Origin of the sequence: Noviherbaspirillum pedocola (genome assembly GCF_016632335.1) — a bacterium.
GTDB classification, from domain to species: Bacteria; Pseudomonadota; Gammaproteobacteria; order Burkholderiales; family Burkholderiaceae_D; genus Noviherbaspirillum_A; species Noviherbaspirillum_A pedocola.
The window spans coordinates 224,294-279,699 of sequence record NZ_JAEPBG010000005.1 but is presented as its reverse complement, the minus strand read 5'-3'; the positions used below and the strand labels follow the sequence as shown (position 1 = coordinate 279,699).

Annotated in this window: 53 protein-coding genes, 3 tRNA genes and 1 pseudogene (1 of these 57 cut by a window edge); 34 read left to right on the top strand and 23 right to left on the bottom strand. The window is 62.8% G+C overall.

Annotated elements, in window-relative coordinates:
- Positions 1-94: 94 nt before the first annotated feature.
- From JJB74_RS14430 to JJB74_RS14415, 4 genes are all read left to right on the top strand, one after another.
- Positions 95-358: a hypothetical protein gene (locus JJB74_RS14430; protein ID WP_200592603.1), complete on the top strand. Its 264-nt coding sequence runs from the start codon at positions 95-97 to the stop codon at positions 356-358.
- Between the two features lie 22 nt (positions 359-380).
- Complete coding sequence (locus JJB74_RS14425; protein WP_200592601.1) at positions 381-575, top strand: hypothetical protein; 195 nt, start codon at positions 381-383, stop codon at positions 573-575.
- Positions 576-815: 240 nt separating this feature from the next.
- Positions 816-1,445, top strand: coding sequence for a DsbA family oxidoreductase (locus tag JJB74_RS14420; protein WP_200592599.1), 630 nt, complete (start codon positions 816-818; stop codon positions 1,443-1,445).
- 142 nt (positions 1,446-1,587) lie between these two features.
- The gene (locus JJB74_RS14415; protein ID WP_200592598.1) at positions 1,588-1,956 is read left to right on the top strand and encodes a DUF423 domain-containing protein; all 369 of its coding nucleotides are present in this window, start codon (positions 1,588-1,590) and stop codon (positions 1,954-1,956) included.
- A gap of 55 nt (positions 1,957-2,011) precedes the next feature.
- Here JJB74_RS14415 and JJB74_RS14410 read toward each other — a convergent pair whose 3' ends face one another.
- Positions 2,012-3,199, bottom strand: a complete 1,188-nt coding sequence (locus JJB74_RS14410; RefSeq protein ID WP_200592596.1) for a glycosyltransferase — start codon at positions 3,197-3,199, stop codon at positions 2,012-2,014.
- Positions 3,200-3,276: 77 nt separating this feature from the next.
- Positions 3,277-3,759, bottom strand: a complete 483-nt coding sequence (locus JJB74_RS14405) for a hemerythrin domain-containing protein (protein WP_200592594.1) — start codon at positions 3,757-3,759, stop codon at positions 3,277-3,279.
- Between the two features lie 181 nt (positions 3,760-3,940).
- Between JJB74_RS14405 and JJB74_RS14400 the strand changes: the two genes are divergently transcribed.
- The gene (locus JJB74_RS14400; RefSeq protein WP_200592592.1) at positions 3,941-4,567 is read left to right on the top strand and encodes a LysE family translocator; all 627 of its coding nucleotides are present in this window, start codon (positions 3,941-3,943) and stop codon (positions 4,565-4,567) included.
- A gap of 120 nt (positions 4,568-4,687) precedes the next feature.
- Here the strand turns inward: JJB74_RS14400 and JJB74_RS14395 are convergent, their stop codons facing one another.
- From JJB74_RS14395 to JJB74_RS14375, 5 genes are all read right to left on the bottom strand, one after another.
- On the bottom strand, positions 4,688-5,179 hold the full coding sequence (locus tag JJB74_RS14395; protein WP_200592590.1) for a thioredoxin domain-containing protein: 492 nt from the start codon (positions 5,177-5,179) through the stop codon (positions 4,688-4,690).
- Between the two features lie 5 nt (positions 5,180-5,184).
- Entirely contained in the window at positions 5,185-6,411 is a 1,227-nt protein-coding gene (locus JJB74_RS14390) for a sialidase family protein (protein WP_200592588.1), read from the bottom strand.
- A 7-nt stretch (positions 6,412-6,418) separates the two neighbouring features.
- Positions 6,419-8,737 carry a TonB-dependent receptor gene (locus JJB74_RS14385; protein WP_200592586.1) on the bottom strand — a complete coding sequence of 773 codons (2,319 nt, stop codon included), beginning with the start codon at positions 8,735-8,737 and terminating at the stop codon, positions 6,419-6,421.
- Between the two features lie 105 nt (positions 8,738-8,842).
- Positions 8,843-9,241 carry a DUF2946 domain-containing protein gene (locus JJB74_RS14380; RefSeq protein ID WP_200592584.1) on the bottom strand — a complete coding sequence of 133 codons (399 nt, stop codon included), beginning with the start codon at positions 9,239-9,241 and terminating at the stop codon, positions 8,843-8,845.
- A gap of 32 nt (positions 9,242-9,273) precedes the next feature.
- Positions 9,274-9,462, bottom strand: coding sequence for a hypothetical protein (locus JJB74_RS14375; protein WP_200592582.1), 189 nt, complete (start codon positions 9,460-9,462; stop codon positions 9,274-9,276).
- A gap of 166 nt (positions 9,463-9,628) precedes the next feature.
- Between JJB74_RS14375 and JJB74_RS14370 the strand changes: the two genes are divergently transcribed.
- Both JJB74_RS14370 and JJB74_RS14365 read left to right on the top strand, forming a co-directional pair.
- Positions 9,629-10,567 carry an MYG1 family protein gene (locus JJB74_RS14370; RefSeq protein WP_200592580.1) on the top strand — a complete coding sequence of 313 codons (939 nt, stop codon included), beginning with the start codon at positions 9,629-9,631 and terminating at the stop codon, positions 10,565-10,567.
- 94 nt (positions 10,568-10,661) lie between these two features.
- Positions 10,662-11,387 (top strand): SDR family oxidoreductase, encoded by a 726-nt coding sequence (locus JJB74_RS14365; protein WP_200592578.1) that lies wholly within the window; start codon positions 10,662-10,664, stop codon positions 11,385-11,387.
- A gap of 65 nt (positions 11,388-11,452) precedes the next feature.
- Here JJB74_RS14365 and pepA read toward each other — a convergent pair whose 3' ends face one another.
- Both pepA and JJB74_RS14355 read right to left on the bottom strand, forming a co-directional pair.
- Positions 11,453-12,298, bottom strand: coding sequence for a flocculation-associated PEP-CTERM protein PepA (gene pepA / locus JJB74_RS14360; protein WP_200592576.1), 846 nt, complete (start codon positions 12,296-12,298; stop codon positions 11,453-11,455).
- A 118-nt stretch (positions 12,299-12,416) separates the two neighbouring features.
- Positions 12,417-12,773: a hypothetical protein gene (locus tag JJB74_RS14355; protein ID WP_200592575.1), complete on the bottom strand. Its 357-nt coding sequence runs from the start codon at positions 12,771-12,773 to the stop codon at positions 12,417-12,419.
- Positions 12,774-12,898: 125 nt separating this feature from the next.
- Between JJB74_RS14355 and JJB74_RS14350 the strand changes: the two genes are divergently transcribed.
- On the top strand, positions 12,899-13,882 hold the full coding sequence (locus JJB74_RS14350; protein WP_200592713.1) for a zinc-dependent alcohol dehydrogenase family protein: 984 nt from the start codon (positions 12,899-12,901) through the stop codon (positions 13,880-13,882).
- Positions 13,883-13,906: 24 nt separating this feature from the next.
- On the opposite strand, the gene lpxO is transcribed toward JJB74_RS14350, so the two are convergent.
- Positions 13,907-14,806, bottom strand: a complete 900-nt coding sequence (gene lpxO / locus JJB74_RS14345) for a lipid A hydroxylase LpxO (RefSeq protein WP_200592573.1) — start codon at positions 14,804-14,806, stop codon at positions 13,907-13,909.
- Between the two features lie 305 nt (positions 14,807-15,111).
- Between lpxO and JJB74_RS14340 the strand changes: the two genes are divergently transcribed.
- On the top strand, positions 15,112-17,457 hold the full coding sequence (locus tag JJB74_RS14340; RefSeq protein ID WP_200592571.1) for a mechanosensitive ion channel domain-containing protein: 2,346 nt from the start codon (positions 15,112-15,114) through the stop codon (positions 17,455-17,457).
- A gap of 10 nt (positions 17,458-17,467) precedes the next feature.
- Here the strand turns inward: JJB74_RS14340 and JJB74_RS14335 are convergent, their stop codons facing one another.
- On the bottom strand, positions 17,468-17,899 hold the full coding sequence (locus JJB74_RS14335) for a thioredoxin family protein (protein WP_200592569.1): 432 nt from the start codon (positions 17,897-17,899) through the stop codon (positions 17,468-17,470).
- A gap of 56 nt (positions 17,900-17,955) precedes the next feature.
- On the opposite strand from JJB74_RS14335, the gene tsaB reads away from it, so the two are divergent.
- From tsaB to JJB74_RS14315, 4 genes are read left to right on the top strand one after another with little or no spacing between them, the layout of a single operon-like run.
- The gene (gene tsaB / locus JJB74_RS14330) at positions 17,956-18,645 is read left to right on the top strand and encodes a tRNA (adenosine(37)-N6)-threonylcarbamoyltransferase complex dimerization subunit type 1 TsaB (RefSeq protein WP_200592566.1); all 690 of its coding nucleotides are present in this window, start codon (positions 17,956-17,958) and stop codon (positions 18,643-18,645) included.
- The gene (gene rimI / locus JJB74_RS14325) at positions 18,642-19,109 is read left to right on the top strand and encodes a ribosomal protein S18-alanine N-acetyltransferase (protein ID WP_234484180.1); all 468 of its coding nucleotides are present in this window, start codon (positions 18,642-18,644) and stop codon (positions 19,107-19,109) included. The genes tsaB and rimI overlap by 4 nt, the downstream gene beginning before the upstream one ends.
- Positions 19,106-19,921, top strand: coding sequence for a uracil-DNA glycosylase (locus tag JJB74_RS14320; RefSeq protein WP_200592564.1), 816 nt, complete (start codon positions 19,106-19,108; stop codon positions 19,919-19,921). Before rimI ends, JJB74_RS14320 begins: the two co-directional genes overlap by 4 nt.
- Complete coding sequence (locus tag JJB74_RS14315) at positions 19,905-20,876, top strand: DUF1853 family protein (protein ID WP_200592562.1); 972 nt, start codon at positions 19,905-19,907, stop codon at positions 20,874-20,876. The genes JJB74_RS14320 and JJB74_RS14315 overlap by 17 nt, the downstream gene beginning before the upstream one ends.
- 100 nt (positions 20,877-20,976) lie before the next feature.
- Here the strand turns inward: JJB74_RS14315 and lplT are convergent, their stop codons facing one another.
- Positions 20,977-22,242, bottom strand: coding sequence for a lysophospholipid transporter LplT (lplT, locus tag JJB74_RS14310; RefSeq protein ID WP_200592561.1), 1,266 nt, complete (start codon positions 22,240-22,242; stop codon positions 20,977-20,979).
- Positions 22,243-22,395: 153 nt separating this feature from the next.
- On the opposite strand from lplT, the gene alr reads away from it, so the two are divergent.
- On the top strand, positions 22,396-23,481 hold the full coding sequence (alr, locus tag JJB74_RS14305) for an alanine racemase (RefSeq protein ID WP_200592559.1): 1,086 nt from the start codon (positions 22,396-22,398) through the stop codon (positions 23,479-23,481).
- A gap of 14 nt (positions 23,482-23,495) precedes the next feature.
- Positions 23,496-24,866, top strand: a complete 1,371-nt coding sequence (gene radA, locus JJB74_RS14300; protein ID WP_200592558.1) for a DNA repair protein RadA — start codon at positions 23,496-23,498, stop codon at positions 24,864-24,866.
- 107 nt (positions 24,867-24,973) lie between these two features.
- On the opposite strand, the gene hpnE is transcribed toward radA, so the two are convergent.
- From hpnE to hpnC, 3 genes are read right to left on the bottom strand one after another with little or no spacing between them, the layout of a single operon-like run.
- Positions 24,974-26,272 carry a hydroxysqualene dehydroxylase HpnE gene (gene hpnE / locus JJB74_RS14295; protein WP_200592556.1) on the bottom strand — a complete coding sequence of 433 codons (1,299 nt, stop codon included), beginning with the start codon at positions 26,270-26,272 and terminating at the stop codon, positions 24,974-24,976.
- Entirely contained in the window at positions 26,259-27,092 is an 834-nt protein-coding gene (hpnD, locus tag JJB74_RS14290; protein WP_200592554.1) for a presqualene diphosphate synthase HpnD, read from the bottom strand. Before hpnD ends, hpnE begins: the two co-directional genes overlap by 14 nt.
- Before the next feature lie 35 nt (positions 27,093-27,127).
- Complete coding sequence (gene hpnC, locus JJB74_RS14285) at positions 27,128-27,988, bottom strand: squalene synthase HpnC (protein ID WP_200592552.1); 861 nt, start codon at positions 27,986-27,988, stop codon at positions 27,128-27,130.
- 124 nt (positions 27,989-28,112) lie between these two features.
- Between hpnC and JJB74_RS14280 the strand changes: the two genes are divergently transcribed.
- The 11 genes from JJB74_RS14280 to JJB74_RS14230 all read left to right on the top strand — a co-directional run bounded on the left by JJB74_RS14280 (position 28,113) and on the right by JJB74_RS14230 (position 41,478).
- On the top strand, positions 28,113-29,264 hold the full coding sequence (locus tag JJB74_RS14280; RefSeq protein WP_200592550.1) for an efflux RND transporter periplasmic adaptor subunit: 1,152 nt from the start codon (positions 28,113-28,115) through the stop codon (positions 29,262-29,264).
- Positions 29,261-32,392, top strand: coding sequence for an efflux RND transporter permease subunit (locus tag JJB74_RS14275; RefSeq protein ID WP_200592548.1), 3,132 nt, complete (start codon positions 29,261-29,263; stop codon positions 32,390-32,392). The genes JJB74_RS14280 and JJB74_RS14275 overlap by 4 nt, the downstream gene beginning before the upstream one ends.
- A gap of 97 nt (positions 32,393-32,489) precedes the next feature.
- Positions 32,490-32,576: transfer RNA gene (locus JJB74_RS14270), tRNA-Leu, on the top strand.
- Positions 32,577-32,608: 32 nt separating this feature from the next.
- Positions 32,609-33,952 carry a trigger factor gene (tig, locus tag JJB74_RS14265; RefSeq protein WP_200592547.1) on the top strand — a complete coding sequence of 448 codons (1,344 nt, stop codon included), beginning with the start codon at positions 32,609-32,611 and terminating at the stop codon, positions 33,950-33,952.
- Between the two features lie 29 nt (positions 33,953-33,981).
- Positions 33,982-34,611 carry an ATP-dependent Clp endopeptidase proteolytic subunit ClpP gene (clpP, locus tag JJB74_RS14260; RefSeq protein ID WP_325170128.1) on the top strand — a complete coding sequence of 210 codons (630 nt, stop codon included), beginning with the start codon at positions 33,982-33,984 and terminating at the stop codon, positions 34,609-34,611.
- A 164-nt stretch (positions 34,612-34,775) separates the two neighbouring features.
- Positions 34,776-36,044, top strand: a complete 1,269-nt coding sequence (gene clpX / locus JJB74_RS14255) for an ATP-dependent Clp protease ATP-binding subunit ClpX (RefSeq protein WP_200592546.1) — start codon at positions 34,776-34,778, stop codon at positions 36,042-36,044.
- 251 nt (positions 36,045-36,295) lie between these two features.
- Positions 36,296-38,707: an endopeptidase La gene (gene lon, locus JJB74_RS14250; RefSeq protein WP_200592545.1), complete on the top strand. Its 2,412-nt coding sequence runs from the start codon at positions 36,296-36,298 to the stop codon at positions 38,705-38,707.
- Between the two features lie 205 nt (positions 38,708-38,912).
- Positions 38,913-39,185, top strand: a complete 273-nt coding sequence (locus JJB74_RS14245) for an HU family DNA-binding protein (protein ID WP_200592707.1) — start codon at positions 38,913-38,915, stop codon at positions 39,183-39,185.
- 71 nt (positions 39,186-39,256) lie between these two features.
- Positions 39,257-39,332, top strand: a tRNA-Val gene (locus JJB74_RS14240).
- 41 nt (positions 39,333-39,373) lie between these two features.
- Positions 39,374-39,450 (top strand) — tRNA-Asp (locus JJB74_RS14235).
- 93 nt (positions 39,451-39,543) lie between these two features.
- Positions 39,544-41,478 (top strand): SurA N-terminal domain-containing protein, encoded by a 1,935-nt coding sequence (locus tag JJB74_RS14230; protein ID WP_200592544.1) that lies wholly within the window; start codon positions 39,544-39,546, stop codon positions 41,476-41,478.
- A gap of 49 nt (positions 41,479-41,527) precedes the next feature.
- On the opposite strand, the gene mnmH is transcribed toward JJB74_RS14230, so the two are convergent.
- Positions 41,528-42,613, bottom strand: coding sequence for a tRNA 2-selenouridine(34) synthase MnmH (mnmH, locus tag JJB74_RS14225; protein WP_200592543.1), 1,086 nt, complete (start codon positions 42,611-42,613; stop codon positions 41,528-41,530).
- The gene (locus JJB74_RS14220) at positions 42,610-43,227 is read right to left on the bottom strand and encodes an arylesterase (protein WP_234484178.1); all 618 of its coding nucleotides are present in this window, start codon (positions 43,225-43,227) and stop codon (positions 42,610-42,612) included. The genes mnmH and JJB74_RS14220 overlap by 4 nt, the downstream gene beginning before the upstream one ends.
- 37 nt (positions 43,228-43,264) lie before the next feature.
- Here JJB74_RS14220 and JJB74_RS14215 point away from each other — a divergent pair, with 37 nt between their 5' ends.
- Complete coding sequence (locus JJB74_RS14215; RefSeq protein ID WP_234484177.1) at positions 43,265-43,966, top strand: ABC transporter ATP-binding protein; 702 nt, start codon at positions 43,265-43,267, stop codon at positions 43,964-43,966.
- Here JJB74_RS14215 and JJB74_RS14210 read toward each other — a convergent pair.
- The 4 genes and pseudogenes from JJB74_RS14210 to JJB74_RS14195 form a co-directional block, all read right to left on the bottom strand.
- Positions 43,933-45,444, bottom strand: a complete 1,512-nt coding sequence (locus JJB74_RS14210; protein ID WP_200592541.1) for an NAD(P)H-hydrate dehydratase — start codon at positions 45,442-45,444, stop codon at positions 43,933-43,935. The genes JJB74_RS14215 and JJB74_RS14210 overlap by 34 nt on opposite strands.
- 15 nt (positions 45,445-45,459) lie before the next feature.
- Positions 45,460-46,704: an FAD-dependent oxidoreductase gene (locus JJB74_RS14205; protein ID WP_200592540.1), complete on the bottom strand. Its 1,245-nt coding sequence runs from the start codon at positions 46,702-46,704 to the stop codon at positions 45,460-45,462.
- Positions 46,705-47,079: 375 nt separating this feature from the next.
- A pseudogene (locus JJB74_RS14200) lies at positions 47,080-47,799 on the bottom strand (OmpA family protein); the annotation flags it as partial.
- 175 nt (positions 47,800-47,974) lie between these two features.
- Positions 47,975-48,187 (bottom strand): glycine zipper 2TM domain-containing protein, encoded by a 213-nt coding sequence (locus JJB74_RS14195; RefSeq protein WP_200592538.1) that lies wholly within the window; start codon positions 48,185-48,187, stop codon positions 47,975-47,977.
- Between the two features lie 298 nt (positions 48,188-48,485).
- On the opposite strand from JJB74_RS14195, the gene JJB74_RS14190 reads away from it, so the two are divergent.
- The 3 genes from JJB74_RS14190 (at position 48,486) to JJB74_RS14180 (ending at position 51,380) form a co-directional block, all read left to right on the top strand.
- The gene (locus tag JJB74_RS14190) at positions 48,486-49,688 is read left to right on the top strand and encodes an AI-2E family transporter (RefSeq protein WP_234484176.1); all 1,203 of its coding nucleotides are present in this window, start codon (positions 48,486-48,488) and stop codon (positions 49,686-49,688) included.
- Between the two features lie 189 nt (positions 49,689-49,877).
- A complete protein-coding gene (locus JJB74_RS14185) occupies positions 49,878-50,606 on the top strand; it encodes a DUF2076 domain-containing protein (protein ID WP_200592537.1) in 729 nt (242 codons plus the stop codon).
- Positions 50,607-50,672: 66 nt separating this feature from the next.
- The gene (locus JJB74_RS14180) at positions 50,673-51,380 is read left to right on the top strand and encodes a haloacid dehalogenase type II (RefSeq protein WP_200592536.1); all 708 of its coding nucleotides are present in this window, start codon (positions 50,673-50,675) and stop codon (positions 51,378-51,380) included.
- A 30-nt stretch (positions 51,381-51,410) separates the two neighbouring features.
- Here the strand turns inward: JJB74_RS14180 and JJB74_RS14175 are convergent, their stop codons facing one another.
- Positions 51,411-52,751: a glycoside hydrolase 5 family protein gene (locus JJB74_RS14175; protein ID WP_200592535.1), complete on the bottom strand. Its 1,341-nt coding sequence runs from the start codon at positions 52,749-52,751 to the stop codon at positions 51,411-51,413.
- Between the two features lie 230 nt (positions 52,752-52,981).
- Between JJB74_RS14175 and JJB74_RS14170 the strand changes: the two genes are divergently transcribed.
- Positions 52,982-53,461, top strand: coding sequence for an MgtC/SapB family protein (locus JJB74_RS14170; RefSeq protein ID WP_200592534.1), 480 nt, complete (start codon positions 52,982-52,984; stop codon positions 53,459-53,461).
- Positions 53,462-53,482: 21 nt separating this feature from the next.
- Positions 53,483-54,292, top strand: a complete 810-nt coding sequence (locus tag JJB74_RS14165; RefSeq protein WP_200592533.1) for a DUF3014 domain-containing protein — start codon at positions 53,483-53,485, stop codon at positions 54,290-54,292.
- Between the two features lie 80 nt (positions 54,293-54,372).
- On the opposite strand, the gene smpB is transcribed toward JJB74_RS14165, so the two are convergent.
- A complete protein-coding gene (gene smpB, locus JJB74_RS14160; protein ID WP_200592532.1) occupies positions 54,373-54,822 on the bottom strand; it encodes an SsrA-binding protein SmpB in 450 nt (149 codons plus the stop codon).
- A gap of 66 nt (positions 54,823-54,888) precedes the next feature.
- Here smpB and JJB74_RS14155 point away from each other — a divergent pair, with 66 nt between their 5' ends.
- Together JJB74_RS14155 and JJB74_RS14150 are read left to right on the top strand one after the other, a co-directional pair.
- Positions 54,889-55,329, top strand: a complete 441-nt coding sequence (locus tag JJB74_RS14155; protein WP_200592531.1) for a type II toxin-antitoxin system RatA family toxin — start codon at positions 54,889-54,891, stop codon at positions 55,327-55,329.
- Positions 55,319-55,406 carry the 5' portion of an RnfH family protein gene (locus tag JJB74_RS14150; protein WP_200592530.1) on the top strand. 209 nt of this gene lie beyond the right edge of the window, so 88 of the gene's 297 nt are visible here — the first part of the coding sequence; the start codon lies at positions 55,319-55,321; its stop codon lies beyond the right edge, outside the window. The genes JJB74_RS14155 and JJB74_RS14150 overlap by 11 nt, the downstream gene beginning before the upstream one ends.

Here is a 55,406-nt window from a genome sequence, read left to right as displayed (position 1 = left end):
CCTTGCCGATTTTGTCATGAGCCCTTGTGGTCCTACCGATTCGTCCCAATTTCGATATCATTCCTGGACCTCCGGCACAACCACGGGTGCAACCATGTCGAACATCAAGGTAAAGAAACCGATTCCGCTCAAGCAGCAGCTCATGCTGGCATTGCTACCGGCTCTCGGCGCAGGAGTAGTGGCCATGCATTTCTGGCCGAATCCGAAAGCCCAGGCTGAAGCCGAGGCGCGTGCAATGCTGGCGGCAGAGGCGTCGCAGTACAGCTGTCTGAAGGCTGCGGGCTTGCATCCGGATGCACGCAGCCGTGTCGTCACACGTGAAGAAGCCGCCGCGCTTGCCCGGTGCCGCGCCAGGTAGCGTTTCGACCAGGGGCTCCGCCATGGTTCCAGTTCGCCTTTCGATGACAGAAGTGCGCGCGCACGACTGTATCTACACCTTCGACCGCTCCGAGGATGCCGACGGCTTTATCGATTGTCTGGCGAGCAGGGAAATCGAGGAATGCGAGTTGCGATTCCAATCCATCAGCAAGCGCAGGGTTCGCATCGATCCCGACGAGTTTGAGCCGGGCGCGTGATTTGGCGCGGCCTTGCATTGAAGCCGCGCCATAAGCAAAACTTGCGATTCTTTCTTCTGCATTGCTTCTTACTGCTGACTCGTGCGGGCATTGCCTTGCCACGATTTCGCCACTTCCATCTCTCAATCACTTTGCTGGACAAGGCGCTGGCTCATCCGCATCGGATGCCGCCTTCATCCATGGAACAAGAATGACCACGCGCAGTCTCTTCATGGAAGCCACATTCATCGGAGCCCCGACATGTCTGAAGACAAACGCATACTGCTCGATATCTGGAGCGATTACGTCTGCCCGTTCTGTTATCTCGAACTGCCCGAGATCACGCGGCTGCAGCAAGAATTCGGAGCACAGCTGTCGGTGACATGGCATGCGTTCGAGCTCAGGCCGGACCCGGTGCCAACGCTGGACCCGGACGGCGAATATCTGCACAACACCTGGAATCGTTCGGTGTACCCCATGGCGGCGCAGCGCAACATGCGGCTACGCCTGCCTCCGGTGCAGCCGCGCAGCCGCAAGGCTTTCGAAGTCGCGTGCCATGCACGCGAACAGGGACGCTTCGATGCGATGCATGCGGCGCTGTTTCGCGGCTTCTTCGAAGAAGGGCGTGACATTGGTGATATCGAGACACTGCTGATGCTTGCAGAATCCGCCGGCCTGGAGCCCAACGCGTTGCGCGAGGCCCTGGAACAGGATCGCTACACGCAAGAAGTCATCGAAGACGAAATGCATGCGACGGCGCTCGGCATCAGCGGCGTCCCGCTGGGCCTGGTACGCCTTCAAGGACAGCCGCTCGCGGCATCGATACCCTTGCAGGGCGCGGTACCGTATGAAGCGCTTCTGCAAACGGTAAGGCATGTCGCGAGCCTTTAGGCGCACGTAGAAGGAAGCAAGCAGGCGCGGTAAAAGTCGTCCACTGCAGCCGCCTGATGGGCGGCTGCAGTGTTCTTGCCGGCGTTAGCCGATGCGCTATTGCGATAACATGCGAGCCTGTCTTTCATAGCGGATCGCAAACATGGATCGATTCTTCTTCGCCGCCGGCTCCGCCTTTGCCTTTCTCGGCGTGGCGGCCGGCGCCTTCGGTGCGCATGCGCTGCGCACGCGCCTCTCCCCCGAGATGCTTGCCGTGTTCGAGACCGGCGTGCGCTATCAGATGTACCACGCGCTGGCATTGCTTGCCGTTGCCTGGGCACAGACCAGGTGGCCGGGCGCCGTGCTCGGCGCGAGCGGGTGGCTATTCATTGCGGGCATCCTGGTGTTCTCGGGCAGCCTCTATGTGCTGACGATGACAGGCATACGCTGGCTTGGTGCGATCACGCCGCTCGGCGGACTGGCGCTTCTGGCTGGATGGTTGTGCCTGTTGTGGACGGCGTGGCGCGGCTGATGCGCTGATGTGCCTGGTGCTCGTCATGCATGGCGCAGCTTGAGTGAGCCGGAGCTTATGGTTTGGAGGCGCGATCCAGCTTGCGATCGAGCGCATGCTGCGCGTGCCGCAATTTCTTCAAGCGATACGGCGTGCCGCGCCAGAAAATTGCGCCGCGCCACCAGGCAAGCAGGCTGCTGCGCCACCAGATGAAGAGCTCGACCAGCGGCACGACAGGCGTGAAGACCAGCGCCGTGAGCGGCCAGCCGCGCACCCTGAGCATGTCCGCATACAGCAGCAGCATGATGCATACCGTCCCTACGTTGACGATGCGCGTTGCGCCATGCGTGAACAGCAGTCCGGCCCAAGGCCAGATGCGCGTGGCAATCACCAGCAGGCTGACGATGGCTAATTGCCAGAGCTGGTAACCGAAACCGGCGTAGATGTTTTTCTCGAGGCCGCGCACGAGCGCTGTCACATCGCGATACCACTCGATGGCGACCATGTCTGTGCCGAACAGCACCGCCTGTTGAAACCCGTGTGCCTTGAGCATGCGGCCCAGCTGCAGATCGTCCAGCACCGCGAGCGGCATCGCCGCATGGCCGCCGATAGCGAAATACGCTTCCCGCCGCACGAGATTGAAGCCGCCCACGCCGATGTAATGTCGTCGCGAGGCTTTTACCTTCCATGGCGCGAAGCGCGCCAGCAATGCGGCGGCGAAGGACAGGATCAGCATACGCAGCAGCCCGCCATGCGCAATCACGTTGAAGAACAGCGTCAGATGGTCGATACGGTGCTTATCGCAGTAGGCGATCGCGCGCGAAACCGCGCTGGGCGCGAACATCGCATCGGCGTCGGTGAACAGCAGATAGTCGCCGCCAGCGACTTCCGCGCCGCGCTGCAACGCATGATTCTTGCCGAGCCAGCCCTGCGGCAGCGCATCGATATGCAAGGCCTTCACGCGCGCCTGTCCCGAGGCGATGCGGTCGATGATGCGCGGCGTGTCATCCGTGGAACGATCGTCGATGACGATGATTTCCAGCGCCGGATAATCGATGGCAAGCAGCGACGTCAGCGCGGCGGCGATGGTGTCGGCCTCGTTCAATGCCGAGACGATGACGGATACGGCCGGCGCTTCGGCTCCGGAACATGGCGGCATATCCTTCAGTTCGGCGATGCGGCGCCAGCCGAACGATACGCGCAGCGTCATTGCCGCAGTCAGCAGCAGCGCTGCCGCAGAAAGCCAGGCGGCAAAGTTCGTCACGCGATCCGACCGGCGCGCCGGCAAGTAATCACGCGACGGCACTGCCCGCAACTGTGCTCGTATTCGCAGCGCTTCAACTAGTGGCTCGCCGCTTCATGCACCTTGTTGCCTTCATAGGTCTGCATCTTCGCGCCGAGCTCCTTCATGTTCAGTCCCGCGCCTTGCACTTCCGGGAACAGCTTCTGTTCCTCGTCGTTCAGATGCTCTTCAACAGCGCTGGCGAACTGCAGGAAGATGCGATCGAATTGCGCATCGTTGGGCTGCATGCCCTTGAGCTGGCTCATCAGGCTCTTCGCTTCGCGATGTTCTTCCAGTGAATGTTGCACCAGACCTGGATCGATCTGCCGCACTGCCGGATAGAACACCTGTTCTTCCAGGTCGGTGTGCATCTCGACCAGCATCATTGCCCGCTGCGCCGCTTCCTGTTTCACGCGCATGTCGCCCGTGCCGCGATAGCTGCTGAAGAGTTGCCGGACAAAGTCGTGATCGGCGGTCAATGAGCCGATCGGATTGTCCATCGTGGAAATGCCTTTCCTGTGCTGCATGTCGATCGAGGCCATGAGAACTCCTGTGCATTCGAGACCACCAGTGTAGGAGCTGAGGTCCGCCGCGCAAGGTGAGATTGCGTAGCGTCGCGCGGTGAACCTGTTGTCGTGCTCGACCGTTGGCGATGGCTGCCTGACGGAGGCGATGCGCCGCGCCGCTATAATCCGGTGCCGCGCATTCACCACCCAGCCAATCATGCTCACCGCCGACCAAGCCCTCGCTTTCCTTGCCGCAGCAATGCTGATCACGATTTCCCCCGGTCCCGACAACCTGATGGTGCTCGGCTTCGGCATGGCACGTGGCCGCGCGCGCGGTATCGCCTTCGGCCTGGGATGCGCTTTCGGCTGCCTTTCGCATACGGTGCTGGCGGCGCTGGGCATCAGCGGCCTGATTGCCGCATCGCCGTTGGCGTTTGGGGCGCTGCGCATCGCCGGCGGACTGTACCTGGTGTGGATGGGCATAGGCGCGCTGCGCAGCGGCGGCGGCGCGAAGGCCGTCGCGCTCGATGGGCCGGATGTGCCGCTGCCGCGGCTGTTTGCGCGCGGTCTGGTAGCCAACGCGATCAATCCCAAAGTGGCGCTGTTCTTTCTATCCTTCCTGCCGCAGTTTGTTGTGGCACAGCGCGGTGACGTGCCGTGGCAGACGGCCCAGCTTGGTCTGATCTTCACGCTGCAGGCGGCGTTCCTGTTCGGCTTGCTTGGGTTCTTTGCCGGCAGCATCGGCGCCTGGCTCAACCGCCGGCCGCGTGCCGGGCTATGGCTGGATCGAGCGGCGGGGATGGTGTTCGTGGGCCTGGGGTTGAAGCTGATCTGGGGCAGGTAAAGATTCCCCGAAATGCGTAGGTTGGGCTGGCAAGCCCAACATTGAGCGCCTGCGGTCCGCAAGCACGTTGGGCTTCCTTCGTCAGCCCAACCTACGCATCATGGGAAAGCCTTTCGACGTTTATTGCGGCATCATCCGTTCTGCAACGCTGCCATTGATCACGCCGGAATGCGAGCGCATCGCGCCATCCGCGCCGTACCAGTAGCTGCGCGGCATTTCGCCGCGCCAGCGCGCATCGATCGCATGCCGCAAGCGTTCCGGCGGCGCATCGCCGAAGGCCCAGGTTTCAGTGGAGAGGGAAGACGCGGCGAGCTTGGCCCGGATCGCAGCCACGCTGTCCGGATCGTCGGCACGGTCGGTGGCAATGGTGACGACCGCAAGGCGTTTATCTCGCTTCAGTTGCGCCAGCGTCGCAAAGCTCGCGGCGCAGTATTCGCAGTCAAGCGACCACACCATCACGACGAAAGGCTTGCCGGCATGCGAAGCGATGATGCGCGCCATGCTGTCGGCTTCAAAGGTATGCACCGCTTCCGCCGCCGCCGCGCTGCGCGCGAGCAGGGCGCTCATGCACAACAACAGCAGCAGCGTCCGGCAGCGGAGCAGGAGTGTCATGCGCCTCATTTCGCAGCCTCGTCGAAGGCAACGCTGCGCAAGCCTTCGCGCTGCGTGCGCCATACCAGCACGATGCCCCGAGAGCCCGCAACCAGGCGCGGCTGGTCTGAATCGCCGGCGGTGCGCGCCAGCGTCAGGTCGCGCCAGACCGCGCCGCCGTCGCGCGAAACGCGGCCGCGGATTGCGGTACCGTCGCCGTCGAGTTCCTTCCATGCGATCGCCACCGTGCGGCCATGGGTTGCGACATCGCCATGCGCGGCGTCCGCGGCGCCGAGACGCTGCGGCTTCAGCGTGCCGCCCTTCGATCGCAGCGCTGCGTACATCAGCCCGCCCGTGTCTTCGCGGCCGTTGAACCAGACCTGGTGCCGCGTGCCGTCATCGGTATAAGCCAGCGCCGGGCCGTGATGCGGGCAGGCATCGACATGCCAGTCGTCAAAGCTTGCGCGTGCCATGTGCGCCGACCCGCTATCCGGGATGGTCGCCAGCGCATGGTCGCGCAGGTCGGCATCGAACACATGCCGCCACAGGGCGACCGCGCGGCCGGAAGCGTCGCATGCCAGTGCGATGCGGCAGCATTCGCAGCTGTGTTCTGCCAGGGCGATTTCCGGGTCGAAGCGCGCGCCATGGTCGCGGGAGACGGCGTAATACACGGCCGAGCCGGCATAGGGCGTGCCTTTCGCCTTCGCCGCGGCGGCGTCGCGGCCGTCGATCCAGGCAACGATGACGCGGCCGCGGCCGTCGACCAGCAACGAAGCGAAGCCATGCGTTACCCGCTGCCGGTCGGCATGCACCGTGATCGGCGCGCTGAAGCTGCGGCCGCCATCGGTCGAGCGCAGATAGCGGATCTCGCCGATGTGTGGCGGCGCGATCGGCATCACGTAGATGACATGGATCTCGCCATGCGGGCCGAACGCGATCTGCGGGCGCGCATCGCCGCCAGCCGCAATCGGCTCGGGCGCGGCCAGCAGCGCGCGTGGCGCGCTCCAGCTGCGGCCGAGGTCGTCGGAGATGCGCAGCATCAGGTTGGTCGCCCCGTTGTCGACATCGCGATAGACCGCCCACAGGCGGCCATCGGCATCGACGGCCGCGCCGGTGCCGTATTGCGCGCCGCCGTGGGCATGGCGGCCGGTATGCTCGGGTGCGGCATGCAGGATGCTGGACGGAAGCGCTGTCGCGGCGAGCATGGCCAGCACGCGGCGCCGGCCGGGCAGGAGAGGTTCACAGGTTTTCATGGCGGGCTCAGTAGGCATATTTCGCTTCGGCATACAGGGTGCGTTCCGGGAAAGGATGGAACAGGAAATAGCTCCGGTTGTTGAGGTTGTCGATGCCCGCGGCAAGCTGCCAATGGGCATCGACGCGGTACTGCACCCGGGTATCGATCACCGCGTAGCCTTCGAAGCCCTGGTAGGTCGCGGGATTGATGTCGGTGTTGTCAACGGTTGCGTACTGACGACTGCTGTAGCGGGCCGCCACGGTCCAGGCCCAGCGCTCGTCGGGCCGCCAGGTTGCCAGTGCAGTGGCACGCCATTTCGGCACGTAGGGCGTGCGCTTGCCCACTGAGGTGGCGCCCGGCGCGCTGGGCACATAGCTGCCGTTTTCCAGGATGGTGGCGTTCACATAGGTGATGCTGCCGCCGAGCTCAAGGCCGCGCAGCGGCAGATCGCGCCAGTTGCCCGCGACTTCGATGCCGCGCTGACGGGTGCGGTCCACGTTCTGTACGAAGGACACCGGTAGGGGATAGCCGGGCAGGGTGGATGTCTGCGAGATCAGCGCATCGGACACCCGCTCCTGGAACAGCGACGCACGAAGCCGGCCCGACTCGGTTTCGCGCGTCAATGCCAGTTCGCCCGAGAGCACGGTTTCCGGGCGCAGGTTCGGGTCGGCCTGGGTGAAGGTGGTGCCGGTGCTGATGTTCTGATACAGCTCGCCGACCGTGGGAAAACGCACCGCGCGGCCGAAGGAGCCGGTCAGGTTCCACAGCGTATTGGCTTGCCAGGAGAGAGACAGCTTGGGCGAGAACGCGCTACGCGACTGCTCGGGCTGATTGACCGGGAACGAGGCATTGCTGGTGGTCGACAGGTTGTAGCCGTCGTAGGCTCGCCACCATTCCTGGCGTGCGCCAACGGTGGCCGTCAGTGTCGGCGCAATGCGCCAGGCATCTTGCGCCCACAGCGCCGTGGTGCGGGTGGCGCCGCGCGAATCGGCGTTCGGCGTGCCATTGGCGCCGGCGATCCAGTCCGCGGTGTTGTAGACCGGACTGGCAAGCGCATAGCGATCCAGGTGCGCGCCGAAGCTGACGCGGTGCGCGCCGTGCGGCGCCTTCCAGTGGCCGATCGCATCCCAGGTGTTCCAGCCGGTGCCGCTGGCGTCGGCGATGGTGCCGGGACCGCCGACGGCGGCCGCGGGAAACGCGCCGGTCGAGGTGCGCGTCAGGTCGTCGCGGTAGCGGAAGCTCGTGGCCGCCACTTCCCAGTTCCACGGGCCGTCCCTGCGGCTCTTCAGCGTCAGGCCCTGCATCCAGCGCTCCTGCTGCACGGTATTGGCGGAGAACAGTTTGCCGATGGCTGGGGCGCTGTAGGCATTGCCGCCGATGGCGGCATTGCCGCTGCCGCCGTAATAGGGCGCGCCGTTGGCCGACAGGTAGCTTTGCGGCGTGGCGGTCGCGTCGTTGCGCCAGTAGCCCAGGGTATAGGCGGCGGTGAGCGACGGCGTCACATCGTAGGCCAGGCGCAATTTCGCGCTGTCCTGCACGGTGTGCGTCAGATTGCCGGCGCCAGCGACCAGGATAGGCGCGCCGCTGCGATCGCGGTCGGCATAGCCGCCGGCCACGGTGGGCGCGCCCGGCACGGCTGCGCCGGAAGGCTTCAGCGTCAGGTACGTCAGCGGCTGGCTGAACGCGTTCAGGTGATCAAGCGTCAGCCGCCAGGACAGCGCGCCATGGCGGTTGCCGAGATACGCATGGGTTTGCGTGGCCGGGTAATCGTTGTCGGTGCCGTACTGGCTGAAGCGCTGCAGCGAGCTGCTGATGCCCGCTCCGGCTTCAAAGGCTTTCGGCATGCGCGTCTCGATGTTGAGCACGCCGCCATAGGAATTGCCGGGATAGGCGGCGGCGAAGGGCCCGTAGAGCATGTCGGCGCGCGCGATTTCCTCGGGCGACACCATGAACCACTGCGGCGAGCCGTTCTGGTTATTGTTGTTGATCAGCGTGGAGAGCAGGATGCCGTCGACATAGATCAGCGTGCGCGCGCCGGCATTGATGCCGGTAGTGCGGGTGGCCAGCGGCGCCTGGGTATCGCCGATGAAGCGGCGCCGCACCAGCACGCTGGGCAGGTATTTGACGGCATCTTCGGCAGTCATGGCATTGACGCGCTGCGCCAGTTCGGGCGCGGTGACGCTTTCCACGGTGTGCGGCAGGTCGCGCCGCTCGGCGATCGAGCGCTCGCCTTCGACGCTAACCGTGGGCAGCGTCGATTCGGCGGCCAGGGCGGGCAGACCGAAGCAGGCCAGAAGCGCGGCAACGCCCGGTTGCCGCACCCGATGGTGAATGGCTTTTCGCATGTTGGCTTTCTCTGTGCGTGAGGCCGCGTTGTGGACGCGGCCGAGCCGACGCGCCAGAGGCTGGCGCGCCCATGGTGTTCCGTTGCGAACGGAACGCGAGAAAAGTCAGAGCGAACTGGGCGGGGCGCGCGGTTGCGCCGCAAGCCAGACCGTGCTGCTGACGCGGGCGTGCAGAAAGGCCGGCGGCAGCAGGCGGGGCAAGGCTGCAACGGGAGCGACGTCGGCGGCACAAGGCGGCGGTGCGACCGCGTCCAGGTGCAGCAGGCAGAACGGACAATGCGCGCCATGATGAAGCTGGTGCGATGGGGCGTGCTTGGTTTCAGGCGCGGCCTCTTCGCCGCAAAATTCGTGCTCCTCGGGATGGGCAGTTTGCGCGGACGGACCGGCCGCATGCGCGCTGCCTTGTGCCGCGAGCGCATAGGTCAGACTGGGCATGAACCCGGCCGCCAGGATCGCCAGGCAGGCAATCCAGGCAATCAGGCGGCGGCTGCGGCGCAGGTTCATGAGGGGACGGTAGATGGGGGCGGTGCGCCGGTTCAGGTGCCCCAGTAAATGCCGAGGCTGCCGTCCTTGTTGAACATGCGCTGCAGGCTGCGCGCGTTCGGGCCTTCGACCGCGCCGTCGCGCGTGGAAGCGGTGGTGTCGGTGGGACGATAGGGTTGGGTGCCGATGGTGCTGCAGGCCGCGCACAGCGTGGCGAGAAGAATTGCTGCGGTGAGTTTCATGGTGATCTCCGGGCGGACGCGCGCGCCGCCCCGTTACATTGCAAACGGCATGATTCTAAGCCGTAATGAAATTTGTAGCATTGCGCGAACATCCGGTGATGCCGGCATGGATGCCGTAGAATAGCCAGCCCTCCCGACGCCCGGCGCTGTGCGCCCCCTTCACGACATGCTCATTGCCACCCACTCCGGAAAATTCCACGCCGACGACGTCTGGGCCGTCGCGGTGCTCGACATGGTCTTTCCCGGCGCCGACCTCATCCGCACCCGCGATAGCGCGCGCATTGCCGCCGCGGATTTCGCGGTGGATGTCGGCGGCATATGGGATCCGGAAACCGGTCGTTTCGATCATCACCAGAAGGATTTCGAAGGCGCCCGCGGCAATGGCGTGGTGTATGCCAGCGCCGGACTGGTGTGGAAGACCTATGGCGCGCGCTGCGTCAGTCTGATCGCGCACCAGCATCTGGGACATGCTTTGACCGAAACCCAGGCGCAGGAAATCGCCTGGGGCATCGATGGCGACCTGGTGCAATACCTCGACATGGCTGACACCGGCGCGGCGCGCAATGCGCCCGGCGGTTACGGCCTGTCCGCCGTGGTGTCCGGTTTCAACCCGAACTGGATGGAAGAAGCCGCCGCCGGCAGCCCGGAGGCGGCGGAGGCAATGCGGCTGGCGCGCTTTCGGCGCGCGATGGCAATGATCGCCGACATCATCATCAACAACGTGAAATACCGCGTCGGCGCGATGCTCGCGGCGGCGCAGGTGCTCGCCGGCGAGCGCCTCGAAGGTGGCCGCCTGCTGCTGCTGCCCAATAGCGCGCTGCCATGGAGCACGCTGGTGCGCAGGGAAATGCCCGATGTGCTGTTCGTCATCAGCCGCAACCTCGCCGAAGACCGCTACATGCTGCATACCGTGCCGGCGGCGAGCGAAGGCTTCGATGCCAGACGCGATCTGCCGGCCGCCTGGGGCGGTCTGCGCGAAGAGGACTTGCAGCGCGTGACCGGCGTGGCCGATGCGCAGTTCTGCCACAAGGGCTTGTTCATCGCCGCGGCGAAGTCGTATGAAGGCGCGCTGACGCTGGCGCGGCAGGCGCTCGAGGAAGCTTGAAGGGGGAGCAAGCCTGGTGGCGCCGTTTGGCTCCCGTGGCATCTCCCGTAATGCGCGTCATGCGCAGGCAAACCAGACAAGGAAAGGAAGCATCATGGCCGACATCAAGGCAATCGTGACCGGACACAGCCGCGGCTTGGGCGCGGCCATCGTTGACGAGCTGCTGGCGCGCGACGTTCCGGTGCTGGCGCTGTCCCGGCATGCGACGAGCGCCTCCGATCCCGCGCTGTCGCAAGTCATGCTCGACCTGGCCGACCTCGAGGCGCTGGGCGCGTGGCTGGCCGGCGATGCGCTGGAACGCTATCTCGGCGACGCCGAGCGGGTGCTGCTGATCAATAACGCCGGCATGCTGGGCCCTGTCGGCTCGCTGGAAATACAGGATGCCGCCGACATCGGACGCGCGGTCAATCTGAATGTCGCGGCGCCGCTGATGCTGTCGGCAGCCCTGGCCGCCGAGGCGCAGGGACGCGAGCGGCGCATTCTGCATGTCTCCAGCGGCGCGGCCCGCAATCCTTACCCGGGCTGGAGCATTTACTGCGCGACCAAGGCCGCGCTGGACCAGCATGCGCGCGCCGCGGCGGCGGATGGGGTGCCCGGCCTGGCGATCTGCAGCCTCGCGCCCGGCGTGATCGATACCGACATGCAGGCGGAAATCCGCACCGTCAATCCGGCCCGGTTTCCATTGCGCGAGCGTTTCGAAGCGCTGAAGCGGGATGGCCAGCTCGCCAGCCCGCAAGCCTGTGCACAGCGCCTGGTTTCCTATGCGCTGTCCGGTGAATTCGGGCAACAGCCGGTCGTGGATCTGCGCGACCTGGGCTGAGCGAAATATTCCGAAAACAAAAGCGGCAGGGTGTCATGCCCGGCCGCCTTTTTGCCGCTGCACTGCTAGTGCCGCCGGCTCCTGCGCATGGCCGCGAGTCCAAGGATGCCCAGGCCGAGCAGCGCCACTGTTCCCGGTTCGGGGACTGGCCCACCGGTATTGCCACCTCCCGAATTGAAGATCACATCAAGAGAGCCGTTGATCGACTGCGTTCCGGTCGGCGAGAAATTGTTCAGTTGCCCGGACTGGAAGCTGACGTTGTAGAACGGCACCGGCGAAGTGAAGTAGCTGCTGCCTGCCGAGGTCAGCGTGAAATTCGACGAGGCGCCGAAATTGCCGCAATTGATGCCCGAGCCGCCGCCGCTGCTGCCGGTACAGGTCGGCAGGTTCGGATCGAGGGTGCCCTGGCCCGAGGATGGCGTACCGCTGGCGAGCAGGATGTCATCGCCGCTGTTGCCGGTCGTATAGGGCGAACCGCCGTTGGACGGGGCATTGAAGGTCGTGTTTGAGTTCGGGTCGAGGAAGATCCGGAGCGAGCCGCCCGGCGCGAAATTGAAGCCGGTGACCGAGCCCGAAGTGGTGGTCGTGCCGGTGCCCTGGAAGATGCCGTAGAGCCGATATTGATTGTTGAACAGGAGTCCGAGCTGCGAATTGACCGGCGTCCTGCCGTCATTGGCAACAAACTGGCCGGCGTCCCAGATCAGCGCCGCCTGGAAGGTGTTGCCGGAAAAGCTGATGACTTCGTTGTAATTGCCGGTGATCTTGTCCGCGGTGAACGTCGCCGGATTGGCGCCGGTCACCGAGCCTTCATTGACGACGAAGTCGGGAAACGTCTGCGCTGCGGCATTGCCTGCCGCCAGAGCGCCGGCGATGGCCAGCGCGCTGACGCGTAAGGGAAGGGGAATTTTCATGGGTCGCTCCGTGAAGAGATGACGTGCCTTGTCCGGGGCGACGCAATGCAAGATCAGGGCCTGAATGTGAAAGTCAGTGAATTCAGCGGTTTACAAAGATGCGGCGGCGTAGCTGGCGCTATTTTGTAAGGGCGCGCGACAAGCGACCAATAATGCGAATATCGACCTGCTTGGGAACGAAAAATCTGCGTTTCCCGGTCAGACGATCGAAATGGATGGCGTCGCGTTCCCATGCCTTCGTCTTTGAAAGATCTTCGCGCCGCCTTGTCGGAAAAATTGACAGCCGCACTCGCTTCGAATCGCTCCAGGCAGGCGCAAAGCATGGCCGGAAAATGCATAGTCGCCGCGCCGGGCAACGCTTTCGGGCATCCGGCTTGGCTGGCTGCAAGTGCAGCGTATTCGTTCCCGCGAAAGCGCCGGTTTGTGCGGTTTGCGCGTGAAATTCCTCACCTGCGCTACCGAGCTCGTTGATCAAGTTTTTGCCGCTTGGGCTGGCGCAAGGGTTTGCGGCCGGCTTGTCCTAGCCTGTGAGCTGTCGCCGGGTTCGGAGCGGGAGCACCCATGAATACGGAAATGCCCAAAGCATCAAGGCCGCAGCTGATGGCTGCAATGGTGCTCGATCAGCCGCGCATGCCCTTGCGCGCCGCCTTGCTGCCAGTGCCGCGGCCGGCAGCGCATGAAGTCCTGATCCGTGTGAGCGCCTGCGGCGTGTGCCGCACCGATCTGCACATCGTGGATGGCGAACTGCCGTCACGGCGCAGTCCGCTGGTTCCGGGGCATCAGATCGTCGGGCGGATAGAGGAGCTGGGCAGCACTGTAGCGACGTTCACACACGGCGATCGCGTCGGCGTGCCCTGGCTGGGCGGAACCTGCGGCATCTGCCCGTACTGCACGGCGCAGCGCGAAAACCTGTGCGATGCGCCGACCTTCACCGGCTACGACCGCGATGGCGGCTATGCCGAATACGCGCTCGCCGATGCCCGTTATTGCCTGCGCCTGCCGGATGCCATCGATGATCTGCATGCCGCGCCGCTGCTCTGCGCCGGGCTCATCGGCTATCGCGCCTATCGTCTTGCCGGCGCTGCGCACCGCATCGGGCTCTACGGTTTCGGCGCGGCCGCGCACATCATTGCGCAGTTCGCGCTGCGGCAGGGCCGGGAAGTGTTCGCCTATACGCGTCCGGGTGACGATCGTTCGCAGCAGTTCGCGCTCAGCCTTGGCGTGCATTGGGCAGGGGACGCCGGTGCGCGCGCGCCGGCCGAACTCGATGCGGCCATCATCTTTGCGCCGGCCGGCGCGCTGGTGCCGCAGGCGCTGGCTGCGGTGCGCAAGGGCGGTGTGGTGGTGTGCGCCGGCATACACATGAGCGATATTCCGTCGTTCCCGTATGCCTTGCTCTGGGGCGAACGCAGCCTGTGCTCGGTGGCGAACCTGACGCGCGAGGATGGCGCTGCATTCTTTGCCGCGATCGCGGACATGGAGATCCATACCTCGCCGGTACCGTATCCGCTGGCGCAGGCCAACGAGGCGCTGGAAGCCTTGCGCAGCGGCGCCTTTGACGGCGCCGCGGTGCTGATTCCGTAAGGAGTTGAAGGAAGAGGGCAGCGTTCAGCCGAAGATGATCCAGGCCGCGATGCCGCCGATCAGCGCCAGCCGGGTGATCTGGTAGACGGTCTTGTTCCAGGCCTTGAAGCGGCGGCGGTAGCGGCCGATGTGAAAGACGACGCGGAACAGCTTGTTGATGCCGCCGGTCTGGTCGCCGGTATCGTTGGGCGAGCTGGCCGCGGTCATCAGGGTCTTGCCCAGCCACTTGTTGATCTTCTGCGCCCAGCGGAAGCGCATCGGCCGCTCGATATCGCAGAACAGGATGATGCGGTTCTGATCGCTGGCGTTCTTGGCCCAGTGCAGATAGGTTTCATCGAAGATCACGCCCTGGCCATCGCGCCAGCTGTAGCGTTCGCCATCGACGTCGATGAAGCAGCGGTCGCTGTTCGGCGTTACCAGGCCAAGGTGGTAGCGCAGCGAACCGGCGTACGGATCGCGGTGGCGGTTCAGCTTCGCGCCCGGCGGCAGCTCTGCGAACATTGCTGCCTTCACATTCGGAATCGTCTTCAGCAGCGCCACGGTGTTCGGGCACAGCGCCTCGGCCGATGGATGGCTGGCGTCATACCACTTCAGGTAGAAGCGCTTCCAGCCTTCCTTGAAGAAGGAATTGAAGCCGGCGTCGTTATTCTTTTCCGCAGCCTTGATCTTCTGCATCTCGATCAGGTTCAGCGCTTCGGCCCGGATCATTTGCCAGTTCTGTTCCAGCGGCAGCAGATCGGGAAAGCGGCTCGTCGGCAGGAAGGGGGTCAGCGGCACGCCGGACAGCGCATGCATGAAGGTATTCAGCGGCGCGACGACCGAGGAATGGTCGAAGAGCTGGCGGAAGACCGGCAGCCGCACCCTGCCGCGGAAATGGATGTGCAGGATGGAGAGAACGTAGATGGCGACAATGGTCCACTTCATGGTGTGCTGGATTCAATGAGGCGCGGGAGGCGCTCCCGCTGACGACGAAGGCGACATTGTACGCAAGTCGGAACGCGGCGGCGCAAAAGGGGTGGCGCCGCGTCCCGGTGCGCAAATGCAGGCTTGTTGATCGAGACGCACTGGTCCCGGCGTGGCCGTCACTAGAATGCCCTTTTGTCCAGGAGGAACATCGCCTGATGCCCGGTTCGTTCGATTCACCATCCGTCCTTCTTCGGAAGCTTTTTCTTCCCGCCTTCGCGCGCGTCGCGCGTTCCCCCGCCGCATCCCGCCTCGTCCGTGTCCTGATGCTCAGCCTGTTGTTCGCCGGCCTGACACCCGCGCCAGCCGCTCTGGCGCAAACCCCGCCGGCGAAGGAGACGGCGCCGGCCAAACCGGAAGCGCCAACGCCGGTGGCCCTGGCCGAAGTGGCTGTGCAGTCCGAGGCAGCGATCGCCCAGGTGCGGCGCCTGCAGAACCGCGACAGCAGCGGCGATGCGCTCGACAATGCTAGCGAAGCGCTGCCCGAGCTGCAGCGCGATGTGACGACGCGCAATCTCGAGATGGGCCAGCTCTACGGCCGCAATACGCCGCTGGATGCATTGCGCAGCCTTGGGACGGAATGGCGCGATTTGCAGACGCGCGCTACCGGCATTACCCGCGATCTCGGCCGCGCACTGTCGCGCCTGGACCGTGACGACGCTGATCTCGGCAAACTGAAGGCCACTTGGCAAGCCACGCGCGACGCCGCTGCGAGCGCGAACGCGCCGGCGCAGCTCGTGGATCGCATCAACGGCGTGCTGAGTGAAATCGGCAAGGCCGAGCAGGACCTGCAGCGAAGGCGCAGCCGGCTGCTGGCGTTGCAGAGCCAGGCGGCCGACATCGGCGCGCGCGCCGCGCAATCGACCGCGACGCTGACCGAGGCCGAGGAGCGGGCCACGGCGCGGCTGTTCTATCGCGACAGCGCCCCGCTGTGGACGACAGACCCCATGTCGCCGCAGGCGCGCCGATTGGCCGGAGAAAACGCCGGCAGCTACGGGGAGGCGGGGGCGCTGAGCCGCTATGTGTCCGAATACGGCCGCAATTTCGCGCTGCACGCGGCACTGGTAGTCGCTTTCACCGGGCTGCTGATGGCGATGCGTTCCCGGGTGCGCCGGCTCGGAAAGGACGACGCCATCCTGCAGCACAGCGCCAGGGTGTTCGACATGCCCGTGGTGAGCGCGCTGCTGATCAGCCTGCTGTTCCTGGCGCTTTACTATCCGCGCGCGCCGCGTTCGTTCTGGATCGTTGCCGGCGTGCTTTCGGCGGTGCCGACCCTGGTGTTCGTGAAGCGCGCCGGCTGGCGCGACTGGACGCCGGTGATGGGCACAGTGACCGGTTTCTATGTTTTGGACCGCCTTCGCAGCCTGCTGGCGCCGGCGCCGTCGCTCTGGCGCTGGGCCCTGGCGCTGGAATGCCTGCTGTTTCTGCTGGCGCTGTCGTGGATGCTGCGTCGCTTTCACCGCGAAGCGCAGCTGCCCGGTTTGCGCCTGCTGCGCAGCGCCGCCTGGGTCGGCGTGGCGGCATTCCTGCTGGCGCTTGTCGGCGACATCGTCGGCTACGCGCGCCTGGCCGACATGCTGGCCACGACGGCGCTGTTTTCCGCCTATGCCGGCATCCTTGCCCATCTGCTGACGGGCATCGGCGTGGCATTGCTGCACGCGCTCCTGTGCATGCCGCCGCTATCGCTGCTCGGCATGGCCAAGCGCCATGCCCCCTTGCTGCTGCGTCGCGCCGAGCGTGCGCTGCGCGCGGTCGCCTTCCTGACCTGGCTGTGGCTGACGCTGCGCGCGCTCGGCGTGGGTAGCGCGCTGCTCAATGTCGGCACCGAATGGTGGGATGCGAAGTTGCCGATCGGCTCGATGCATCCGGCAGTGAGCGACCTCGTCAGTTTTGCGCTGACCTTGTGGATCACCTTCCTGCTGTCGCGCTTCGTGCGTTTCGTGCTGGACGAGGAAATCTTTCCTAACCTGCGGCTCGAGCGCGGTTTGCCGTATGCGATCAAGCGGGTAGTGCACTATGCGATTCTGCTGACCGGCATCGTCATCGCGCTCGGCGCCATCGGCGTGGACATGACCAAGTTCACAATCCTGGCTGGCGCCTTCAGCGTCGGCATCGGCTTCGGTTTGCAGAACATCGTGAACAATTTCATTTCCGGCCTGATCGTGCTGTTCGAGCGGCCGATCAAGGTCGGCGACACCATCGAAGTCGATGGCCAGACCGGCCGGGTCGAGCGTATCGGCATCCGGGCCAGCGTCATGCGCAGCACTGCCGGCTCCGAAGTGATCATTCCGAACGGCAAGCTGATTTCCGACAAGGTGATCAACTGGACGCTGTCGAACGGGCACCGGCAGATCTCGGTGCCGGTGATCCTGAAACCGGATGCGGACGCAGTGCGCGCGCGCGAGATCGTGATGGAGGTCGCGCGTCGCCACAAGGAAGTGCTGGAGTCGCCGGCGCCGGAAGTGCTGTTCGTGCGGCGGGCGATCGATCAGATCGAATTCGAATTGCGCGCCTGGACCGACGCGCTGGACAGCTGGATGGAGGTGCGCAGCGACCTGACCACGGAGATCGATACTGCGCTGCGCCAGGCCAACAGCGCAGCACCGAAATAATCGGTCGGGCTCAGGCTTCCAGGCTGTCTGCAAGGAGGCTGCGCAGATTGCAGTCGTCCTGCCACTGGCGGCGCTCGCTGCTGGACTGCGCTTCGGCCAGGAGCTCGTCGGCGGAGCGCTCGGTCTGCGCTTCGATCAGGCGATGCAGCTGGCGCGCTTCAGGCAGCATCGTGCCGTAGAAGGCGACGATATCGTCGCGCTGGATCAGGATGGTGGGGAAATTCTCGACATCGAGTTCACCGACCACGTCGGCCTGGTCTTCGACATCGATCCAGAGGAATTGCTTGTCGGGGTGGCGCGCTGCCAGTTCCTCGAAGCTCGGGCGGTACTGGCGGCACACATCGCACCAAGCGGCGCACAGGCAGGCGACGATCCAGCGATCGCCGGCAATGGCTTCCAGGATGTCGGAGCGGTTATCGGTTTCCAGGGTTAGGCAGCTCATGGGCGGGCATTCTACCGCAGGGCGGTGCGGGCTCGCTCTAACGGTAAAATAGCGAAATGCCTACGATCCTCGCGATAGAAACCACGACCGAACTGGCCTCCGCCGCGCTGTTGCATGGCAAACAGCTGCTGTTGCGCGAAGCGCCTTCGGTACAAACACATTCCCAGAACATCCTGCCCATGGTGCAGTCGCTGCTTGCGGAGGCCGGCATCCGCCTGGCCGACTGCGACGCCATCGCCTTTGGCGCCGGCCCCGGATCCTTTACCGGCGTGCGCACCGGCTGCGGCATTGCCCAGGGCCTGGCTTACGGCGCCGGCCTGCCAGTGGTGCCGATCATCAGCCTGCTGGCCATGGCCGAAGCCGGCCGGGAACGCAGCGGCGCGGTCGATGCGCTCTGCCTGCTGGATGCGCGCATGGGCGAGGTGTACTGGGCGCAATACCGTTTCGATGGCATATGGCGCGCAGTCTGCGAGCCTGCGCTGGCGCGGCCCGAGGCGGTCGCGCCGCAGGGCCAGGTGCTGGCTTGCGGCAACGCGCTGTCGGTCTATGCGCCGCAGTTTTCCGGCATCGATTTCGGCTTCGGCGCGGCTGCCGACATCATGCCGCATGCGGCACAGGTCGCGACGCTGGCGCGCGAAGCTTACGCGCGCGGTGAAACCGTGACGCCCGAAGCCGCGCAGCCAATCTACCTGCGCAACAAGGTCGCGCTGACCACGGCCGAGCGCCTCGCGGGGAATGCGGCATGAATGCCCGGGCGAGTCCTGAAACGCTGAAGTTCGAACGCATGCGCGAAGTCGATGTCGATGACGTCATGCAGATCGAGCTTGCCGCTTATCCGTTTCCCTGGAGCGCCGGCAATTTCAATGACTCGATTCGCAGCGGCTATTTCTGCCGGGTCGGTCGCGACGACGGCCGCCTGGTCGGTTACTTCCTGATGCTGATGATCATTGACGAAGCGCATCTGCTGAACATCACGGTTGATCCAGCCTTGCATGGCAGGGGATATGGCCTAGCGCTGCTGGAGCATGTCGAAGCCTGCGCCCGGGCGCATGACATGGCTTCGATCCTGCTGGAAGTCCGTCCGTCGAACGCTCGCGCGCTGGCCATCTACGAGCGTTACGGCTACAAGCGCATCGGCACGCGGCGCAAGTATTACCCGGCGCCAAACAACACCCGCGAGGATGCGATTGTGATGAGGTTCAAGCTATGAGCAAGCCATCGCGGCGCGAGCAGATGCTCGTGGAGATGGGATTGGGGCCGGTCTGGCGCCAGCGCAAACCGGCCGCCGCAGCGCAGTCGGCTGCTGATGAGGCGCAGCCGGCGCTGTTTGAAGCGGCTGAGGTACCCGAGGCACCCGAGACGAATCAGGCGGGCATTTCGGTCGAAATGGCGACTCAGGTGCCACTCGCAGCCGGTGGCGCTGCGCCGGACGCATCGATCGTCGCGCAGATGAATTGGGCGGAACTGGAAAACGCAGTCGCTGGTTGCGTGAAATGCCGGCTGTGCGAGTCGCGCACGAAAACCGTCTTCGGCGTCGGCGACAAGCGCGCCAAATGGATGTTCATCGGGGAAGGTCCGGGCCGCAATGAAGACAAGCAGGGCCTGCCTTTCGTTGGCCCGGCCGGCAAGCTGCTCGACAACATGCTTGGGGCGATGGGCCTGTCGCGCGAGGACAATGCTTACATTGCCAACGTGGTGAAATGCCGCCCGACCGACAGCGAGGGCAAGGATCGCCCGCCCGCGCCGGACGAAGCGATGGCCTGCATGCCGTATCTGCAGCGCCAGATCGAGCTGATCCAGCCGACGGTGCTGGTGGCGCTCGGCAAGACCGCCGCGGTCTACCTGCTCGGCTTGCCGCCGGATAGTCCGGTGGGCAAGCTGCGCGGCCAGATCTTTCATTACGGCGACCTGCCCCTGGTGGTGACCTACCATCCGGCCTATCTGCTGCGCAAACTCACCGAGAAGAGCAAGTCCTGGGCTGATCTTTGCCTGGCGATGGAAGCCTATGCCGGCCGCGGCTGAGCCCGCGGAGAGCTTCCAGCAGCGCTTTCATCGACGCTGGGCCGGCTTGCGCGATCCGCATGTGCGCGCGCTGGCCTGGCTGATCGACGCGCCTGATCTGCTCGACAATGCCGAAGGTCCCTGGGCCGGGCGCATCGCCAGCCTGCCGCCTGATGCCGGCGATCGCGCGCGCGACTGGCTGCATGCGCTGGATGCCAATCCACAAGAACTGCATCGGCGCCTGGCCTTGCGTCCGTTCGCTCGACTTGGCCGCTATGCGGAAAACCTGCTCGCCGTCTATCTCGAGCATCTCGGCATCCTGGCCGCGCGCAATCTGCAGGTGCGTGATGGCGATGGCCGCACCATCGGCGAATTCGACTTCCTGGTGCGCGAAGGTGCAGACCTGCTGCACTGGGAATTTGCGACCAAGTTCTATCTGTTGCAGGCGCCGGCGCGGCGCGATGTGCGGCAGTGCGAAGCCGATTACTTCGTCGGTCCGAACCTGGCCGACAGCCTGGGCGCCAAGATCCACAAGATATTCGACCGCCAGTTGGCGCTGTCGGCCCATCCCGCGGCACAGCCGCTGCTGCCGCAGCCAGTGCATGCGGCGCAGGCTCTGGTGCGAGGCTGGCTTTTCTACCATGTCGGCCAGCGGCCAAAGCTGCCCTCCGGCGGCGTCGCGCCGGGGCATTGCCATGGTTTCTGGTGCGGCATCGGCCAGCTCTCCCAGGCGCGATCCTATTGCATACTGCCGCGGCTGTCCTGGCTGGCGCCGGCGCGCGCCGCACTCGCCGATACGCTGGGACGCGACGAGCTCGAAGGTTTGCTGGCAGCGGAATTCGCGCGCGAGCGCATGCCTGTGCTGGTGGCGCTCATGGAAGCGGAGGGCGACGCGGCGTTGGAAGTCGATCGCGGTTTCATCGTGCCCGAAGGCTGGAGCGAGCGGGCGCATGCGCGGGTGGCGGCAGTGGAGTGAGACGAGGCAGGCGCAGTCGCCGTAGGGTGGGCGCAGCCCACGCGCTTGTTCGGCGGCTGACAGCGTGGGCTGCGCCCACCCTACGCTAATCCGGCGGAAATCAATGCTGTCGATGTTCGGTAATCAGCGCCATCGAGTTGTACCGTTTCTGGTTATACGCATGCCGGCGCATTACCAGCAGCATCGTGCCGGCAACGAAGCCGCCGAACAGGATGATCACCAGGTTAACGTTCATATTGACCTTCACCATCAGCGCATACAGCACCAGCATGGTCAGCACCGACAGGTTCTCATTGAAGTTCTGCACCGCGATCGAATGGCCGGCGCTCATCAGTACGTGGCCGCGATGCTGCAGCAGGGCATTCATCGGCACCACAAAAAAGCCCGACAGCGCGCCGATGATGATCAGGAGGATGTAGGCGATCCAGGCGGTATGCACCACCGTCATCAGCATTACCACCAGGCCCATGATGACGCCGAGCGGCATGACTGACAGCGAGCGACTCAGCGGCACGAAGCGGGCGGCGGCGACCGCGCCAAGCGCCACGCCTATGGCCACCACGCCCTGCAGGATCGCGGCACGGTCGAGCGGCATGTGCAGCGAACGTTCGGCCCATTTCAGCACGATGAACTGCAGGGTTGCGCCCGCGCCCCAGAACAGCGTGGTGATCGCCAGCGAAATCTGGCCAAGCTTGTCCGCCCACAGCCTCTGGAAGCAGCTGGCAAAATCCACAATCAGGCGCACCGGATTATGTGCCTGGTCGCTGTAGCGGGCGCCGGTGTCGGGAATGCGCAGATTGAAGATTGCGGCAATCATATAGGCGCCGACAATGACGCACAGCGCTGCCTCTATAGGCGTGTCGATGCCGGTATCGATGAGCGGCATGTCCATGTTCAGCAGCGCCTGGGATATCTTCGGATTGACCAGCGCGCCGCCCATGACGGTGCCGAGAATGATTGAGGCCACCGTCAGGCCTTCGATCCAGCCATTGGCTTCAACCAGGCGTTCCGGAGGCAGGAGTTCGGTGAGAATGCCGTATTTGGCAGGCGAATAGGCAGCCGCGCCGAAACCGACGATTGCATAGGCCAGCAGAGGATGCACGCCGGCAAGCATCATCGCGCAGCCGCCTACCTTGATGAGATTCGTGATGAACATCACTCGCCCCTTCGGCATGCCGTCGGCGAAGGCGCCGACGAAGGCGGCCAGCAACACATAGGACAGCACGAAGAACAGCTTCAGAAGCGGCGTCATCCAGGCCGGTGCATGCATCGTCGCCAGCATCGAAATGGCTGCGATCAGCAGAGCATTGTCGGCGAGCGAAGAAAAGAACTGCGCCGCCATGATGGTGTAAAAACCGCGTTTCATTCACGAGTGTCCGCGAGGCAATAGGTCGAGTACATTGGCGAGCTTTATACCATGAAAGCTTTGCTATCCCCTTGATTTCTGCGCGGTTGCCGGAATGCCGTCCGGTAAAATTGTCGACCTGCTCTTTTCCTTCTCTCATCACATTGTCTCCACATGCCTAGACCTATTTTCGCCACTATTGATATTGCTGCGATGCGCTCCAATCTGGGATTGGTGCGCCGTCTGGCACCGGCATCGCGCATATGGGCGGTGGTGAAAGCCAATGCTTATGGGCACGGCCTGGCCAATGGCATGCGTGCCTTTGCCGACGCCGATGGCCTGGCGCTGGTCGAGCCCGAAGCCGCGCAGGTTTTGCGCGAGCTTGGCTGGCGCAAAAGAGTGCTGCTGATCGAAGGATTCTTCGACAGCGCCGACCTGGAACTGGCTGGCCGTCTCGATATCGATGTGCTGGTGCATTGCGAGGAACAGCTGCGCATGCTGGAACTGGCGCGGCTGCCGCAGCCGCTGCACGTGCATTTGAAAGTCAACACCGGAATGAACCGACTCGGCTTCCGGCCGGAGGCGGTGTCCACGGTGCACCAGCGTTTGCGGGCCTTGCCCTGGGTGCGGGACATCACGCTGGTCACCCATTTCGCCAACGCCGATGACGAAGACAATCCCAGGTTGCCGATGCAGCTGCAGGTCGAGCGCCTGCGCGGCGCGGCTGCCGGCCTTGGCGTCGAAATGTCGCTGGCGAATTCGGCGGCGAGCTTGCATCACCCTGAACTTGGCGATGCCTGGATGCGGCCGGGCATCATGCTCTACGGCGCCACGCCGGATGGGATCAGCGCCGAGCGCCATGGCTTGCGGCCTGGCATGACACTGTCGAGCCGCATCATCGGCGTGCAACAGGTCGAGGCGGGAGAAGCGGTTGGTTACGGCAGCCGTTTCGTCGCCGACAAGCCGACACGCATCGGGGTCGTCGCCTGCGGTTATGCAGACGGTTATCCGCGGCATGCGCCGGATGGCACGCCGGTGCTGGTCGATGGCAAGCGCTGTGCGATCGCGGGTCGTGTGTCGATGGACATGATCACGGTGGATTTGTCGAGCTCGCCCGGGGCTGGGATCGGCAGCGCGGTCACGCTATGGGGCGAGGGCTTGCCGATCGACGAGGTGGCGCAGGCAGCCGGCACCATTGGTTATGAATTGATGTGCGCGCTGGCGCCGCGGGTCGCGGTGACGGTGCGCGAAACCGAATAAGGAAAAGGCAGCGAATGGCCAAGGCAAAAACCCAGTATGTATGCAGCGAGTGCGGCGGCATCAGCAGCAAATGGGCCGGTCAGTGCCCGGCGTGCGGCGCCTGGAACACCCTGGTGGAGAGCGTCGCCGAAGGCGGCAATAACCGATTCTCGAGCTCGCCGCAGGGTTTGGCGCAAGCCTCGCCGGTGATGAGCCTGGCCGACATCGAGGCGATCGATGTGCCGCGTTTTGGCACCGGGATCGAGGAATTCGACCGGGTGCTGGGCGGCGGTCTGGTCGCCGGCGGCGTGGTGCTGATCGGCGGCGATCCGGGCATAGGCAAATCGACGCTGCTGCTGCAGGCGCTGGCCAATCTGTCGCGCGTCAAGCGGGTGCTGTATGTCAGCGGCGAGGAATCGGGCGCGCAGATCGCGCTGCGCGCCAAGCGCCTGGCGGTGGATGCGCGCGATCTGATGCTGCAGGCGGAAATCCAGCTCGAGAAGATCGTTGCGACACTGGCCGAGCACAAGCCGCAGGTGGCGGTGATCGATTCGATCCAGACGCTGTATTCGGATGCGCTGACTTCCGCGCCGGGCTCGGTGGCGCAGGTGCGCGAATGCGCGGCGCAGCTGACCCGGGTGGCGAAGCAGTCCGGCGTAACCATCATCATGGTCGGCCATGTAACGAAGGAAGGCGCGCTGGCGGGTCCGCGCGTGCTCGAGCATATCGTCGATACCGTGCTGTATTTCGAGGGCGATACCCATTCCAGCTTTCGCCTGGTGCGCGCGATCAAGAACCGTTTCGGCGCGGTCAACGAGCTGGGTGTGTTCGCGATGAGCGAAAAAGGCTTGAAGGGCGTGTCGAATCCTTCGGCGCTGTTTCTGTCGCAGCATGACAACCAGGTGCCCGGTTCCTGCGTGATGGTGACGCAGGAAGGCACGCGGCCGTTGCTGGTGGAAGTGCAGGCGCTGGTGGATGCGTCGCATCTGCCGAATGCGCGCCGGCTGTCGGTGGGCCTCGAGCAGAACCGGCTGGCGATGCTGCTGGCGGTGCTGCACCGACATGCCGGCGTTGCCGCATTCGACCAGGATGTGTTCATCAACGCGGTGGGCGGCGTGAAGATTGCCGAGCCGGCGGCCGACCTCGCGGTGCTGCTGGCGATTCAGTCGTCGATGCGTAGCAAGGCGCTGCCGCGCGGCCTGGTGGTGTTCGGCGAAGTCGGCCTGGCCGGCGAGATCCGACCGGCGCCGCGCGGCCAGGAGCGTCTGCGCGAAGCGGCCAAGCTCGGGTTTTCGCTGGCGCTGATTCCAAAGGCGAATGCGCCGAAGGCGCCGATCGAAGGCTTGACCATCATTCCGGTGGAACGCATCGATGAGGCGCTGGCGCGGGTGCGGGAGCATGGATAAGGCGGGGCGCGTTCGCGGGGAGGCGGCCGCGATGTTTGAAACGATGCGGTAGGGTGGGCGCAGTCCACGCGGTTGTTCGACTCCTGACCCCGTGGGCTGCGCCCACCCTACAAAAGAATTCGGGCCGCGGCGACGCCACTTCTCACTGCCGACTCCAGCGTCGCCGGATACTCGCTCGCGGTGTAGTCGCCAGCCAGCGCCAGCCCCGGGATGCCGATGTCGTTGCCGGGACGAGCCAGGCCTGGCGTGCAGGCGAAAGTTGCGCGCTTTTCCGAGATCACCGCATTCCATTCGGGCTGGGCGAGTTGGGGCATCGCAAAGGCTTCGGCGAGCTGGGTCGCGGCCGAAGCGGCGAGCGCGTTGCGACCCAGTTGCAGGGCCGCGCCCGATGCGCTGATGACGACGGCAAGCAACCCGGCACGGTCTGCATCGAGCTGCCCGCGGTCGAAGACGAACTGGCCGAAGCGGCCGGTTTCAGGGTCGTCCAGCAGCGCCAGCAAAGGATGCGGCAAACGCAGGCCGTTTTCGTATTGCAGGTAGACGGTGGTGATCGCTTCCCATTCGAACGCGGGTAGCGGAGAGGGCGCCAGATCATCGATCAGCGCGGCGGCCGCCGCCGGCTGCACCGCCAGCACGACGGCATCGTATCTTTCTCCACGCAGCAGCCAGCCGCCTTCGTGGCGTTGCAATGTGTCGACCGCGGCGCCGTGCTCGACACGCCCGCCGCGCTCGCACAGCCAGGCAGCGGCGCGCGCCGGGAACAGTTCGCTCAGATCCAGCCGCGGCACCAGCATGTCCGATGCGCTGCGGCGCGCGCCAAGACTGTCGCGCAGCACGCTCAGAAATACCTGCGCTGACGCGCGCTCCGGCGGCGTATTCAGCGCTGCGATGCACAGCGGCCGCCACATCAGCCGGATGAGGCGCTCGGTCTGCTCAAAACGCTGCAGCAATTCATCGACGCTGCAGTCGTTGTACAGACGCCAGCCCATCCAGCGCGCGGTGGTGGAGAACCGGGCCAGCGCCAGGCGGTCGGCACGATCCAGCCCGCGTGCGCGCAGCAGTGCGATTGCCAGGTGCAGCGGCGCGGGCAGGCGCGGTGCGACAAAGTCCATGCCTTCCGGCCCGGCCGGATAGCGCATCTGCAATGGCAGGCGCAGCAATGCCGACTCCGGGGCGATGCCGACTTCGCGCATCAGGCGCAGGCTTTCGCCATAGGCGCCGAGCAGGATATGCTGGCCGTTGTCGAGACGCCTGCCGTTGATGTCGACCGCGCGCGCCCGCCCGCCAAGCGTGCGCGCCGCTTCGTACAGCGTCACCTGCGCGCCGCGCTGCGTCAGTTCGACCGCCGCCGCACAGCCAGCCCAGCCGCCGCCGACGACGGCTACCCGCGGGCTAACCTCGGACATAGGTCTTCCATGCAATCCACAGCTTGCGCAGCGGCGTCAGAGAAATCTTCTGTTTCAGCACGTGAAAGCGATCGCGCTCGATCTCATTCAGCAGCGTGCGGTAGATCGCCGCCATGATCAGTCCGGGGCGCTGCGCGCGCCGATCCTCGGCCGGCAGCAGCGCGAACGCTTCGTCATAGAGCTGCTGCGCCCGGGTGGTTTGGAAGGCCATCAGCTTTTCAAACTTGTCGGTGTGGTTGGCGTTCAGGATGTCGGCCGCGGTCACGCCAAACTGCTGCAACTCATTGACAGGTAAATAGATACGCCCGCGCCGTGCATCTTCGCCGACGTCGCGGATGATGTTGGTCAACTGGAACGCCAGGCCCAGCTTTTCCGCGTATTGCAAAGTTTCCGGCCGGGTAGCACCAAAAATGCTGGCCGACAGGATGCCCACCACGCCCGCCACATGCCAGCAATAGCGTTTCAGGCCGGGGTAATCGAGATAGCGGGTCTGGGTCAGGTCCATTTCCATGCCATCGATGATCGCCGCCAGATGCTCGCCACTGAGCTTGAAGGTCTGCAGATGCGGCAGCAGCGCGCGCGTCACCGGATGGGTCGGCTCGCCGGCGAGCATGGCTGCAAGTTCGCGACGCCACCACAGCAGCTTGGTGCGGGCGACATTCTCGTCACTGGTTTCATCTACCGCATCATCGACTTCCCGGCAGTAAGCGTACAGCGCCGTGATCGCGCGCCGGCGCTCGGGCGGCAGGAACAGGAAGCTGTAATAAAAGCTGGAGCCGCTTTGCACAGCCTTCTGCTGGCAGTATTCATCGGGAGACATGGGGCGGGTGACGGCGTGCGGGAATGGAAAGGCCGCTATCGTAGCCGAGAACCGGGCTTTGATACAGGTTCGGCAACTCGCTGCCCACGCATGGTGAGCGCGCGCCAGGCCAGGCGCAGCCAGTCGGCTTTTCCCAGCGTCGGACGATGGCGAAACACGTCGTAGTCGGCCGCTTCGATCGCATCCAGGATGTGCAGTCCGCCCTGGACGATCAGCCGCAGCTCCCAGCCGATGCGGCCACGCATCCGCAGTGCCAGCGGCGCGCCTTCCTGCATCAAGGCACGGGCGCGAGCCACTTCGAAAGCCATCAGCGCACGCCAGCGCTCGTCGGCCACGCCACCCGCAATATCGCTTTGTGCGACGCCGAAACGCTGCATGTCTTCCAGCGGCAGATAAATGCGGCCCTTGTCCCAGTCGACGGCCACGTCCTGCCAGAAATTGATCAGTTGCAGCGCGGTGCAGACCGCGTCGGACTGGCGGCAATGGCTCTCGTCGGCGGCGCCGAACAGATGCAGCATCAGCCTGCCGACCGGATTGGCCGAGCGCCTGCAATAGTCGAGGAGGTCGGCGTAGCCTGCATAGCGTTTGACGACCACGTCCTGTTTAAAGGCGGACAACAAGTCGCGCATTGGTTGTAGCGGCAAGGCGTGTTCCGCTACCATCGTTGTCAATTTCTGGAACAGGCGCGTGCTCGGTGTTACGCCTGACTCGATCCGATCCAGTTCCTGCTCGTATTCCTGCAAGCTCGCAAGACGCTCTTCGGGCGTGGCGTCTCCTTCATCCGCAATGTCGTCGGCGCTGCGGGCGAAGGCGTAAATCGCCTCGACCGGCGGCCGCAGCCGCGCCGGCAGCAGCACCGAAGCGACGGGAAAGTTCTCGTAATGGTCAACGGGCATGGAAGTCCGGGAAAACAAATCGCATATAATTACCGACTCATCAGTCAGTAACTGTCATAGCTGCCATGTCAGGACGGCAGCAGTCCGTCGACGGGCTCGCGCAGCCCGCATAGTAAAGGAAATCATGGTGGATATTCCCAAGGCCGCGATTGCAGCTCGCACACGCTTTTTTCCGGCAGCCAGGCTGGGTTCGGTGGCGCTCTTGTCTGCGCTCCTGCTCGGCGCCTGCTCCAAGCCGGTGGAAAAGGTCGAGGAAGTGCGCCCGGTACGCGCGATGCGGCTTGCCGCAGTCAATGCGTCGTCAGTGGCGGAATATCCCGGGGATGTCAGGGCGAGGTATGAATCGCGGCTGGGCTTTCGGGTCGGTGGAAAGATCGTCGCGCGGCTGGTGGACGTTGGTTCCCCGGTCAAGCGCGGTCAGGTGCTGATGCGCCTCGATCCGCAGGATTTGCAATTGGCGCAGACCCAGGCGAATGCGGCGCTGCAGGCGGCGGAGAGCAATCTGTCCCTGGCCAAGGCCGAATATGCGCGCTACAAGGACTTGCGCGAAAAGAACTTCGTGAGCCAGGCGGTGCTTGACAGCAAGGAAACTGCTTATCGCGCGGCGAAGGCAAACTATGAACAGGCCTCCGCGGCGTTGCGCACGCAGCGCAACCAGACCGGCTACGGCAACCTCGTGGCGGACGCCGATGGCGTGGTCACCGGCATTGATGCCGAAACCGGGCAGGTCGTGGCCGCCGGCACGCCGGTGATTCGGGTGGCCCAGATCGGCGAAAAGGAAATTGTGATCAGCCTTCCGGAAGACCGGGTGGACGAGTTGCGCAAGGTCGACAACGTCAAGGTGCGTACCTGGGCCAATCCGGACCAGGCACTGCCGGGCAAGCTGCGCGAACTGTCACCGGTGGCCGATCCGGTCACCCGTACCTATACCGCCAAGATCGCACTGCCGAATGCGCCTGAGGACGTGCGCCTGGGCATGACGGCTTACGTCACCTTCAACGAAGCCGGAACGAAGCCTACCGTGCGGGTGCCGCTTTCCGCCCTGGTCAAGGACGGACAGGGAACGGGCGTGTGGGTCGTGGAAAAGGGCGCGGTGCGACTGGCGCAGGTTCAGCTCGCCGGCCCGTCCGGCAATGACATGCTGATTGCCAGCGGCGTGGAGCCAGGGCAGATCGTGGTCACCGCCGGCGTGCATCTGCTCAAGCCGGGCCAGAAAGTGACGGTGCTCGACGGCGAGCGGGTAGCGAACAACGAGGCCGACGGGGCGGGCAAATGAAGGGCGGTTTCAATCTGTCGCGATGGGCGCTGCAGCACATTCCGCTGATCCGCTACCTGATCGTGGTGCTGCTCATCGGCGGCGTCATGAGTTATACCGATCTCGGCCAGGACGAAGATCCGCCGTTCACCTTCCGTGCGATGGTAGTGCGCGCCTACTGGCCCGGCGCCACCGCGCTGCAGATGGCCGACCAGGTCACCGACAAGCTCGAGAAAAAGCTGCAGGAAACGCCGTACATCGACCGCATTCGTAGCTATTCGAAACCTGGCGAGACGCTGATCATCCTGCAACTGCGTGAATCGACTCCGCCGCGCGAAGTGGCGAATGCCTGGTACCAGGTGCGCAAGAAAATCGGCGACATCCGCGGCACGCTGCCTGGCGGCGTGGCCGGGCCGTTCTTCAACGATGAGTTCGGCGACACCTTCGGTTCGATCTACGCGCTTTCCGGCGACGGTTTCAACTATGCCGAGCTGAAGGACTATGCCGATTTCGTGCGTCAGCAATTGCTGCTGGTGCCGTCGGTGTCGAAGGTCGAGCTGTATGGCGTACAGGACGAGCGCATCTACATCGAGTTTTCCCACAAGCGCTTCGCCCAGCTTGGCGTGCCTATCGAGTCGATCATCGCGCAGATCAACGCGCAGAACGCGGTGGAATCGACCGGCGTGCTGGTCACGCCCAGTGACAATCTGCAGGTTCGCGTCAGCGGCGCGCTGCGCTCGGTGAAGGATCTGGAAAACCTGCAGCTGCGCGCCGGGAACAGCACTTTCCGCCTGGGAGACGTGGCCACTGTGCATCGCGGCTTCCGCGATCCGCCGCAGGACAAGATGCGTTTCAACGGCCGGGAAGTGATCGGCCTTGGCATCTCGATGGAGAAGGGCGGCAACATCATCGAGCTCGGCGAGAATCTGCAGAAGGCAACCGATGCGATCCGGGCAAAGCTGCCGGTCGGCATCGAGCTGCAGCAGGTCACGGATCAGCCGAAGATGGTGGCTTCGTCGGTGCATGAGTTCGTGCATACGCTGGTCGAAGCGGTGCTGATCGTGCTCGCGGTGAGCTTCATCGCGCTCGGGCTGCATACGAAACCGATGCGCCTGGATGCGCGGCCCGGCCTGGTCGTGGCCTTGACCATCCCGCTGGTGCTCGCAGTGACCTTCCTGTTCATGCATATCCTGGGCATCAACCTGCACAAGATATCCCTGGGCGCGCTGATCATTGCCCTCGGCTTGCTGGTGGACGATGCGATCATCGCCGTCGAGATGATGGTGCGGAAAATGGAAGAGGGCTTGTCGCGTTTCGAGGCTGCGACCTTTGCCTACACGTCGACGGCGATTCCGATGCTGACCGGCACCCTGATCACCGCAGCCGGCTTCCTGCCCATCGGCCTGGCGAAGTCAGCCGCCGGCGAATACACCTTCTCGATGTTTTCGGTGAATGCCATCGCGCTGCTGATTTCCTGGCTGGCGGCCGTGCTGTTCACGCCATACATCGGCTACGTGCTGCTGAAGGTCAAGCCGGCCGCCGGAGCCGATGGCCACCATGAACTGTTCAACACGCCGTTCTATGCGCGCTTTCGCAAGCTAGTCTCCTGGTGCGTCGAGTGGCGCAAGACCACCATCGCGCTGACGCTGGCAACCTTCGTGCTCGGCGTGCTCGGCTTTCGCTTCATCGAGCAGCAGTTCTTTCCGGATTCGGTGCGGCCGGAGCTGATGGTCGAGATGTGGCTGCCGGAAGGCTCGTCCTTCCAGGCCACCGAGTCGCAGGTAAAAAAGCTGGAAACCTACCTGGCCAAGCAGCAGGGCATCGTGAGCGTCACCAGCTATGTCGGTACCGGCAGCCCGCGTTTCTATCTGCCACTGGATCAGATCTTTCCGCAGACGAACGTGGCACAGGTCGTGATCCTGCCGAAAGACCTGGAAACTCGGGAAGCGCTGCGTCATCGCATCGCCGATCTGTTCCGTACGGATTTTCCGGAAGTGCGCGGCCGCGTGAAGCAGTTGCCGAACGGACCGCCGGTGCCGTATCCGGTGCAATTCCGTGTCACTGGCCTGGAGGTCGACAAGGTGCGCCGCATCGCCGATCAGGTGAAGGAAGTCATGCGCGCCAATCCGAACACCCGGGGCGTGAACGACAACTGGAATGAATCGGTCAAGGTGCTGCGGCTCGACCTCGATCAGGACAAGCTGCGGGCGCTTGGCATCACCTCGCAGACGGTGATGCGCTCGGCCAATACCATCCTGTCCGGCACGACCATCGGCCAGTTCCGTGAAGGCGACAAGCTGATTGACATCGTCATGCGCCAGCCGGTGGAGGAACGTTCCAGCATTGAGCTGCTGAACGGCACCAATGTGCCGACCGCGTCGGGCAAGTCGGTGCCGATTTCGCAGGTCGCCCGTGCGCGCTTTGTCTGGGAGCCAGGCGTGGTCTGGCGCGAAGGCAGGGAATGGGCGGTGACGGTGCAGTCAGACGTGACCGACGGCATACAAGGCCCAACTGTGTCCAGTCAGATCAATCCGAAGCTCGACGCAATCCGCGCGCAACTGCCGCCGGGTTACCGCATCACGCTCGCGGGTGCGATCGAGGATAGCGGCAAGGCGCAGAAGTCGATTGCGGCCAACGTGCCGCTGGTGATCTTCATCATCTTCACGCTGCTGATGCTGCAGTTGCACAGCTTCTCGCGCGCGCTGCTGGTATTCCTGACCGGTCCGCTCGGGGTCGCCGGCGCAGCGCTGGCCCTGCTGCTGCTGCAGCGTCCGTTCGGTTTCGTCGCGCAGCTGGGCGTGATTGCATTGTTCGGCATGATCATCCGCAATTCGGTGATCCTGATCGATCAGATCGAACAGGATATTGCCGCGGGCGCGGAGCCATGGGATGCGGTGGTGGAGTCGGCGGTGCGGCGCTTCCGGCCGATCATCCTGACCGCGGCGGCCGCGGTGCTGGCAATGATTCCGCTTTCGCGCTCGGTGTTCTGGGGCCCGATGGCGGTGGCGATCATGGGCGGACTGATCGTCGCCACCGGTCTGACGCTCCTGTTCCTGCCGGCGCTGTACTCGGCCTGGTTCCGCGTGAAAAGGCCAGCCGGGGAGGCAGTGTTGTCAAAAACAGCGCCGATCCCGGAAAAAATCCAGTAGAATCCGCGCTTGAAGTTGAAAAGCCGCAGGCAACGGCAATGCAGGGCGACCCACTTGCACTTCCCGGTCGCCCTTTGTTTTTGCGGCGACAGATATCGCGAGGATGGCGAAATTGGTAGACGCACCAGGTTTAGGTCCTGACGCCAGCAATGGTGTGGGGGTTCGAGTCCCCCTCCTCGCACCACAACATGATTAAAAACCTTTTGGACGAGTCACATGGCAACTGAAGTCGAAACCCTGGAAAAACTCGAGCGCCGCATTACCATTACGCTGCCGCTGGCGGACGTTCAGGCGGAAGTGGAAAAGCAATTGAAAATCCGCGCCCGCACTGCAAAGGCGCCCGGTTTCCGGCCCGGCAAAGTCCCCATGAAAATGGTGGCCCAACAGTACGGCTATCAAGTCGAATCCGATGTTCTGAATGACAAGGTGGGTCGCGCATTCGCCGAAGCCACCAGCGAAAACAATCTGCGCGTGGCAGGTTTCCCGAAGATCGAAGCCAAGTCCGGCGCGCCGGAAGGCATGGTTGCTTTTGATGCGACCTTCGAAGTCTATCCGGAAGTCGAAGTCGGCGATCTGGCAAATGCGGAAGTCGAAAAGACCGTGGCCGAAGTGAGTCCGGCGGAAATCGACAAGACCATCGATATCCTGCGCAAGCAGCGCGTTCACTACCATGAAAAAGGCCAGCACAGCGAGCATGGCGACGGCGGCGGCGATGTCACCGCGCAGAATGGCGATCGCGTGACCGTGGACTTCGTCGGCACCATCGATGGTGTTGAATTCCAGGGCGGCAAAGCGGAAGACTTCGCTTTCGTGCTCGGTGAAGGCCGCATGCTGCCGGAATTCGAAGCCGCGACGCTGGGATTGAAAGTCGGTGAATCCAAGACCTTCGATCTGCATTTCCCCGAGGACTATCACGGCAAGGATGTGGCCGGCAAGACCGCGCAATTCACGATCACGCTGAAGAAGCTGGAATGGGCGCACATGCCCGAAGTGAACGAGGAATTTGCGAAGTCGCTGGGTATTCCTGACGGCGACCTCGAGAAGATGCGTGAGGATATCCGTTCGAACCTCGAGCGCGAAGTGCAAAGCCGCACGAAGGCGCGTACGAAGGACAGCGTGATGAATGCGCTGATAGCCGCGACCAATCTTGAAGTGCCGAAAGCGCTGGTCGAGCAGGAAATCGACCGCCTGATGGATATGACGCGCCAAGACATGGCGCAGCGTGGCATGAACGTCAACGACATGCCGTTCCCGCGCGAACTGTTCCAGTCGCAGGCTGAACGTCGTGTCCGCCTTGGCCTTATCCTCGCCGACCTGGTGAAGGCTAACGAGCTGCAGGCGACCGCGGAGCAGGTCAAGGCGCAGGTAGAAGAATTTGCCAAGAGCTACGAAGATCCTCAGGAAGTGATCAAGTACTACTACAGCGATCGTCGTCGCCTTGCTGAAGTCGAAGCTCTTGTATTGGAAGAAAACGTCGTCAACTATGTTCTCGGTAAAGCCAAGGTTTCGGAAAAACCGGTAAGCTTTGACGAGCTGATGGCGAACAACGCACAGGGCTAAGTCTCCTGTGCATCTTCTGAGGAAAGCACATGACTACTAGCATGATGGGGAGCGGCGCACTGGACACGCAAATGCTCGGTATGGTCCCGATGGTGATCGAGCAGAGTGGCCGTGGCGAACGGGCCTACGATATCTACTCGCGTTTGCTGAAGGAGCGCGTAATTTTCCTGGTTGGGCCGGTCAACGATCAAAGCGCGAATCTGATCGTGGCGCAGCTGCTGTTCCTCGAGAGCGAGAACCCGGACAAGGATATTTCCCTGTACATCAATTCGCCGGGCGGCTCAGTTTCAGCAGGCATGGCGATCTACGATACGATGCAGTTCATCAAGCCGGATGTGTCGACGCTGTGTACCGGTCTTGCCGCATCGATGGGCGCATTCCTGCTCGCCGCTGGCGCGAAAGGCAAGCGCTTCTCGTTGCCCAACTCGCGGATCATGATTCACCAGCCTCTGGGCGGTGCCCAAGGTCAGGCGGCGGATATCGAGATTCAGGCACGCGAAATTTTGTATCTGCGCGAACGCCTGAATGCCATCCTGGCGGAAAAAACTGGCCGTTCGATCGAGCAGATCAGCCGTGATACCGACCGAGATAACTTCATGTCGGCGGAGCAAGCGGTTGACTATGGCATGATTGACAAGGTTCTTGCCAATCGCGGTTGATGCAGGGCAGGCTCCCATCACGAAACGCCCTGGCAAAACATGCCCGGGCGTTCGTTTTTGTTGTTTGCGAATATTCTGTACTGGCCGTCATTTTTTGCGCACGCTCGTGACGAGGCAGAATTTCACGGGTAAGATCGAACAACCCTTTTAGCAAAGCTTTTTCCATGTCCGATAAAAAGTCCTCCAGCGGTGAAAAGCTGCTTTACTGCTCGTTCTGCGGAAAGAGTCAGCATGAAGTCAAGAAGCTCATCGCAGGTCCGTCGGTATTCATCTGCGATGAATGCATAGACTTATGCAACGACATCATTCGTGACGAAGCTTCCAGCGTCGAAACGGTAAGCGGTCCCAAGTCCGATTTGCCGACTCCACAAGAGATATTCGACCTGCTTGGCCAGTATGTTATTGGCCAGGAAACCGCAAAACGCATCCTGTCTGTCGCGGTTTACAACCATTACAAGCGACTTAAGCACATAGGCAAAAAGGATGATGTTGAGCTTTCAAAGAGCAACATTCTTCTGGTCGGACCAACAGGTTCCGGCAAAACCCTGCTGGCGCAGACGCTGGCAAGAATGTTGAATGTGCCCTTCGTGATCGCTGATGCCACGACGCTGACCGAAGCGGGCTACGTTGGCGAAGACGTCGAAAATATCATTCAAAAGTTGTTGCAGAATTGCAATTACGAGGTTGAAAAGGCGCAGCGCGGCATCGTCTATATCGATGAGATCGACAAGATTTCGCGTAAGTCGGACAACCCATCAATTACTCGTGATGTTTCCGGTGAAGGCGTGCAGCAAGCCTTGCTCAAGCTTATCGAGGGCACAATGGCTTCCGTGCCCCCACAAGGTGGTCGTAAGCATCCGAACCAGGATTTCGTGCAAATCGACACGACGAATATCCTTTTCATCTGCGGCGGCGCCTTTGACGGCCTTGCGAAAGTGATTTCCGAACGTTCTGAAAAGAGCGGCATCGGTTTCTCGGCAAGCGTAAAGAGTCAGGCGCAGCGTAGCACTAGCGAAATCTTGCTTGAAGCTGAGCCGGAAGATCTGATCAAGTTCGGACTGATTCCCGAGCTCGTCGGCCGTCTGCCGGTGGTCGCAACGCTGTCGGAATTGCACGAAGAAGCGCTGATCCAGATATTGCTCGAGCCCAAGAACGCACTCGTCAAGCAATACGCGAAGCTTTTGCAAATGGAAGGCGCGGAACTGGAAATTCGTCCGGCTGCGCTGCATGCTATCGCGCGCAAGGCACTGGCCAGAAAGACTGGGGCACGTGGTCTTCGGTCGATTCTTGAGCATGCGTTGCTGGAAGTTATGTTCGAACTGCCGAACGAACAAAACGTTGCAAAAGTCGTTATCGATGAGAACACGATTACCAATGGCGCAAAGCCGATTCTCATCTATCACGAGCAGCCTAAAGTGTCGGGAGCGAAATAACATGATATAAATCACCTGTCCCTGAATAGCTTCAGACGACAGGCTGGTTTGTTAGCTGCTCGACAGGCCGGATGCATCAACTGCAGCGTTTGCAGAACAAAGGCTTACATCGCAAAGCCACCGCGGTTTTCAAATCGTGCGTGGCTTTTTTATTTGCTGTTTCGATGTAAGTTCGTTTTTTATCGGTAACTGGCCTTGTGTTTCGCCCGCCCGTGCCAACATCATGAACAGGTTTTTTGATAGGGCTCGCCATGACGACTACATCTTTACTTACTGCACCCACCCAACTGCCGCTGTTGCCACTGCGGGACGTCGTCGTATTCCCGCATATGGTGATTCCGCTGTTCGTGGGACGCCCGAAATCGATCAAGGCGCTCGAAGCTGCGATGGAGCAGGGCAAAAGCATCATGCTCGCGGCGCAAAAAGCGGCCGCCAAAGACGAGCCGTCTGCTGAAGATATTTACGAGATCGGCTGCGTCGCCAACATCCTGCAAATGCTGAAGCTGCCTGACGGTACTGTGAAAGTGCTCGTGGAAGGTGCCCAGCGTGCGCGCATTGACAAGATCACCGAGCTCGACAGCCATTTCACGGCCGAACTTACGCCCGTCGAATCCGAGGCTGGCGACGATGCGGAAGTCGAAGCGATGCGTCGTGCAATCGTTCAGCAGTTCGACCAATATGTGAAGCTGAATAAAAAGATTCCGCCCGAGATTCTCACGTCTCTTTCCGGAATCGATGATCCGGGCCGTCTTGCCGACACGATTGCAGCGCATCTACCGCTGAAGCTCGAGCAGAAGCAGGTCATTCTGGAGCTGTTCAATGTCGCCAAGCGCCATGAGCATCTGCTTGGGCAACTGGAAGGCGAACTGGACATCCTTCAGGTCGAAAAGCGTATCCGTGGCCGCGTGAAGCGCCAGATGGAAAAATCCCAGCGCGAGTACTACCTGAACGAACAGGTGAAGGCGATCCAGAAGGAGCTTGGTGAAGGCGAAGAGGGCGCGGATCTGGAAGAGCTCGAGAAAAAAATCGTGCTTGCCAAGATGCCTAAGGAAGCTCGGGAAAAAGCGCAGAGCGAGCTGAAGAAGCTCAAGCTGATGTCGCCGATGTCGGCTGAAGCGACCGTCGTGCGCAATTACATCGACACGCTGATCGGTTTGCCCTGGAAGAAGAAATCCAAGGTGAACAACGATCTTGCCAATGCCGAAAAGGTGCTGGAAGACGATCACTATGGGCTGGAAAAGGTCAAGGAACGCATCCTTGAATACCTTGCTGTCCAGCAGCGCGTCGACAAGGTGAAGGCGCCGATCCTCTGCTTCGTCGGCCCTCCGGGTGTCGGCAAGACGTCGCTTGGCCAGTCGATTGCGCGTGCGACGAATCGCAAGTTCGTGCGCATGGCGCTTGGCGGTGTGCGCGATGAAGCGGAAATTCGCGGGCATCGTCGTACCTATATCGGTTCGATGCCCGGCAAGATCCTGCAGAGCCTGGCAAAAACCGGTGTGCGCAATCCGCTGTTCCTGCTCGACGAAATCGACAAGCTCGGCATGGATTTCCGCGGTGACCCGTCGTCGGCCTTGCTGGAGGTGCTGGATCCGGAGCAGAACCATACGTTCTCCGACCACTACGTTGAAGTCGATTTCGACCTGTCTGATGTGATGTTTGTCGCAACGTCGAACTCCTTCAACATTCCCCCGGCGCTGCTGGACCGGATGGAAGTCATCCGTTTGTCGGGCTACACCGAGGATGAGAAGACAAGCATTGCCCAGCGCTACCTGTTGCCGAAGCAGATCAAGAATAATGGTCTGAAGGAAGGCGAGATCAATGTGGCGGAAGAAGCGATTCGCGACATCATCCGTTATTACACGCGTGAAGCCGGCGTGCGTTCGCTCGAGCGGGAAATCTCCAAGATCTGCCGCAAGGTAGTGAAGATGCTGTTGCTGGCCAAGGATGACAAGCGTATCGACGTCACCTCCGAAAATCTCGACAAGTTCCTTGGCGTGCGTCGCTTCGATTTCGGCGTGGCCGAGAAAGACAACCAGGTTGGTCAGGTTGTCGGCCTTGCCTGGACCGAAGTGGGTGGCGACCTGCTGACGATCGAGGCGATCACGATGCCGGGCAAGGGCGGAGTCATTCGCACCGGCACGCTGGGCGATGTGATGAAGGAATCGATCGAAGCTGCGCGTACCGTGGTGCGTAGCCGCGCCAAGGCGCTGGGCATCAAGAGCGAGGTGTTCGAGAAGAACGACATCCACATCCACGTGCCGGAAGGCGCGACACCGAAGGATGGTCCTTCTGCAGGTATTGCGATGACGACGGCACTAGTGTCGGTCTTCACTGGTATCCCGGTGCGCGCCGATGTGGCGATGACCGGTGAGATCACGCTGCGCGGTGAAGTTTTGCCAATCGGCGGTCTGAAGGAAAAGCTGCTGGCCGCGCATCGTGGCGGTATCAAGACCGTGCTGATCCCCGAGCAGAATGTGAAGGATCTGGCCGAAATTCCGGATAACGTGAAAAACCGTCTGGAAATTGTCCCGGTACGCTGGATCGACAAGGTGCTGGAAATCGCACTGGAGCGTCAACCGGTTGCGTTGCCGGAGGAGGAGGTCGCTGAAGCAGCGGTATCAAAACCGGCGGACAAGTCGGATCCTAGCGTGATGAAGCACTAAAGCACTTCCTTGCCGTATCCAAAAACGCGCTCTCTGGAGCGCGTTTTTTCTTGGTTTTCCAGGATTTTTGCCAAATCGTTGCAGTCTTGACACGGTCTCCACCGGCTTGTCTAATACCGCCTGCGGTTTTGCCGCAGCAGGCAAACCGGTGACTCGGGCAGTCGCGCCTCTCCGGATGCCGTTCAACAATCTTCAAGGGGCGTTAGTGAACAAGACGGAATTGATAGACCACATCGCAGAGCAAGCCGACATTTCCAAAGTGTCTGCAAGCAGAGCGCTCGATGCGATGATCGACGCGGTTACCACGACATTGAAAAACAGCGGGTCAGTAACGCTGGTGGGTTTCGGTACCTTCACCGTGGGCAAGCGCGCTGCACGGACTGGCCGCAATCCGCGCACTGGTGGCGAGATCAACATCGCGGAAGCGCAAGTCCCGAAATTTAAGCCTGGCAAAGCCCTGAAAGATGCGCTAAACTAGCTGCCTTTCGCGTGGTGACAAACGCGGAAGTCTGGCTGGCAAGATGTATTCAGCGCTGTGTAGAGTATGTCGGGTGCTTAGCTCAGTTGGTAGAGCGGCGCCCTTACAAGGCGTAGGTCGGGAGTTCGAGCCTCTCAGCACCCACCAACAGTCAGTCAGAAATGGGGATCGCAAGATTCCACCAATCAGGAGTGGTAGTTCAGTCGGTTAGAATACCGGCCTGTCACGCCGGGGGTCGCGGGTTCGAGTCCCGTCCACTCCGCCAGAAAACCGAAAAAAGGCGAACAGATGTTCGCCTTTTTTTATATGCGTTAGAATGCCGCGCGCTCAGCAATTCCCGTCCACTACCGGTTAAACCATGTTTGAATTCATCCGCACCCATCAGCGCCTGATGCAGTTTGTGTTGCTGTTGTTCATCATTCCATCGTTTGCCCTGTTTGGCGTGGAAAGCTACATGCGCATGCGCGGCGGCGATGATGCGATGGCTAAGGTGGCGGGACAGACCATCACGAAGGAAGAATATGACGTCGCGCGGCGCGAACAGACCGAGCGGCTTCGCCAGGCCTACGGCGCCCAATTCGATCCCAAGATTCTCGATACTCCCGAAGCGCGCCAAGCAGTGCTGGACAATTTGATCGCACAGAAAGCGATTGCTGCCGAAGCGGTGCGCAGCCATGTCTCGGTTTCTGACGGCGATCTGCAGCGAGCGATCATGCAGATTCCTGGCTTGCAAAAAGAGGATGGCAGCTTCGACATGGAGCGCTACAAGGCGATCCTGGCAACGCAAGGCAAGACACCGGACATGTTTGACCGCGAACTGCGCCGCGATCTGGCAATGCAGCAGCTCAATGCCGCTGTCCAGAACAGCGCCTTTGCGCCGAAGACGCTCGCGACCCGGCTTTCCGAAATCAATGAACAGCAGCGCGAAGTGCAGGCCGTAGTCTTTAAGGCGGAGGATTACGCGAGCCAGGTGAAAGTCACCGACGACATGCTGAAGTCCTTCTATGACAACAGCGGCTCGCGCTTCGACACCCCGGAGCGGGCCAAGGCGGAGATCGTCGTGCTGAGTCCGGAATCGGCGGCGTCGCAGGTCAGCGTCAGCGATGCCGACATCAAGTCCTATTACGAGCAGAACAAGAAGCGCTACACCACCGAAGAGCAACGCCGCGCAAGCCATATCCTGATCGCGGCGGCCAAGGATGCGTCGGCCAAGCAGAAGGAAGCCGCGCGCGCGAAGGCGGAAAGCCTTTTGGCGCAGCTGCGCAAGAATCCGAATGATTTCGCCCGTCTTGCCAAGGAAAATTCGCAGGATCCGGGTTCGGCAGAGCGTGGCGGCGACCTGGACTTCTTCGGCCGCGGCATGATGGTCAAGCCGTTCGAAGATGCAGCCTTCAAACTGAAGCAGGGTGAAATCAGCGATGTGGTTGAATCCGAGTTCGGCTACCACATCATCAAACTCACCGACGTCAAGCCCGGCGGCGTGCGTCCGCTGGAAGAAGTGAAGGATCAGATCGCAGCGGAAATCCGCAAGCAGCTCGCCGCCAAGAAATTCAGCGAACTGGCCGAAACCTTCTCGAACACGGTCTACGAGCAGGCGGATAGCCTGAAGCCGGTCGCGGACAAGCTCGGCCTGAAGATCGAGACCGTGTCAAACCTCTCGCGCACGCCGAACCCGGCGCTGCCCAAGGATGCGCCGTACAACAATCCGAAATTCCTGAGCGCGCTGTTCTCGGACGACGCCGTGCGTAACAAGCACAACACCGAGGCGGTCGAAGTGGGCCCGAGCACGTTGATCGCTGGCCACGTGATCGAATACCAGCCGAAATCACGCAAGCCCTTCGAGCAGGTAAAGGACGAGGTGCGCGCTGCAGTGCTCAAACAGGAGGAAATGGCGGCGGCGAAGAAGGCGGGCGAAGCGCGCCTGGCGGAATGGAAGGCGAAGCCGGAGGCAGCTGGCATGAACGCGGAGAAGAAGCTCGTGTCGCGCGCCAAGGATAACGGCCTGGACGCTGCCGGCTTCCTCGCTGTGATGCGCGCCGATGTCACCAAGCTGCCGACCCTTGTTGGCGCTGAACTGCCCGGCAAGGGCTATGGCGTCTACCGCATCAATCGCCTGGCGCCCGCCGACAAGATCGATACCGCGCGTCGCCAGTCCGAACAGCAGCAGGTGGCCGGCGCCTTGTCGCAATCGGAAACCCTGGCCTATATCGATGTGCTGAAGGCGCGGGCGAAGGCCAAGATCCTGCATGCCCCCAGTGCCGAAGCAGGCGTCGACCAGGCACAACAGAAATAAAAAACGCGGGCGCGGCCTTCCAGCCGTGCCCGCGTCTTCAATGACCTGTTCAGGCCGCGTCGGCCTGCGCGCCCGTCTCCACAGCCAGCAAACGATCCGCCGCCTCACCGAAAGCAAGCGCATCGATGCCGCCAGGCTGCAAAAGGAAAGCGCTGTCGTACAGCGCGAAATTGCGCCGGATCGATTTCAGATAGGCCGGGTCGTAGTGCTCGGACAGCAGTTCTTGCACGAGTTCCACCGTTTCTCCATTCAGCGCCATCGCTTGCCAGCGCGCGATCTTTTCCTTGCCATGCAGCGGCACCAGGCATTCCAGCCTTGCATTCAGACGCTCGGGATCCTGCGTGAAATGCACATAGTCTTCCATCAGCAGCGCTACGCGATCCGGCTGCGACAATTCCAGCGAGACGCAGCTCGAGGCGCGCATGCTCTCCATCAACGACTCCGGCACCCTGACGTTGCCGACTTTCTTGCTCTCGGATTCCACGTAGACCGGCCGCTCCGGGTCAAATCCACGCAGCGTTTGCCACAAACGGCTTTCGAACATCTTCTGCGACGGTTGCGGTTCGCTCGGCAGATGGCCCAGGACCGAGCCGCGATGCGCGGCCAGCTCTTCCAGGTCGAGCACCTGCGCGCCGCGGCTGGCAAGCACTTTCAGAAGGCGGCTCTTGCCGCTGCCGGTAGTGCCACAGATCACGATATAGCGATAGTGCTTCGGCAGCTCGGTCAGCGCCTGCACGATATGACGTCGATATTCCTTGTACCCGCCGTCAAGCTGCACCGCCGGCCATCCGATGCGCGCAAGGATATGCGCCATCGCGCCGCTGCGGTTGCCACCGCGCCAGCAATACACCATCGGTTTCCAATCGCGCGGTTTGTCCTGGAAATGTGCTTCGATGTGATTGCCGACATTGCGCGCCACCAGCGCCGCGCCGATCTTCTTCGCATCGAAGGGGCTGACCTGCTTGTAAATCGTGCCGACGCGCGCGCGTTCCTCGTCGTCCAGCACCGGGCAGTTGATCGCGCCCGGGATATGGTCTTCGGCGAATTCCGAGGGGCTGCGCACATCGATGATGGTGTCGTAGCGATCGAGTTCGCGCAGCACATCGGCCACGCTTTGCAGTGCGGGATACTTCATGGATTCCGGGTCAATAGGGGATGGAGTTTGGGCCAGACATTGTCCAGCAGTGTCGGTTGGGCCGCAGCAGTCGGATGCAGCCGGTCGCTCTGGAACAGTTCCGGCCGCTGAGCCACGCCTTCAAGGAAGAAGGGCACCAGCGCGGTCTTGCGTTCGGTGGCGAGCTTCGGAAAGAGGGCAGAAAAGCCGCGGGCGTAATCCGCGCCGTAGTTCGGCGGGATTTGCATGCCAAGCAGCAGCACCCGCGCACCGATGCCTTGGGCGGAAGCGATCATCGAGCGCAGATTGTCTTCGGTGCTGGCCAGCGCCAGGCCGCGCAGTGCATCGTTCGCGCCGAGTTCCAGAATCATGATGTCGGGATGGTATTTCTTCAGCAGCGTCGGCAGGCGGCTGCGGCCGCCGCTGGTGGTGTCGCCGCTGATGCTCGCATTGATGACTTGCGCCGGGAGGCCTTCGCTGGCAAGCCGCTTCTCCAGCAGCGTTACCCAACCAGCGCCAGTGGTCAGGCCATAACCGGCGGAAAGGCTGTCTCCCAGCACCAGCACGGTTTTTGATGCAGAATACGCGTTCGCCGCGCCCAGCACGCACAACAGACACAAGAGCGCGCGCCACATAACCCCCCATTGCCGAATTCGATTCCGACCAGCCTGCATGAGCGTAGCCTTTCCTTCCGCCGCGATTGAAGTTGTCCATCTCACCAAGCGCGTTGCGGATGCCGCGGGCGAGCTCACCATTTTGAGGGACGTGAATTTTACCCTGCATGCCGGCGCCACGCTGGCCATCGTCGGCGCGTCCGGTTCGGGCAAGTCGACCTTGCTCGGCCTGCTCGCCGGCCTGGATGCGCCGTCCGAGGGCACGGTGCGGCTTGCCGGCACCGACATCTATGCGCTCGACGAAGATGGCCGTGCGGCCTTGCGCAAGGAGTTGCTCGGTTTCGTGTTCCAGTCCTTCCAGCTGCTCGGCCACCTGACCGCGCTGGAGAATGTGATGCTGCCGCTGGAGCTGCGTGGCGATGTCAATGCCCGCGCCCGGGCTGAGGCGATGCTGGAACGAGTCGGCCTGAGTGCGCGCTTGAAGCATTACCCGAAAACGATGTCCGGCGGTGAACAGCAGCGGGTGGCGCTGGCGCGCGCCTTCGTCGCCGAGCCGCCGCTGCTGTTTGCCGACGAGCCGACCGGCAGCCTCGATGCGGCAACCGGCGCCGCGGTGATCAAGCTGATGTTCGAACTGAACCGCGAACGCGCTTCCACCCTGGTGCTGGTTACCCACGATCCTTCCATCGCTGCGCTCTGTGAGCGCACGATTACCATCGCCGCGGGTCAGCTCGCTGACGACTCGCTGGTTTCGCCATAAATCAGGCGGTTATGCGTGCGCCGGATCGCCGGGATCAGTTCACCGGCGAGCATGCCGATCGGCCCCACGCCTTCGCGCACCAGCCAGTCCGCCGCCGCGCCATGCAGCCAGACCGCGCCGAGAGCCGCTTCCCAGGCCGGCCAGCCCTGCGCGAGCAGTGCGCCGCACAAGCCGGATAACACATCGCCGCTGCCTCCCGTGGCCAGCGCCGGATTGCCGGTCGTATTGATCACTGCGAAGCCATCCGGCCGCGCGATCACGCTGCCGGCGCCCTTGAGCACCGCCACCGCGCCATAACGCTGAGCCAGGCTGCGCGCCGAGCGCAGCCGGTCGGCCTGCACCTCGGCGCTGGACAGCCCGAGCAGCCGCGCCGCCTCGAGCGGATGCGGCGTGATCAGCTGCGGCTGCGAGCGCGCGGCAAGCTGCGCGCCCAAGGCGCTATCGGCGGCGATCAGGTTCAGCGCATCGGCGTCTAGCACCAGCGCCGCATTGCTCGCAAGGACGCGCATCAGTTGTGCAAGGGCAGCGGTCTCCTGGCCGAAGCCCGGGCCGGCAACGATCACGGCGCGGGAAAGGTCGATGTCCGCCGCGTGCCGGCACATGATTTCGGGATGCATCGGGTCAAAGGCCGGCGGCATATCGAGATAGCCGGCGTAGACGCGCCCGGCGCCGGAAAATGCGGCGCAGCGTGCCGCCAGCACGGCGGCGCCGGCCATGCCGTGCGCGCCGCCGAGGATGGCAACATCGCCAAAGCTGCCCTTGTGACTGTTCGCAGGACGCGGCCGGGCATGGGCTGAAAACAGCGACGGGTGGTTGAGCAGCGTCGTCGGCGGTGGATACAAGGCCGCGTCGATATCGAGATCGGCGACCTCGACCCGGCCGGCATAGTCGCAGCCGTCGGCGGTATGCAAACCCGGTTTGTCGGCGATGAAGGTGACGGTATGGCTGGCCCGTACCGCGATCCCGCCGGGGCCAACGATGTTGCCGGTGTCGGCATCCAAACCGCTCGGCACATCCAACGCCAGCACCGGACAGCGGCAGCGGTTGACCGCAGCGACGAGCATTGCCATGTCGGCCACCAGCGCACGCGCCAAACCGATGCCGAACAAGCCATCGATCACCAGGTCCCAGCCGTTGTCCGCAGATGCATCGGCATCGAAGCGGGCGGCGCTGGCCTGGGCGCGGCGCAGTGCAGCACTCGCATCGGCAGGAAGCCTGGCGGCATCGCCGCATAGCCGTATCGTCACCGCGAAGCCATCGTTGGCCAACAGCGCCGCCGCTTCCATCGCGTCGCCACCATTGTTGCCGGGTCCGGCCAGCGCCAGCACCCGGCCACCAGGTCGCAACAGCCGTGCCGCAGCGGCAGCCGCGGCGGCGCCGGCTCTTTGCATCAGGGTGCCGGGCGGGGTAGCGGCGAGCGCGGCGGCTTCGATGCGACGGATTTCGGCGACGGTGTGCAACGCATGGCGATCGGGCATGGATGTCTCCGGGTCTCAGGCAAAACGGGTCAGCGTCAGGCCGGAAGTATCGATGTCGGCGGCGTAGCCGGAAATCATGTCCGAGACCAGTCGACCAGCGCCAACCGCCATCGCCCAGCCGTGATGCGCGCCGCTGATGTTCAGGTAGACATGAGGCAGCGACGTCGGTCCGATCAGCGGACCGCCATCCGGCAGCATCGGCGTGATTCCCGACCAGAACGTCGCGCCGTTGTAATTCGCCGCCTGGGGAAACCAATCCTCGCCCACCTTCACCAGGGTGCGCAGCGCGGTCTCGCGCAGCTCGGGCGCCGGAAAGCCGATTTCCACGGTGCCGGCCAGCCGCACCCGGCTGCCCAGACGCGACAGGTTCACCTTGTAAGTTTCATCGAGCACCGAAGCGCTGGGCGCATGCTCGAAGTCGCGAATAAAGGCTGTCGCGGAATAGCTCTTGACGGGATGGAAGGGCGGCTTGACGCCGAGTGCGCGCAGCATGCCGATACTGCCCGCGCCGGTAGCGATGACCACGGCATCGGCGTGGAAGCGCTGCTCGCCAACGCGCAAAGCCACGCCCTTGCCGTCGCTGTCGATGCCATCGACCCGGCTGTCGAAGTGAAAGCTCACGCCCATTTCCTGTGCCGCATTGCGCAGTTGCCGGATGAACAACGGACAATTGCCGGCTTCATCTTCTGGCAGATACAGCGCGGAATTGAGCGGCGTATGCCATGCCAGCGACGGTTCGATGCAGCGCGCGCCCTCAGGTTCGAGCAGGCGGTGCGGCACGCTGGAAGCGGCCAGCATTTCCAGCGCTGGTTCGGCGAATCGTCGCTCCTCCTGGCTGCGAAACAGCTGCAGCAGACCGGTGGTCTTTTCATATTCGAACGGATAGTGCTCGCCGAGCTGGCGCATCAGGTCGCTGCTGTAGTCGGCCAGCCCCTGCAGTCGCGCCGCGTTGATGCGGAAGCGATCGATTTCACATTCGGCCATCCAGCGTCGCAGCCAGCGCCACAGCGATGGCTGCATGCGCGCGCGCATGCTGACCGGCGTTTCCGGACGAAACAAGAGGCGCAGCAGCTTCTGCGGCATGCCCGGCGCCGCCCACGGCACCGTATTGCGCGAACTCATCAGGCCCGCATTGCCGGAACTGATCTCCTGAGCCACATTGCCGTAGCGCTCCAGCAGCGCGACCTGGTGGCCCGTGCCGGCAAGGAAGAATGCGGTGGAAACGCCGGCCGCGCCGCCGCCAATCACTGCGATTTGCATGCGACTCCAATTTGAAGGGGAAGGCGGTCCGGCGCAATGCAGACCGACAGCGCGCCGCGCGCGGGGCAAAACGGCGGTGAAAGATGTGAAAACATGCGGGAAGAATGTGCTGCACCGAGGCGCATAGAGTAGCGGCAAAGCCCGGTGCAGACAATTGCTGTGCATCAGGAGACGACGACACTCGGCGCCTCTGTTGTCAGATGGTGCCGATCAGCGGCGCGGCGCCGTACGCCGCCAGGGTGCAGCTCAGCGTGCCGGATAGGACGGATACGGCGCGGGCGCATAGCCCGGAGGCGGCGGCGGGTTGCCGGGTGGAGGCGCATAGCCCGGCGGGGGGGCATATCCAGGCGGGGGGGCATACCCCGGTGGCGGTGCATAGCCCGGCGGAGGAGCATACCCAGGTGGCGGCGCGTAACCCGTCTGCGAAGGCGCGGCTTGCGCAGCCTGCTGCGGCTCGGCCACGAAGATCTCGACGCGGCGGTTGCGTGCCCGGCCGGCCTCACTATCGTTGCTGGCGATCGGCTCGTGTTCGCCGCGGCCCTCGATGGTGAAGCGCGATGTCGGCACGCCATGCGATACCAGATAGGCCCGCGTGCTGGCCGCGCGGGACAGCGAAAGCTGGTTGTTGTGCGCATCGCTGCCGGTGGCATCCGTGTGGCCGATGATCGTTACCCGCGTCGCTGGATTTTCGATCAGGCTGCTGGCGAAGCGGTCGAGGATCGGCCGGAAATTCGGTTTGATGTCGGCGCGGTCGGTGTCGAAAGAGATATCGCTCGGGATATCGAGCTTGAGCCGGTTGTCCTGAGTCTGGCTGACTTGTACGCCGGTGCCGGCGGTGGCCTGCTCCATGGCGCGCTTCTGCGCTTCCATACGGTTCGACCAGACATTGCCGATCAGCGCGCCGGCCGCGCCGCCGAGCACCGCGCCCGCGGTCGCACGGCCGCCGCCGCCGGGGCCGGTGGTCGCGCCAAGCACCGCGCCGAGGCCGGCGCCTATGCCAGCGCCGGTCGCGGTGCCGCGCTGTGTGGGATTCATGTCTGCGCAGCCGGAAACGGCAATGGCAGTCGCAAGCATGCTGAGCATGAGTTTTCGCATCGAGATTCCTTCAAAGGACAGGTGCGGGCCGGATGGCCAAATGCGGCGATCGGAGCGCATGCAGCCGGTGCGCTGCATGCATCCATGGATGCTGGCGACGCTACAGGTTCACCCGAGGCCGCCGAAGCAGGGGAATCCAGGCATGCGCTGCGCATGCCTGGATGGAGTAGCGGTCCTACTTGACGCTATGGCCGACAACGCCGCCAACTGCTGCGCCGCCCACGGTGCCAAGCGTGCTGCCATTGGTAAGCACCGAGCCGGCAACGCCGCCAACGCCGGCGCCGATTGCGGTGTTGCGGGTTTGTGGCGACATCTCACCACATCCAGTGAGATTGGTCAGGACAGCAACCGCCAGTCCGCTAGCGGCAAGGATTCTGGTGATATTCATGGAGCCTCCTTGATCTGTACGCATCATGGATGCAGGGAAGATGCGTCGGGATGACACATCAATGACAAAATCATAAGAGCCTGTGACAGGACGGTCTGTGCGGTGGCGCACGGAAAATCCTGATGGCGACCAAGGGGCATGTGGATAGCGTTTCTTTGTGGCTCTACCGTAGTGTTGGTTAGCGCACAGAAATCTCTGCATATTTACCGGATACTGACGTTGAAAGAACTGCACTGCCAGAAGGGGGACAATCCGGCCCGCTGGCAGCGATGCGGGGCAGGTATTCCGAAAGGCAGACATGGACCATCCGAAACAGGTCGAGCGTGATGCGCCGAGCGCGACGCGGAATCCGGAACCCGACATCATCCCGCTGGAAAAGGAGGGCGCTGAGGCAGTCTTATCGCTGTCAGAGCGCATCGCTGTCGATGCCCGCGGCATGGCGCTGGTGATCCTCTCCACAGTCGCCTTTCTGTACGCGTTGCAGTGGTCGCAAAAATTTTTGATCCCGCTGGTCTTCGGCATTCTGATTTCCTACACGCTCAATCCGCTGGTGCAAATGCAGGTGCGCATACGCGTGCCGCGCGCGCTGGCGGTGACACTGGTGCTGCTCGTGCTGACTGCTGCCGGCGGCGCCACCGCAAATACGCTCATCACCGAGTTCCGTGCCATCGTCACCGGCCTGCCGACCGCTGCGCACAAGCTGTCGAAAACAATGTCGCAAGCGCAGGAAAACAAGGATTCGATCTTCAAGCAGGTTCAGGAGGCAGCCGCGGAACTGGCGAAGGCGACGGCGCCAGCGCCCGCAGCCGGCACGCATGCGGCGCGCAACCAGGCATCACCCGAGCCGCCTTCCTTCCGTTTCAATGACTGGGTATGGGCCGGTTCGCTGAGCGCGGCCGAATTCGCGGGCCAGACCGCTATGGTGCTGTTCCTGGTTTTTTTCATGCTGCTCTCCGGCGACACCTTCAAGCGCAAGCTGGTGAAGCTGACGGGGCCGCGCCTGACGCAGAAAAAGATCACGGTGCAGATCCTGGACGAGATCAACAGCTCGATTCAGAGCTACATGTTCATGCTGCTGGTGACGAATGTGATGCTGGGCCTGATGACATGGCTGGCGCTGCGCTGGATAGGCCTGGAAAATGCCGGCGCCTGGGCGTTTGCCGCGGCACTGCTGCACCTTATCCCGTATTTCGGCCCGATCCTGATCATGGTCGCCCTCGGCGTTTCCGCGCTGCTGCAGTTCGGCACCGTCTACAGCGTGTTGCTGACCATGGGCGTGTCGCTGGCGATTGCGACGCTGGTGGGCACTTTCATCACCACGATGATGACCGGGCGCATCGCCAAGATGAATCCGGCAGCGGTGTTCATCGGGCTGCTGTTCTGGGGCTGGCTGTGGGGCGTATGGGGCTTGCTGCTCGGCGTGCCGATCATCGTGGTGGGGAAGGTCATCGCCCAGCATATCGAGGGACTGCAGTCGATTGCGGAGTTGCTTGGAGAGTGACGCGCAAGGGCGGCGCATGCAGCGGCGTGCGCGCCGATCTTTCAATCGGTAAGCGATACTTGGTCCGATAGTCGATGCTGCTACTATTTGGTGATTCGCGCGTGTCGACACACGCAGGTCGCCGCGGCGCACCACGGCAATCAGGCATCGCCGGTGCCCGGGCGACACCGCATCCACAGGAGCATCGCCATGACCCCGCAGGAAAACCAGAAGCTGCATCACTTCCTGGCGCAGCTGATTCAGGTCAGGAACACCCCGAAGGACGGGGAAGCGCAGGAATTGATCAACGCCGCGGTAGCGCGGCAGCCGGACGCGGCCTATCTGCTGGTGCAGCGCGCATTGATCCTCGAGGCCGCGCTCGACGGCGCCCGCGCGCAGATCGCCGAGCTGCAGGACCGCCTGCAAGGCGCGCCGTCGCGCGGCTATGGTGGCAGTTTTCTTTCCGATGAAGATGCCTGGGGCAACAGCGCGCGCACCGCCACGGCGCAACCGCGGGTTGCGCAAGGGTATGCCGCGCCGCCGCAAGCCTCCGGCATGGAGCCGACCTATGGGCAGGCGCCGTATTCTTCCCAGGGCGGCTGGGGCACGGGCAGCTTTCTCGGCTCGATGGCCGCGACTGCGGCTGGTGTGGCCGGCGGCGCCTTTCTCTACCGCGGCCTGGAAGGCATGTTCAGTCACCGTGAGGCGCCCGCCCACGGTTACGCCAGTTCACCCGACTCCGGCACTTCGTCCTCCGGCAGCGCAAGCGACAGCAGCCTGGCGCGCGATGCCGGCCTGAACAATATCGGCAGCGCCGGCGTGGCTGACCTCGACCAGCGCGCGCGCCAGGACGACAGCGCCGGGCTGATGGACGATGTCGGCAATGACGACGTCATCCCCGACGACCCGGGTTCCGGGGATGACGACAGCTTCATCTGAACGACCCAGCCAGCGCTGCTGAGCAAACAGATGGCGCGCCAGAAATAACAACAGGAGGAGACCGGCTTGAAACAGGAAATCAGAGCACTGGCATTCGATGTCTTCGGCACCGTCGTCGACTGGCATCGCGGTATCCGCGAGGAAGCGGCGGCGCTGGCAGGGCGGCATGGCATCGATGGCGACTGGGCGCGCTTTGCGCGGGAGTGGCGCGCCGGCTATCCGCGCGCAATGGATCAAGTGCGCAATGGCGAACTACCATGGACGCGCATCGATGCGCTGCACCGCCTGATCCTTGACGACATTGCGCCACGCTTCGGCCTTGCCAGCCTGCCGGAAACGGAACTGGCGCAACTGAACCTGGCCTGGCATCGCCTTCCAGCGTGGCCCGACGTGGTCGAGGGCCTGACCTTGCTCAAGCGCCAGCGCATCATCACCACGCTGTCAAATGGCAATGTGTCGCTGCTGGTGGATATGGCCAGGCACGCCGGCTTGCCCTGGGATTGCGTGATCTCGGCCGAACTGTTCCGGCACTACAAGCCGGATCCCGAGGCTTATCTCGGTTGTGCCGATCTGCTCGGCATCGCGCCGGGGGAGTTGATGATGGTGGCCTGCCATCCGTCGGATTTGCGTGCGGCGCGGGAGCAGGGCTTGCGTACGGCTTACGTGGTTCGTCCGCTCGAGATGGGCCAAGCCAAGGCACTACCTGAATTCGAACAGAACGAGTTCGACTTCGTCGTGGACAGCTTCATCGAACTCGCACGGCGGCTTGAGTGACATGCCGCCGTGCGCGAGAGGGCGCTGCGTTCAGCGCGCATTCAGGCAAGAAGGGTTTATCGATTGAGGATCGGGAGAAGCCTTGAAGTTGCAGGCCTGTATGCCTTGCGCCGTGTTGACGAACATGTCGTAGCGACCAGCGCCTTTCGCTGAGCCCGGGAAATCGATATGGTCTGAACCGTTGTTGAACGCCTGAATGCCGCTGTAAGCCATGTTCTTCATGATCACTGCCGGCTCGGTCACGGCTTCCATATTGGTTGCGGGAGGCCAGGCGGATGTCGCAATGCCCATGTACGCATCGTTTGACGTGCCGGACTTCTGCTTTTTCACCGGCTCGTCGTTGAACTCGAAATAGACAACGCCGAGATTTTTGGCATCGACTGAATTCTGCAGAATGAATTTCCAGGTGCGGTTGAACCACGTGGATTCGTATCGATCATTCTGGTGTTCGCCGACCTCGCCGATCAGCACGGGCTTTTGATACTTGTTCGTCAGGTTAGAGATGTCATATCTGAAAAGCCGGTCATATCCCTCGATGCCGCCCGTGTTCGGGTTGTTGCGATAGACATTGACAGTCAGGAAATCGAGAGCAGGAAATGCCTCCATCAAGGCGCTGCTGCCGTTCTGGGGATTCGGTTGCAGCGTCCACTCGGGCGGCACATCGTTGTGCGCATAGGTCACCAGCGCCGTCGGGCACAGTTTCTTGACAATTTCTATCGATCGCCTGATGCGGAACTTGTCAGTGTCGTTGGATATTGGCGTCAATTCATTGCCGGCGGTGTAGGCCAGGAGCGCCGGGTGCGGACTGCCGCCCGGGCAGGTTTCCTTGACCATGTTTTCGATGATGCTTTCATCGAATTGCGTTCTTGCCAGGTGATCCGTCAGCACCGGCCAGATTACGTGCATGCCGCTGGCTTGGACGGCATTCAGGAAGGGAAGATGATTCTTGAAACGGGGTTGGTTCGCGTTATAGATGCGCAGCGTGTTGACACCCATCGCTTGCATCGTCTTGAGATCGCGCCCCCAGAGTTCGCGCAGTGCCGCATTGTAGTCTCTGTTGGCTTGCGTATTCTCGGTGAGAAGCCCGAAGAAATCATCATCGGCGCACGGTGACTGCCAGTCACCCGGGTCGTACTGATTCGCCGCCTTGCACAGCCATGCGCCCCTTGAATAGGGCCAGGGGCCGTTTGAAGAAGTGAGCTTGTTGCCGGGAAAGCCGCGCGGCTCAGGCGCATAGGCCATTCCCCGTATGAAGAAAGGCTTTCCATCGACATGGAGCCGCAGATCCTTGCCTATCGTGGGCACTGGACCGTCCGCCAAGGCCAGTGATTGCGCCAGGAAGAGCAGGAAACCGAGAAACATCCCTTTCATTATTTTCTCCAAGATGGTTATTGTGGGAACCGCGTGTTGGCATGCGCAGTGCGCTCATATGAAAGCGCTCGTCTTCACAAGGAAAGCATTCGGTGTCAGGAACGACAGGATTTGAGCGCTTGCGACTGACAGTGCCGATCGACTTGCATCCACGCGACGTGCCGGGTATGTAAAGAAACGGAACTCGCAGTTCCAGCGGGCCGTTCATATATCGGTGCAGGAGAGCGGAAATGGCGGCATGGTTTCAGGATGTCTGGATGGTTGCATCCGAAGAATTTTCCGATCTGGCCAATGTCAGGGACTTCACGCGCGCCGGAATACGCATGTTCGTGGCGGCTGCGCTTGGCGCTGTGCTCGGCCATGAGCGCGAGCGCAAAGGCAAGCCCGCCGGCCTGCGCACCCACATGCTGGTCGCGCTGGGTTCAGCGCTGTTCGTCATCGTCCCGGCCCAGAGCGGCATGGGGATGGAAGACATCAGCCGTGTGCTTCAGGGATTGATTTCCGGCGTCGGCTTTCTCGGCGCCGGCGCCATCATCAAGCTCGCGCAGGACCGGGAGATTCATGGCTTGACCACTGCGGCAAGCATCTGGATTACTGCATCCATAGGCATCGCAGCGGGCATGGGAAGAGAGATGACGGCACTTCTGGGCACGGTGGTAGCCTTATTCGTGCTGACCGTGCTTCAGAGGCTGGAAAGAAATGACGAATAGCGGGTGACGAAGGAGGCGACGATGAAAGACATTACGAAACTCGGCATCGCTGCCATGGGAGCCATGGCGATCGTTGCGGCCTTCTACCTGTACACGGACAGAAGCTCCCGCATGGAGAAGCCGCCCGCACCGCCCATGGCCGCCGCTCCGGCGCCGGCACCCGCTGCGCCGGCGCCGACGCATTATCCGGTTCCAGAGTCCCCGGAAGCGAAAGCCGCGCCCGGGCCGGGCACGCCGGAAGCGGAAGCCTATGCCCGCGGACAAATCGAAGACACTTTTGGCGCCCAGGCCGTGCGCCGCCTGCTTCGGCCCGACAAGCTGATCAACGCGATTGTCGCCACCGTGGACAACCTGACGCGGGAGAAAGCCGCGGTACGGCTCTGGCCGGTGCAACCGGCGAACGGCCATTTCATCGTCAGCAAGGGCCCGGATGGCATGGCGATCTCTGCGGAGAATTCCCGGCGCTACACGCCTTATGTCAGCCTGCTGACGCGGGCCGATACCGGCGCGCTCGTCGACACTTATGTGCGCCTGTACCCGATGCTGCAGCATGCCTATGAAGAACTCGGCTATCCGCAGGGCTACTTCAACGACAGGCTGATCGCCGTGATCGACCATCTGCTCGCCGCGCCGGAGCCGGACGGCCCGGTACGGGTAGTGCAGCCGCATGTGCTATATCAGTTCGAAGATCCCGACCTGGAAGCGGCATCCGCTGGACAAAAGCTCATGATTCGCATCGGCGTCGACAACGAGAAACAGGTCAAACGCAAGCTGCGCGAGCTGCGGCGGCAATTGGCTCAGCTCGCTGCGAGTCCGTCGACATCCCGTTGATTCTGCGCGCTGGTCTTATCCCGCGGCTGGAAAGCTGATAGTCGTAACAATGAATCTTTGAACGAGCCGGCGCCACGCCTTCAGCGTCGGTTCTGCTTCATCGCCGACTGGATCTCGCGCTGCACATCGCGCTGGCGTTCGGTGTCGCGCTTGTCGTGCATTTTCTTGCCCTTGGCCAGTCCAACCTCGCACTTGATGCGGCCCTTGGCGTAGTGCAAATTCAGCGGCACCAGCGTGTAGCCGGCGCGTTCGACCTTGCCGATCAGCTTGCTGATTTCATGGTCGTGCATCAGCAGCTTGCGGGTGCGCACCGGATCCGGATTGATATGCGTGGATGCGGTGGCGAGTGGGCTGATGTGCGCGCCAAACAGGAAGATTTCGGCCTTGCGCACGATGACGTAGGCTTCCTTCAGATTGATGCGGCCTGCGCGGATGGATTTGACTTCCCAGCCTTCCAGCACGATGCCCGCTTCGAAGCGTTCTTCGATGAAGTAATCGTGAAAGGCTTTTTTATTGTCTACGATGCTCATCAGTTCGAACTTGGGCCGGTCGGGTAGAATTTCAAGTTTCGCATTCTATCAAACGGTTTTCTGTCAATGGCAGTCGTTCACAAGTCGGTATTGGTCGCCTATAGCGCGGAGCAGATGTACGCATTGGTCGACGGGGTCGAGGACTATCCCAAGTTCCTGCCCTGGTGCGGCGGCGTGGAAGTGAAGAAGCGCGAGGGCGATATCCTGGTCGCCACGCTGAAGATCAACTACCACGGCGTCAAGCAAAGCTTCACCACGGAAAATCAGAACACGCCGCCGACGCTGATGACGATGCGCTTCGTCGACGGTCCGTTCAAGCAGTTCTCCGGCACCTGGAAATTCAAACCGCTGCGCGCGGATGCCTGCAAGATCGAATTCGATCTGCAGTACGAATTCTCCAGTCGCATCCTGGAGCAGATCATTGGCCCGGTGTTTTCCATGATCGCCAACAGCTTCGTCGATTCCTTCTGCAAGCGCGCGGACGTGGTTTACGGCGATGGGAAATGACACCGTGCATGTGATGGTCTGTTATCCCTTGCCGGGCGATCCCCAGTTGCGCGAACTCACTCTTGCCGCCGGGACCA

Excerpts from the sequence above, each read along its gene's own strand:
- JJB74_RS14430 (WP_200592603.1), top strand. The coding sequence starts at position 95 with ATGTCGAACATCAAGGTAAAGAAACCGATTCCGCTCAAGCAGCAGCTC.
- JJB74_RS14425 (WP_200592601.1), top strand. The coding sequence starts at position 381 with ATGGTTCCAGTTCGCCTTTCGATGACAGAAGTGCGCGCGCACGACTGT.
- JJB74_RS14420 (WP_200592599.1), top strand. The coding sequence starts at position 816 with ATGTCTGAAGACAAACGCATACTGCTCGATATCTGGAGCGATTACGTC.
- JJB74_RS14415 (WP_200592598.1), top strand. The coding sequence starts at position 1,588 with ATGGATCGATTCTTCTTCGCCGCCGGCTCCGCCTTTGCCTTTCTCGGC.
- JJB74_RS14405 (WP_200592594.1), bottom strand. The coding sequence starts at position 3,759 with ATGGCCTCGATCGACATGCAGCACAGGAAAGGCATTTCCACGATGGAC.
- JJB74_RS14400 (WP_200592592.1), top strand. The coding sequence starts at position 3,941 with ATGCTCACCGCCGACCAAGCCCTCGCTTTCCTTGCCGCAGCAATGCTG.
- JJB74_RS14395 (WP_200592590.1), bottom strand. The coding sequence starts at position 5,179 with ATGACACTCCTGCTCCGCTGCCGGACGCTGCTGCTGTTGTTGTGCATG.
- JJB74_RS14390 (WP_200592588.1), bottom strand. The coding sequence starts at position 6,411 with ATGAAAACCTGTGAACCTCTCCTGCCCGGCCGGCGCCGCGTGCTGGCC.
- JJB74_RS14385 (WP_200592586.1), bottom strand. The coding sequence starts at position 8,737 with ATGCGAAAAGCCATTCACCATCGGGTGCGGCAACCGGGCGTTGCCGCG.
- JJB74_RS14380 (WP_200592584.1), bottom strand. The coding sequence starts at position 9,241 with ATGAACCTGCGCCGCAGCCGCCGCCTGATTGCCTGGATTGCCTGCCTG.
- JJB74_RS14375 (WP_200592582.1), bottom strand. The coding sequence starts at position 9,462 with ATGAAACTCACCGCAGCAATTCTTCTCGCCACGCTGTGCGCGGCCTGC.
- JJB74_RS14370 (WP_200592580.1), top strand. The coding sequence starts at position 9,629 with ATGCTCATTGCCACCCACTCCGGAAAATTCCACGCCGACGACGTCTGG.
- JJB74_RS14365 (WP_200592578.1), top strand. The coding sequence starts at position 10,662 with ATGGCCGACATCAAGGCAATCGTGACCGGACACAGCCGCGGCTTGGGC.
- pepA (WP_200592576.1), bottom strand. The coding sequence starts at position 12,298 with ATGAAAATTCCCCTTCCCTTACGCGTCAGCGCGCTGGCCATCGCCGGC.
- JJB74_RS14350 (WP_200592713.1), top strand. The coding sequence starts at position 12,899 with ATGGCTGCAATGGTGCTCGATCAGCCGCGCATGCCCTTGCGCGCCGCC.
- lpxO (WP_200592573.1), bottom strand. The coding sequence starts at position 14,806 with ATGAAGTGGACCATTGTCGCCATCTACGTTCTCTCCATCCTGCACATC.
- JJB74_RS14340 (WP_200592571.1), top strand. The coding sequence starts at position 15,112 with ATGCTCAGCCTGTTGTTCGCCGGCCTGACACCCGCGCCAGCCGCTCTG.
- JJB74_RS14335 (WP_200592569.1), bottom strand. The coding sequence starts at position 17,899 with ATGAGCTGCCTAACCCTGGAAACCGATAACCGCTCCGACATCCTGGAA.
- tsaB (WP_200592566.1), top strand. The coding sequence starts at position 17,956 with ATGCCTACGATCCTCGCGATAGAAACCACGACCGAACTGGCCTCCGCC.
- rimI (WP_234484180.1), top strand. The coding sequence starts at position 18,642 with ATGAATGCCCGGGCGAGTCCTGAAACGCTGAAGTTCGAACGCATGCGC.
- JJB74_RS14320 (WP_200592564.1), top strand. The coding sequence starts at position 19,106 with ATGAGCAAGCCATCGCGGCGCGAGCAGATGCTCGTGGAGATGGGATTG.
- JJB74_RS14315 (WP_200592562.1), top strand. The coding sequence starts at position 19,905 with ATGCCGGCCGCGGCTGAGCCCGCGGAGAGCTTCCAGCAGCGCTTTCAT.
- lplT (WP_200592561.1), bottom strand. The coding sequence starts at position 22,242 with ATGAAACGCGGTTTTTACACCATCATGGCGGCGCAGTTCTTTTCTTCG.
- alr (WP_200592559.1), top strand. The coding sequence starts at position 22,396 with ATGCCTAGACCTATTTTCGCCACTATTGATATTGCTGCGATGCGCTCC.
- radA (WP_200592558.1), top strand. The coding sequence starts at position 23,496 with ATGGCCAAGGCAAAAACCCAGTATGTATGCAGCGAGTGCGGCGGCATC.
- hpnE (WP_200592556.1), bottom strand. The coding sequence starts at position 26,272 with ATGTCCGAGGTTAGCCCGCGGGTAGCCGTCGTCGGCGGCGGCTGGGCT.
- hpnD (WP_200592554.1), bottom strand. The coding sequence starts at position 27,092 with ATGTCTCCCGATGAATACTGCCAGCAGAAGGCTGTGCAAAGCGGCTCC.
- hpnC (WP_200592552.1), bottom strand. The coding sequence starts at position 27,988 with ATGCCCGTTGACCATTACGAGAACTTTCCCGTCGCTTCGGTGCTGCTG.
- JJB74_RS14280 (WP_200592550.1), top strand. The coding sequence starts at position 28,113 with ATGGTGGATATTCCCAAGGCCGCGATTGCAGCTCGCACACGCTTTTTT.
- JJB74_RS14275 (WP_200592548.1), top strand. The coding sequence starts at position 29,261 with ATGAAGGGCGGTTTCAATCTGTCGCGATGGGCGCTGCAGCACATTCCG.
- tig (WP_200592547.1), top strand. The coding sequence starts at position 32,609 with ATGGCAACTGAAGTCGAAACCCTGGAAAAACTCGAGCGCCGCATTACC.
- clpP (WP_325170128.1), top strand. The coding sequence starts at position 33,982 with ATGACTACTAGCATGATGGGGAGCGGCGCACTGGACACGCAAATGCTC.
- clpX (WP_200592546.1), top strand. The coding sequence starts at position 34,776 with ATGTCCGATAAAAAGTCCTCCAGCGGTGAAAAGCTGCTTTACTGCTCG.
- lon (WP_200592545.1), top strand. The coding sequence starts at position 36,296 with ATGACGACTACATCTTTACTTACTGCACCCACCCAACTGCCGCTGTTG.
- JJB74_RS14230 (WP_200592544.1), top strand. The coding sequence starts at position 39,544 with ATGTTTGAATTCATCCGCACCCATCAGCGCCTGATGCAGTTTGTGTTG.
- mnmH (WP_200592543.1), bottom strand. The coding sequence starts at position 42,613 with ATGAAGTATCCCGCACTGCAAAGCGTGGCCGATGTGCTGCGCGAACTC.
- JJB74_RS14220 (WP_234484178.1), bottom strand. The coding sequence starts at position 43,227 with ATGTGGCGCGCGCTCTTGTGTCTGTTGTGCGTGCTGGGCGCGGCGAAC.
- JJB74_RS14215 (WP_234484177.1), top strand. The coding sequence starts at position 43,265 with ATGAGCGTAGCCTTTCCTTCCGCCGCGATTGAAGTTGTCCATCTCACC.
- JJB74_RS14210 (WP_200592541.1), bottom strand. The coding sequence starts at position 45,444 with ATGCCCGATCGCCATGCGTTGCACACCGTCGCCGAAATCCGTCGCATC.
- JJB74_RS14205 (WP_200592540.1), bottom strand. The coding sequence starts at position 46,704 with ATGCAAATCGCAGTGATTGGCGGCGGCGCGGCCGGCGTTTCCACCGCA.
- JJB74_RS14195 (WP_200592538.1), bottom strand. The coding sequence starts at position 48,187 with ATGAATATCACCAGAATCCTTGCCGCTAGCGGACTGGCGGTTGCTGTC.
- JJB74_RS14190 (WP_234484176.1), top strand. The coding sequence starts at position 48,486 with ATGGACCATCCGAAACAGGTCGAGCGTGATGCGCCGAGCGCGACGCGG.
- JJB74_RS14185 (WP_200592537.1), top strand. The coding sequence starts at position 49,878 with ATGACCCCGCAGGAAAACCAGAAGCTGCATCACTTCCTGGCGCAGCTG.
- JJB74_RS14175 (WP_200592535.1), bottom strand. The coding sequence starts at position 52,751 with ATGAAAGGGATGTTTCTCGGTTTCCTGCTCTTCCTGGCGCAATCACTG.
- JJB74_RS14170 (WP_200592534.1), top strand. The coding sequence starts at position 52,982 with ATGGCGGCATGGTTTCAGGATGTCTGGATGGTTGCATCCGAAGAATTT.
- JJB74_RS14165 (WP_200592533.1), top strand. The coding sequence starts at position 53,483 with ATGAAAGACATTACGAAACTCGGCATCGCTGCCATGGGAGCCATGGCG.
- smpB (WP_200592532.1), bottom strand. The coding sequence starts at position 54,822 with ATGAGCATCGTAGACAATAAAAAAGCCTTTCACGATTACTTCATCGAA.
- JJB74_RS14155 (WP_200592531.1), top strand. The coding sequence starts at position 54,889 with ATGGCAGTCGTTCACAAGTCGGTATTGGTCGCCTATAGCGCGGAGCAG.